This window comes from Microcoleus sp. LAD1_D5, from assembly GCF_036702115.1.
Lineage (GTDB): Bacteria > Cyanobacteriota > Cyanobacteriia > Cyanobacteriales > Microcoleaceae > Microcoleus.
In genome coordinates, this window is record NZ_JAUBSA010000030.1 from 1 (window position 1) to 57,671 (window position 57,671).

Consider the following 57,671-nt stretch of genomic DNA (forward strand, 5'->3'; position numbering starts at 1 on the left):
AAAAGCGTTCCCAGACATTGGCGCTTTCGCGTTGCTGTAAGGTTGTTGTCATTTGTTTATGATTGCTTTATTTGGTTGTCAATGTTCGGATGATGTTTCTATTATTAACGGTATTGTTAACGTTTGTAAAGGGGTGTGGCGATAGTTAAACTGATGACTGCGATTAGGAAAGCTGATGAAAGCAGAGAGAGGGCCGTAGCTTGCGGGGCGGGACGCCATCGCCCGATCGCGAAAAGATATGCCAGCGTGCACACGCGGCGCACCTCAACCCTAACGAACGGGAGCTATGGGAGGTGGAGAAGGTAGAGGAACAGGAGCGAGGACAGGTGGAGAGACTGGCCTGCGAAGAGGTGGAGAAATCCTGAACTGCTGGAGTTGCTGCGGGGTGAGCGATCGCAAAATTCTCAGTCCGAGAGTGTCTCTGGAGATGCTTAAAGCGTAGGATGGCTCCAAATACGGGCGGAAATTTGATTTGTTGTTCAAATAGCTTTCCATGAAAGCTAGGCTGAGTCCGCTGAGGTAGCGGCGGGCTAAAGCTGGCTCAGGTCCGATCGCCTCTGCTGGTGGCAAAAAGAGGCTTTGAGGGGATTCCTCGATCGTTGAGAAGTGAGTCCCGTTGATCATCAATACCAGATATTTGTTGAGCGATGTCAGCCATGTGAACGGTTGAATTTGTTCGAGGAAAGCGGGGGCGACGGTATCGGCGCTGCCTGCGATTACCATGACTGGGATTTGGATTGTGCTGAGGTTTGTTTCTCCAAGAATGCTGCTGACGATCGGGTTGACGGCGATCACAGCTTTGATGCGCGGGTCGTCGAAATTGTACTGGTTGCGATCTAGTCCGCGGGCGCGACACTGCAACAGTAGGGAGAGGTTCCAAGTATCGTTTTCGAGCCGGCAATCATTGTCTAGCTGTGCAAAATTAATCCCCGCCCCGGCTAATGCTAAAGCCGTATAGCCACCGAAAGACTGGCCGATGACGCCGACTCGCTGCAAGTCGAGCTGCCCTTGGTAGGTCGGATCGGTTGTAGAAAGTTTGGTTAAATAATCGAGCAGGTCTTTGATGTCGAGGGGGCGGTTGATAAATTCTGCTGGTTCTGCTACTTCAGTGGCTCTGCCTGTTACTAAGTTTTGGATTTGTTGGGCGTTGCTGCCGGGGTGTTCGGGGACGGCGACGGCAAAGCCGTAGGAGGCTAGGTGTTTTGCTAAATACTCGAAGGAAAGGCGATCAGAACCTAAACCGTGTGAAATTACTACTACTGGGGCCGGTTGCTGGCTGCCCTGCGGCAGGTAAATGTCCATATCAAAGGTGCGAGGGCGATTTGGACTCGTCACAGTTACCGATGATTTTTTCCAAGTATAGGGGCCCGGTAGCTGGGGCTGCAGCATTTCGGCGGGCGGTATGGCGGGTTCTGAGGCTGCTTGTGCTTCGGACAACTGGGCGACTCCGGCGATCGTCTGATTGGAACGGTTGATCAGCGATGTCAGCTCGTTGGCGATACCCAAGGCGCGGGCGATGTCAATCCTGATGCCATAGGTGGGGAATTTCCGCAGCACGTTGAGAATTGTCAGGCCTTCTGGATCTGAGGCTGCTAAAATCAGGGCGGCTCGGATGGCATAAAATCCAGGCTGCCGAGCTTTGGTTTGAATTACTCGGCCTAAGCGTCTCAGCAGCACTTCTCCTTGAGGTGTGTAGAGAAATTGGGCGATCGTCACCTGGCTGATTTCAGCTTTCGCTTGCAGGGCGCTGCGAATCTCAGCTAGCTGAGATTCTTTGATGTACTGAGCGAAGCCATCCAAGTTCGAGTCTATTTTGCCTTCTTGGGCGAAGAGTGCCAGGGATTCGATGGGAACTGATTCTTCTAGCGCCCCGTAAGTTACGTAAATTCGCTCGGCACCCATTGCCGGTGTGGCAGTGCAAACAGCAGTGAATGCAAACAATCCTAGGTATTTTGGGGCGATCGACCGCCGAGTGCGAAGGGCAGCAGTGGAGAGACTCCGAAACAGACAGTTCATAACTTTCACACCTAGGACTTCTAATAATTAGTCGGTGAAACGATGTAAATTGTTTCGCCAATATTTAATGCCGAAAAATCGATCTGTTGGTTCGGATGCTTCGGAAATTAGGTTATCTTGGGAAGCATAGCCTAAAAGTAATTTTCTGATTTTACAAGGCTAGCTGAAATTTAAAATTTAACGCCGAGGGGTCAAACCTGGTGGAATGCCCATTGATTATTTTTTCAGCTATGCAAGATATTGTCGATCAAGTTTGTAACTACAGCCTGAGTGAGAGAATTTATGATGTTCAATGCAACTGCTATCCTGATTGACGCTTTTGTGCAAGAGCTGCAGGCCGGCTACCGTCGCACCTACGGCAAGTACAAGCCTGACTACCCTGAAATTATCGCCTGGGCAGGGACTATGGCTCTGGAAAATATCGCTAACTGCGATGCTCTGTACCACAATGTGGAACACACAATGCTCGTGGCTTTGGTGGGACAAGAGATTCTCCGCGGCAAGCATATTCGCGAAGGGGGAGTGTCGCCGGAAGATTGGCTGCACTACCTGATTTCGCTGCTGTGCCACGATATCGGCTACGTCAAAGGTGTTTGTCGCCAAGACCAAGAAGCTGTGGGACTCTACGCTACGGGTATTGACGGGGGCATGGTTTCTGTGCCGATCGGCGCAACTTCTGCCAGTTTAACTCCTTATCATGTCGATCGAGGAAAACTCGTAATTGACGAACGCTTCGGCGGCCACACATTAATTGATGCCGAACAAATCAAGCGCAATATTGAATTGACGCGCTTTCCAGTTCCTGCTAGCGAAACTCATCAAGACAGAAACAATTATTCTGGACTCGCTAGAGCCGCCGATTTGATCGGTCAGTTGAGCGACCCAAATTACCTGCGAAAAATAAGTGCCCTGTTCTACGAATTTGAGGAAGTCGGCACTAATAAAATCTTGGGCTACAAGTCTCCTGGAGATTTGCGACAAAATTACGCCAAGTTTTATTGGAATGGAGTTTTTCCTTACATTCCAGCAGCTTTGAACTACTTGGAATTGACCCAGGGAGGCAAACAGATTATTGCCAACCTCTACGCCAACGTATTTCAAGTTGAACACGCTGAACCGCTCGCTTTCACCAAGCCAAACGCTCAAGAATTCACCAAATCCCGCGCCAATAGCAACTTGAGCGCCGAAAAAAACAGTGAGAATCTGCAACCTTCCATGTCCGGGGAAAACAAGAAATTTTCCGAGTTTGAAGACTTGAATTTGTGATGATTTACGCCCAATATTCGGCAGCTATAAAGGCGAGTCAGTGGATTTTAAGATTGAGAATTCGGTGTGATATGTTGGGCACAACTTTGGGCTTTCAATCAGTCGAAGGATTTGAAATTTACTCCATAGATGAATCTGGGAGGTTGAACAAGAGTCGAAAATTTTGGCCGACGGGCGACTCCTGTCGGAAATTAATTATCCGTTTTTGGGCAGGGTGATAATTAGGATAAGTTTTGATTTTCTAGTTGCTGGATCTTTGTTTTTAGCTCAAATTGAGATTAATCCTCTCAAATCTAAAATGGCTCTGGCAGCAGATAGGTTGCTTGCTCCTTTTTTTTGAGCTAAAATGAAGAGTTATAATCAAAAATTTAACAGCGAAAATCGAAAACCTTAAATTGATATGGCAGCAGAAATTCAGCAGCAAATTCAACAGTTGAGGCAGCAGCTACAGGAAGCTAGCTATGCTTATTATGTTCTCGATGCGCCGATCATTCCAGATGAAGTGTACGATCGACTTTATCGCCAGTTACAAGAATTAGAATCAGATTATCCGGAATTAATTACTGCCGAAAGTCCGACTCAGCGGGTGGGAGAACAGCCTGCTACTCAATTTTTTAGCGTCAAACATAATATTCCTCTCTACAGTTTGGAAAATGCTTTTAATTTTGAGGAATTTGCTAAATGGCAGGAACGCTGGCAAAGGGTAGCGCCCCCCCTAACCCCCGGTCAAGAAGGAAATGCACCCCCCCTAACCCGCCCTTATCAAAGGGGGGGACAAGAGGGAATAACATCTTCCATTAGCAATCAGGAAAACACGGAAATTACTCCCCCCCTTAGCAAGGGGGGGTTGGGGGGGGTTTCCTATGTTTGCGAGTTAAAAATTGACGGTTCTGCTTTAGCGTTAACCTATGAAAATGGAGTTTTAGTCCGTGGTGCGACACGGGGAGACGGCATTGCCGGAGAGGAAATTACTCAAAATGTCAAGACTATTCGTTCGATTCCTTTAAAGCTCAATTTAGATAATCCGCCGCCTGTTGTGGAAGTGCGGGGAGAGGCTTTTTTGTCTTTAGCTGTGTTTGAGGAAATTAATCGGGAACGGGAAAAAGCAGGGGAACAATTGTTTGCTAATCCTCGCAATGCTGCGGCAGGTACGCTGCGGCAGTTGGATTCTAAAATTGTGGATAAGCGACGGTTGGATTTCTTTGCTTATACTCTGCATTTAGATCAGGGTAACGAGGGTGACACGCAGTGGGATTCGTTGGAATTGTTGCGACGAATGGGGTTTAAGGTGAATCCCAATCGCAAAATTTGCTATGCTTTGGATGAGGTTCGCGAGTATTACGAATATTGGGATACTGAGCGGCGGAATTTGCCTTACATGACGGATGGGGTTGTTGTTAAGATTAATTCGGTTTTGCTGCAAAAACAATTGGGTTTTACTCAGAGGTTTCCGCGTTGGGCGATCGCCCTGAAGTATCCCGCTGCCGAAGTCCCTACAATAGTAGAAGCTGTCACCGTACAAGTAGGCAGAACCGGGGCTCTGACTCCTGTAGCGGAACTCAAACCGGTGCAGTTGGCGGGGACAACGGTTTCGCGGGCTTCTCTCCATAATAGCGATCGACTTTCCGACCTAAATCTCCACATTGGTGATACTGTAATTGTTAAAAAAGCTGGGGAAATTATACCAGAAGTTGTGCGAGTTTTGCCAGAACTTCGCCCCCAAAATGCTCAACTTTTCCAAATGCCTAGTTGCTGTCCCGAATGCGAACAGCCTGTGGTTCGGGAAAAGGGGGAGGCCGTTACTCGCTGCATCAATACATCTTGTCCAGCGATTTTGAGGGGTTCGCTGATTCATTTTTGCAGCCGGGATGCTCTGGATATTAACGGTGTTGGGGAAAAGTTGGTGCAGCAAATGGTTGATAGCAATTTGGTGCATTCTGCGGCGGATTTGTACGATTTGACTGCGGAAAGATTGATGAGTTTGGAACGCATGGGTAAGAAGTTAGCAGAAAAGTTGGTAAGTGCGATCGCCCAATCGAAAAATCAACCTTATTCGCGGGTACTTTACGGCTTGGGCATCCGCCACGTCGGCAGTGTGAATGCTCAATTGCTGGCAGAAAGGTTTGCAAATGTGGAAGAGTTAGCAGCGGTATCGGCGGCATCGATTGAGGGCGTTTACGGCATCGGGCCGGAAATTGCTCAAGCTGTTTATCAGTGGTTTCGAGTGTCGGCAAATCAAAGTTTAATTGCACGGTTGAAAACTGCGGGATTGCAATTGCAGTCAGAAGTTAAAAATCAAAATTTAGCGAGTACAAATTTACAATTTGCAGGCAAAACTTTTGTGCTGACGGGAACTTTACCCACTCTGAAACGAGATGAAGCTAAAGATTTGATTCAAAAAGCTGGAGGGAAAGTCACAAGTTCTGTGAGTGCTAAAACTGATTATGTTGTTGTGGGAGAAGATGCGGGTTCTAAGTTAGAAAAGGCTCAATCTTTGGGAATCGAACTACTTTCGGAAGCTGAGTTATTAGAATTGCTATCGAAACCCTAAATGATTGGTGAAAGTCAATATATCTCTCTTTTTTCTTTCTCTGCGCCCTCTGCGCCGTCTGCGGTTCGTAAAAAAGCTGATTCACTTGAGCCGTTTTCCGACAACATCGCCAACGATTCTATTTCCCTAGGTGCCAAATAGCCGATCGCGAATTGGGCAATACCTCAAAAGGCATAGAAATCGCGATCGCACTTGGTCAATATACCTACTTCCCCGGCGGTGCTGCCCGAATCGGTTGTCGGTACTGGCTAGTTTTGCTAAAATTTGATAGAGTTTGCAATAGCGATCGCCACTGCCCGCTTAGCCAAATCCCAGCAATCATAGGAGATACATTATGTCGGAAGTTCCAGCAGAACAAACACAAACAAACTTGACAACTCCCGAAATAACTACCGAAAGCTCAATTTCGGGAGTGGAAAACGTGAAAAATAGTTTGGGAAACATCCTAAATAGTTGGAAGTTGAAAGCAGGATTAGCCGTTGCTGTACTTTTGGGAGTTTTGCTATTTGCTTTCTACTGGCAGCATATGATTGCAGTGGTAGGTATGAAGAGTTGGTCGGCGCGATCGGGAGCTAACCCGATCGAATGTATGGTAAGAGATACTAATAACGACGAGTATGTCAGTTGCAGCGCCCTCCTCGATCAGCAGATTGTCCCTCTTGAGTGCAGTTCGAGTTTGTTCAATATCGGCTGTCGAGTCAATTACGGAACTGCGGCACCCAATCCGAGACAAAGCAGCCCTAGATAGAGCATCTGCGGGTTAGAGATGATTGTTGAACGAACAAATTTGCTACTTAAAATATGGGGGTTACAAAAAAACTCTCACCGTGAAAACACTCCAGCAATAAAGAGCGGAAAACTATTGTTTTTCTTGTTGTAAATTAGCAGGTAAGTCTACTTACCTGCTATTGCCATTAGGTAATCTGTGATAGATGATGTGCGGCAGTATATTGGCGATCGGAAGGTTTTTGATGATATTACTTTGATCGTGATGAAACAGAAAGAGAGTTCCAAACCCCCTGGATCGATCGCGGGTTGAAATTGGGGCAGCCACGGGGGAACCGCCCCAACTACCCCAAGCGGGCATTGTCGCTACTGTAGAAACTTTCGTCCCTAAGAAGCGGAGAATGAAAGATAAAAATAGCAGCTTACCAAGGGCTTCCGATCATGGTGAAACTGCTCCAATAGTAAGGATGAGAAAAATTTTGGTTTGTTTGTTGTAAATTAGCAGGTAAATTTAACTTGCCGCCTGTTGTTACTAACTGTCCGTTTTCCAGTCGTACTTTACCGGACATTATTGCTTGTTGAGCCAGTTGCAAAGCTTCTGCCTTAGTTGTGGTTCCTCGCAACTGGTGGTAAAATTCGCTCATCAGCCCCAAAGTGCCTCCATCGTCAACATACCACAAACTCCCTAAAGCAGATTTCGCGCCGGATTTTACTGCTAAACCTCCAAAACCTAACTCTGCTTCCCGATCGCCCATAGCAGTTCTACAAGCACTTAATACTAACAAGTCTACCTGCGGATTTCGCCAATTCAAACTCTCCATGCGATCGAGCTGCAATTTGGAATTCCACATTTGAATGTAGGAATTGCTCGCTTTTCCCGGTTTGAATTCAGCGTGAGTTGCTAGGTGAACGATCCGAAATCCTCCCTTGGTGTGTTCCGACTTGAGATTATCTAAAGTGAAAGTAGAATTGAGGAAAGATGGGCTCTGCCACTGAGCCGAAATCGCCTGCAATTCGATCGGCACATTGGGCAAGGGCTGTTGGTCAACAAATTCTGACCTTCCCATTGCTAGCACTGTGGCGTCTCTAACAGCTTTATAATCGGTATTAGTCGAACTAAAACTGGGAATTAGGCTGAAACTGTATTTTTCAATCAAGAAGCCTTTACCGTCGTGCAAAGCCGCAAAGGGCAGGCTTCGCAATCCCGCATCGACTGACAGTAACAAAGTCTGAATTCCTAAGTTTTCTAAGTCTTTTTCTAGGGGTGCGATCGCCCATTTATATAGTTGCTGGGCTGCGGGTAGATAACTGGTACTAGCGCGTTTTGCAGGATTGGTGATTTCAGCTCGCAACTCCTGGACGGTAGGGAAAAGAGCTGCTCTGTTGGCTTCGGGGACGCTGTAGTGAATCGGCCGGCCGACCGGAGGAACTAAAATTAGTTCCAGTCGATCTTCTCGCGAGACTATGTAGATAATACCAGACCGCTTGCCGGTTTGCTGTTCAATATTTTGTAAGGTTTGTTGGAATGTCGAAATCAAGAGTTTTTCCTCTGGGAGATTGGCTTTTACCCCCAGGTATTCTCCAAATTCTTGATTCCTCATTTCTTCGATTCGCCAGACTATGTTCTGTATGTCGTTAGCTTCAAAAAGTCCATCGGGAGACGGAACATATCCCAGAACTAAATTAGAAGTAGGATTGACTGTTGGTGGTTGTTTTGATTCTGGTGGGGACGGTACGATGTCCGCGGGTAATTGACTGGTGATACTTTGATCGATGGTTAAAACTCGATCGGTAGCAGCAACACCGGGATTGTCTAGCGGTGGAGTTTTCGGGGGTTGAAAGTCTTCTGAATCAGGGGTTGAAGATTCTCCTTGCGGTGCGGGTGTATCTGCGGCTGTGGGCGATGTTGTTGCTGTCACAGGTCCGGGCACTTGTATTTCCGTAGGATCGATCGGAGTGGGAGTGACACTTGGAGTGGGAGTGACACTCGGAGCGGGAGTGGGAGTGACACTTGGAGTGGGATTGGGAGTGACACTTGGAGTGGGAGTGACACTTGGAGTGGGATTGGGAGTGACACTTGGAGTGGGATTGGGAGTTACTAGCGGAGTGGGAGTTTCACTCGGAGTCGGAGTTGGAGTTACTACCGGAGTTGGAGTGACACTTGGAGTGGGAGTTGGAGTTACTAGCGGAGTGGGAGTTTCACTCGGAGTCGGAGTTGGAGTTACTACCGGAGTTGGAGTTTCACTCGGAGTCGGAGTTGGAGTGACACCTGGAGTGGGAGTTGGAGTTAGTACCGGAGTTGGAGTGACAACTGGAGTGGGAGTCGGAGTTAGTACCGGAGTGGGAGTGACACTTGGAGTGGGAGTCGGAGTTAGTACCGGAGTTGGAGTTTCATTCGGAGTCGGAGTTGGAGTTACTACCGGAGTTGGAGTTTCACTCGGAGTCGGAGTTGGAGTTACTACCGGAGTTGGAGTTTCACTCGGAGTGGGAGTTGGAGTTACTACCGGAGTTGGAGTTTCACTCGGAGTGGGAGTTGGAGTTACTACCGGAGTTGGAGTTGGCGTTGGCGTCGGATCGATCGCGTCGTCAGTCGAAAACACAATATTACCCACACTACTAGAACGCGGAAACGACTGCGATGTAATGGTAGATTGTCCCGTTGTAATTGCACCCGCCGTACCGTTGCTAGCAGCATCCCCCACCACAAACGGTTGAATCGGCGTCCCTCCATCTCCCCCAGCGTGCACAATTGTAATTTTGCCACCACCGGCGCCGCCAGCAGTAGAAATGCTAGCAAATCCCGTGGGCGACAGTGGGGTGGAAAAAGTACCCGTAGCGCGGAAAAAATTGCCTGTTATTGCTGTCACCTCGCCACCGGTGCTGCCTGTACCGCCTTGGGCATTGATAAACTCTACTTGAATATCGCCGATCGGATCTAAGAACACATTGCCGGCATTTCCGACTATACCGCTAGAGTTAATTTGTCCGGTTGTAATTGAAGTTATCGCCTTAACAGTTATGTTGCCGCCACTGTTTGCCAATGTATTCAAATTGCCTGCGGTGAAATTGTTACCGCTTGTAAATAGAATTTCTCCGCCATTAGTAGTAATATTTTTAACACTTATATCGCCCTTGGCAGTAATATCGACTTTGGCGGCGGTGACATCTCCCGATAAATTGACTTTTTCCGTGTTTAGTGCTGTCAATTGTTGCGCGTTAATTGTCGAGTTTCCTGTCACATTACCAGCATTTTCGATCGCAAGATTTCCTAACTTGCTGATGGCACCCACCGAACCGTTGAAAGTGATGCTGCCGCTACCGGAGGCTAGAGTTAAGTTGCGGGCCGCATCAATACTGTCGATCGCATCTCCGAAGGCAATATTTCCCCCTGCCGTACTCAATATCGCATCTTTCGTCAACCCGAGAAGACCGTTAATATTGATATTGCCATTATTAGTAGTAACATTGCCACCCAACTTAGTGCTGGCAGCGGCAATATTAAAACCAGAATTGCTCGCAATATTACCGTTAGTGAATTCCGCCTGCGTTGCGGTAACATTCAAAACAGAAAGTGGTGCTGTTCCTCCGATATTTCCTTGTACCAGCACATTGCCTGTAGCCGCATCTAAGTTCAACAAATGATTACCGTCTATCGCACCAGTTATCTTAATATCTCCGCCGCTGCTACTGAGATTAATATCGTTGCCGAGTGTGACAGTGCCGTTGAGACTGATCGGATTTTTATTGGTATTGATGCCATAATTCAAATTAATTGTGGCAGCCTTGAGAGCAATGCTGCTGTTGTCATTGCCGGTAATAGTGCCATCAAGTGCGATCGTACCAGTTCCCGTTTGAATATTTACTGGATCTAAAAATGTGAGATTAAAGGGAATACTAATATTAGCACTGCTATCCGAACGCCCGATCGCGATCGAGCTAAATCCATTTTGAATTAAATTAAGTTCCGATGCAGTCAAATCTAAAGCGCTAGTATTGTTATCAGTTCCGCCAACAACAATATTTTGTCCTGCTGTTGCGGGTTGCAGCGTTAACGCGCCCGTACCAGAAACGTTTCCAGAAAAATCAATTTCACCTGCTGTTAAATTCAGCGGGTTACTACCGGCCGATAAAGTAGAACCGAAAGCAATAGTTGCATCTCCCAGCGTAAAACTTACAGGAGCTTTTAATGTCACCGGGTCGCTAAAACTAATGTTATCATTAGTTGTGGTGATATTTCCGCTCACCGCAACATTACCCCCGCCATTTTGAATAAAGGCACCGTCTAAGTTCAGGTTTTTCTCAATATTGAGATTCACCTTATTGGTAATTGTGAGTGTGCCTTCATTGGTGGTTGTTACAGTTCCTTTGAGATTAACATTATCAGCATCAATACCGAGATTGCCAGCTACGTCAACTGTCTTGTTGAGAGTAACTTCGCTGCCTGAAAACACCGACTTTGGGGCAACAGTCACTGCATCTGCATAAGTTTGACTGTCGGTGGTGGTGACATTGCCCCCTAAAGATATCTTGCTGTTGGCAGTTAAACTTGTGAGAGGAGTTGTTTCGCCGATCGCACTTTTGAAGGTAAGATTACCGCTAGCGGCCTTCACAGTCAAATCGCTGGTACCATCAACAGTATTATTGAAAGTAATGCTGTCACCTAAAAGAATCGGATTATTGGCAATTGTAACTGCATCTCCGTAGGTTTGACTGCCAGTTGTCGTCACATTGCCATTGAGTTGAGTTGTGCCGCCAGCATCTGTAGTCAAACTCGTGGCATTGACTGTTTGATTAAATGCGGTTGTTCCTGTAGAGTTAGCTGTTAATTTGCCGATCGGAGTTACAGCACCAACTGCACCATTGAATGTAAGATTACCCGTACCCCCATTCACAGTTAAATCGCTGATTCCGTCTACAGTATCGTTGAAAGTAATTTCGCTGCCTGAAAGAATTGGATTGTTGGCAATTGTAACTGCATCTCCATAAGTTTGACTGCCAGTTGTAGTCACATTTCCCTTGAGTTGAGTTGTGCCGCCAGCATCTGTAGTCAAACTCGCGGCATTGACTGTTTGATTAAATGCGGTTGTTCCTGTAGAGTTAGCTGTTAATTTGCCGATCGCACTTGCAGCACCAACTGCACCATTAAATGTAACATCACCGCTAACCGCCTTCACAGTCAAATCGCTGGTGCCGTTAACAGTATCGTTGAAAGTAATTTCGCTGCCTACGAGAATCGGATTGTTGGCAATTGTAACTGCATCTCCATAAGTTTGACTGCCAGTTGTAGTGACATCGCCCTTAAGTTCGGTTGTACCGCCAGGATGTGTGGTGAAACTGGTAGCCTTGACAGCATTAAATGTAGTTGAACCAGCACTGTTGACGGTAAGATTTCCTATTCCTAATACTGTCGCGTCGCCGATCAAACCTTTAACCTCAATTTTTCCAGTACCTGTTTCTAAAGTGAGATTGCCAGTGCCATCAATGTTATTGTTAAACAGAATATTGCCACCTGCTGAATTGCCATTGCTGACTAAGACGCTATCTCCAACTAAGGTATTCCCGTTAATTGTGATATTTTGAGATTGGGTGGTAATATTGCCGTTCAGGTTATTAGTTGTAGCATTGAGAGTAATTGAAGCATTATCAGTTCCCGAAATGGATTGATTGGGATTGACAAAAATAGCGCCTTGAGTATTGAAAGTCACAGGATCTGCAAAAGATACTGGCAAATTCTCTACAGTGATATTGCCTGTAGTAGTGTTCCCTCCAAAAACAATGGCACTAAAGCCATTACGCAAAGAGGATAAAAACGGTGATCCTATATCGATCGCCTGCGGATCATCACCAAGTCCAGCCTGGAAGCGGATTCCGACATTTGGCGACAACGGCTGAACTGAAAAACTCCCTTTACTCTGCGCGAAACCTGCTCCCGAAAAGCCAATCTCATTGCCGCTAATGCTAATATTTCCAGTACCGGGCAATCCATTAGCATCAATGCTATTTATCCCAACTTCATTGGGAGTTGCGATCGCGATATCTCCACTGGCACCGGAACTAGAGCTAGAATTAACTACTCCTGAGTATGCAAAAATGTTGCCTGTTTGACCTGTGAGGGTGATTTTTCCGCCATTACCAGCAGTGGAACTGGAGTTAAGATTACTAGCTGTAATATTGTTGGCACTGAGTGCGATCGGGCCACCATTTCCGGTACTGGATGTGGTATCAATTGCCCCTGCAGTCGTATCAATATCCCCATTAGTGCTGGTAAGGGCGATCGCCCGTCCAGGATTTCTCATACTACCAACGGTAATATTGCCTGTAGTTTCAATCGAAAAATCGATCGGACTCTTAACATCGAAAGAATTGATTGTTTTCAGGGAACGTAAAGGTACTGTATTTCCAATGGGCCCGTTGACATTAATAACGCCTGTTCCCGTAGTCAAAATTAGGTTGCCATCGCCGTCAACCGTTCCCCCAAAATTAATGTCGCCTGCATCCGTTAAGCCAGTATTGAGAGTGACATTAGAATTTGGAGTGAGAGAGACTTTGCCACCAAAGGTAATATTCTGTTCGTTGGTAAGAATATTTGCGTTTAAGTTAGTCGTTGGAGCATTAAAAGTAATTGAAGCGTTGTTTTCGCCTGTAATGTTTCCATTCACTGCAATTGTGCTAGCTTGCATTGTGACGGGGAAATTAAAAGTAACACCAGCGGGGTCAATTGCGATATTCCCCGTCCCATCCGTGCGCCCGATAATCATTTGGGAAAACCCATTTAAAAACGGAGGTGCCAGTTCAGCACTGCTGAGATTCAAACGAGCGTCCGCAGTATTACCGCCCACAGTAATATCTAAAGTGGGAGTAAGCGGCTGCAACTGGATAGTCGCAGTACCTTTAACTTGAATTGTTCCTGACAATTGAATTTCATCGCCAGTCAAAGTGACATTGCCGCCTAAAGTTGCGTCAATCACAGCGTCCTCGGTGAGGTTAATTGGAATGGAATTGTTGTTAGCCTTTCCCGTGAGACTAATCTTACCCGTTCCCATAGCTTGCACGCTGCTACTATCCTCGAACGTGAGGAAGTGAATGCCGTAGCTGTTAAGTGCTGCACCTACACCCGTACCGGTTAAAACAATATCTCCATTCTCCGATCGTACCCCGCTATCGCTGAGCCTGATTCCGGAATTACTGCCCGTGCCTGCACTACCCGTCCCCGTCAACGTCACCTTTCCCAAGCCTGCGGTTTGGATAAAACCGTTAGATATCTCTATACCCTCGTTGAAAGCCCCTGTCCCACCACCTGTACCAGTCAGACTGATATTTCCAGAGAGCGCTTTCACTGTGGCGCCCATGAATATCCCTTCATTGGAATTAGTCCCATTGCCGCCAACACCCCTCAGAGTCACATTCCCGGTGCCTGTGGACTCCACCAGCCCTCCCACCAAAATACCGCTGTTGTTGTCCGCGCTCCCCTGACCTGTTCCAGTTAGGGCGATATCTCCATTCTGGGATTTTACCGTGCTGCCCAAATGCCTTATCCCTTGATTGCCACTCGTCCCATTTCCCCCAGTCCCGGTGATGGTGACAGTCCCGTTCCCCGCCGTTGACTCCACTGTAGCGTTGTTTAGATTAACGCCTCTATTTTGGATTCCTGTCCCCGCACCTGTTCCAGTCAGGCTGACATTTCCCCCAGCCGATCGCACTGTACTGCTGTCAATAGATATCCCTTTATTATCATCTATCCCGTTTCCGCCAGTACCGTTGAAAGTAATACTCCCTGTTCCGATCGATTCCACTGTGCTGGTGGTATTAATGTTAATCCCGTTGCTGCCGCTTCCAGTTCCACCTGTGCCAGTGAGGCTGATATTTCCATTAGCTGAAGTCACCTTAGATGTACCTGTAACAACAATACCTTCGGGGGTGAGTTCGGTTCCGCCAGTACCGTTGAGAGTAATATTGCCGCTGCCAGTAGTTTGTAGTGTGCTAGCGCCAATCGAAATACCATTACTGTATAATACGGCCCCACCGTCTCCTCCGCCGAAAAAACCTAAGCCACCAATACCATTCAGGTCAATGTTTCCATTTCCGGCATTAATTGTGCTGTTCTGGACAATGATTCCCTCCCCGATGCTCCCCTGACCATTACCCAGGAAATTACCACCATTAGTATCGATCGTCGAACCTACGATACGGACACCACCACCGTTTAGATTATCACTATCAGCATTCAGAGTAATATTTCCTCCCTGACTTGTGATATTGTTATTAACAGCAATATTATTATTAGCATTCAGAGTCAAGGAATTACTATTAGCCCAAGAAATCGGAGCGTTGACTGTAATATTACCTTGGCTCGGAAAATCCGATGCAGTGGAAATAGTCACATTTCCCAAACCTAGCTGTGTTTGCAGCGTCCCATTATTAATTGTAGAAGTAGCAGCAGAGGGCGTAAATGCTCCCCCTGCTAAAATGCCGCCTGTCTCCGCACCTGTACTAATAATAATATTAGTAGGATCTAATAATAAGGTGCCAGCAATCCCAAAGGTCGATCGCAAATCAACTAATCCTTGAAAATCCAGCGATTGCTTTCCCGACACTTCCACAAAGCCGCCATTCCCAGAAAACAAGCCACCTCTGGCCGTAATATTGCCATTAAAGCGAGTAGTTTCATCAGCCCAAACTATGACTCGCCCGCCATTCCCATTACTAACAGCATCAGCATTAATCGTCGAGTTGCTGCTAACAAAAGTCCGCGAAGCACTGGGCACCGTCCCCAAACCCTGATAATCTCCGCCAATCAGTACATTACCGCCACCGTTAATCCCAGAAGCATTGATATTGCCTGCAATAACTCCTACTTTGTCGCCTAAAATATTTACAGTACCGCCAGTGTTGCCAGAGACATTGACACTGCCGGATGCGATCGCCGTTGCCGCAGTTACCGGCACAGCAGCATTCCCCGTCAACACAATTTCCCCATTGGGATTTACCCTCAAACCCGTCGCCTGTGCCACACCTTGTCCAGTCAGCAACTCCGGCAAAGATAACACTGGCTGCGTCCAATTGTTCGGCAGCGAACTTTGATTTGCTGTCGGCTGAATATCCAAACTCAATAAATTTCCAGCTTGAGTAATCCGCACCAAATTGTTACCCGGTACGGCGCTGATGAGAATATTGCCGCTAGGCGCAGTTACCTGACCCGTATTGACAACCGTACCGCCGATCAAACTTAAACTTTGACCTGGTGTCACAGTCAGATTGCCTGCATTAACAATGCTTCCCCCTGGCAAATTTGTAAACGCAAAACTATTCGGTGTTCCGATGAAAGTTGCCCAATTGTTATTGCCGATCGCACTAAACCACTGATTGTTCCCAAAACCAATCCCTGTCGCCGTAGTCGCATTAAAAGATCCCGGCACGTTGAGACTGGCATTCGGCCCGAAAATTATGCCGGCAGGATTCATCAAAAATAAATTGGAATTCCCTCCCGTAACTTGAATTAAGCCATTTATTAAAGAAGGATTACCCCCAGTAATCCTTCCCAAAATATTTTGAATATTGGGATTGGTCAGAAAGTTAGCCGTTTGAGCCTCGCTGAGGCCAAACTGAGTAAAACTGTGAAAAAGATTAGCCCCATCTCCGCTGAAAGACCCCCCGGAAATGTCGTAGCGGTTGCCGTTGGGAGTAACAACTGTGTTAGTGCCGTCCGCTGCGGGGGCGATGGGTTGCGCGTTTGCCGAACCCGCCCCTGCACTCAGCCAGCCAACAAGGAATAACCATCCGAGCAAATGTAGTTTGTTGGGTGTCATTGTGTTTAAAGATTGTGCTTAAAGTGCGATCGTATTTATTTCTCCTATATTTACTCCTAAAAATTCCTCATGTCAATAGGAGCCGTCTATTTTGGGTGACAGAATAATTATAAATGAAAAAGGAAATGTAGGTTTTTAATTAATATGATTTACGTAAAAACAGTTTTTTTTACTAGAAGTCAGGCGCGGGAAAGGAAACTTAGTTTCTTTTTTTGACTTTCAATGCTTCGATGATCCAATTACCTTAAAAAACCAGGTTAAAGCGTCCGGGACTGTGGGGGAAAATATGGCGCGGAATGCGAGGGTGAGGGGTTTAAAAAACTCGGAATTTTAGTCAAAACTACGTAAGTACCGATCGCCTGTTATACAGCTTGCTTAGAGTGGCAAAAAACTCGCTCACATCCCTACTCGCGGTAGCCGCCGCTGCTTTCTGCATCTGCCGAGCAGCTTGCAGCGCGCTTTCAGGAGCAACGAACCCAACAGCCGACTTTCTCTCAAAAACTTTATATTTTATGGATGAACTTTACCAAAGCTTCATAAAGCTCGATTAAAAATTTTATGTATTTTTGATGAAAGCCAATATTTACAAGTCTTGTACTCAACTTTAGACAGTTACCGCAACGAAGTAAATGTAGTAGGTTGGAAGCCTAAGCAGGATAAAAATCTTGCTCTTACAGATGAAACTGTGGCAATCTGGTGTAAGTGAAAACTCTTAGAAGAAGCACTCATTTACTCCAAAACACCCTTAAGTGAGATCTGTGGGTAGATTCACTGGTGTGGAGCCTCTTCTTTAGGTTTGACGATCGTCCTAAATATAGCAGGCTCGCGATCGTCGATTCGCGTCACGGCAACATGGCATTTTGCGCCTTACTACGTAACAATACTGGAGGAATCAGGGTTATGACTACCTTAACGCTAGTCAAAAAAACATCTTTTACAGTCGCCAGCTTGGCAACCACAATGTTGCTCAGCATCTGCACGCCCGTCCGAGCTTTCACGTTTGGCACGACCGGCATCCAGTTCGAGGAAGATACCAGTATAAACTTTACCTTCGAGCAATCTCACAGCCCTTACCAGTCCAGCTTGTGGGTGGCCAAAGCTGAGTCAGGAAACAATGGCTACACCAACATCTACGAACTGTTTAAGGAGACTAAACCCTCAGATAACGGCTCTGCCAACAACTGGGAAGGAACCTTCGGCAACGCAGTCACCTCCGAAAACGGCTCCATCACCCAAACCTTCAAATTTTTGAAGGATCAAATTTATGCCCTGCTGCTGTGGAGCGACACGGGTAGCGGCAAGCCTTTCGAGCAATACGTCTCGTCGAGTACCTTCATGAACAGCACCCTATGGTGGGCCGCCGGCACCCAGTTCCGAAGAGATGAATGTCTGGTGGCGGGATGTCAGCTTGCTGTGTTTGGTGACGACTTTATGCTCGACTACAACTCCAGCGACTCATTTGCAAACATCAACGGCGGTAAAGGCCCAGAGCAATTTTCATCGCTCACAAAGGCCCAACTGGCTAAGGGCCCAACAAAAATCTCCTTCGACGATGCCCAACCAGGAACCCAGCTTGACTTCAAAGACTTCACCGTGTCGGCTGAGTTAGTCCCCGAACCAGTCCCCGCACCAGTCCCCGAACCAGTCCCCGAACCAGTCCCCGAACCAGTCACAGTGTTCGGGACTATCCTGGGTATCGGGGCTTTGGCTGCGGCTCGCAGGAAAAAAAAGCGAGGGCAGGAACCATAAAAATGACTCTTAACCAGCCCCATACAAATCTAAATAGTGCGTCTGTTCAGTGGTAATCTGAGGAATAGCATTTCTAAATGTTAAGAGTTTTTCCAATATCGGAAAAATAGCATCCTAACAAAGGCACTATTCATGGTATCCACCGCAACAAAAACGAACGTAGGCTACATCACCCAAATCATTGGGCCGGTTGTAGACGTAAAATTCCCAGGCGGCAAACTGCCCCAAATCTATAACGCTCTCACGATTTCCGGCAAAAACGAAGCAGGTCAAGACATTGCCGTTACCTGCGAAGTTCAACAACTGCTGGGAGACAGCCAAGTGCGTGCAGTTTCCATGAGTACCACCGACGGCTTGGTGCGTGGCATGGAAGTAGTAGATACCGGGGAAGCGATCCAAGTTCCCGTCGGAATCCCAACTCTCGGCCGGATTTTTAACGTCATCGGTCAACCCGTAGACAACCTCGGCCCGGTCAATACTTCCGAAAGTATGCCCATCCACCGCAACCCGCCGGCTTTCACCGAACTGGAAACCAAGCCTTCGGTGTTTGAAACTGGGATCAAGGTGATCGACCTGCTGGCCCCCTACCGTCGCGGCGGCAAAATCGGTTTGTTCGGCGGCGCAGGCGTCGGCAAAACCGTGATTATGATGGAACTCGTGAACAACATCGCCAAGGCTCACGGTGGCGTGTCCGTGTTCGGTGGTGTGGGCGAGCGCACCCGCGAAGGTAATGACCTCTACAAGGAAATGATCGAGTCGGGGGTTATTAACGAAGAAGACCGCAGCAAATCAAAAATTGCTCTGGTTTACGGTCAAATGAACGAGCCGCCTGGTGCTCGGATGCGCGTGGGCCTGTCGGCTCTGGCGATGGCCGAATACTTCCGTGATGTCAGCAAGCAAGACGTGCTGCTGTTCATTGACAATATCTTCCGGTTTGTGCAAGCGGGCTCTGAGGTATCGGCTCTGTTGGGTCGGATGCCTTCGGCTGTGGGATATCAGCCGACTCTCGGTACAGACATGGGCGACTTGCAAGAACGGATTACTTCGACTACCGAAGGTTCGATTACTTCGGTTCAAGCTGTGTACGTACCTGCGGATGACTTGACTGACCCCGCACCGGCTACGACTTTTGCTCACTTGGACGCTACAACTGTGTTGTCTCGCGGTTTGGCTGCGAAGGGGATTTATCCTGCGGTTGACCCGCTGGATTCTACGTCTACAATGTTGCAAGTTAGCGTTGTCGGCGAAGAGCACTATGGTGTTGCTCGTCAGGTGCAGTCAACTCTGCAACGCTACAAGGAATTGCAAGACATTATTGCGATTTTGGGCTTGGATGAGCTGTCGGAAGATGACCGCTTGACCGTTTCTCGCGCTCGCAAAATTGAACGGTTCTTGTCTCAACCGTTCTTTGTGGCGGAAGTGTTCACGGGTTCCCCCGGCAAGTACGTCAAGCTGGCAGACACCATTAAGGGTTTCCAGATGATTTTGGCTGGCGAACTTGACGAATTACCGGAACAAGCTTTCTATTTGGTGGGCGATATCAACGAGGCGATCGCCAAAGCTGAAAAAATGAAAGCTGACGCCAAGTAGAAAATTGGTAATGGGTAATGGGTAATGGGTAATGGGTAATGGTAATGAGTTATTGGAACTAACAAATTACCAATTACCAATTACCAATTACCAATTACCAATTACCAATTACCAATTCCCAATTCCCAATTACCAATTCCCAATTACCAATTCCCGATTTATGACATTAAATGTAGAGGTAGTGGCCCCAGACAAAATTGTTTGGAATTCTAATGCCGAAGAAGTAATTTTGCCAAGCATAACAGGCCAATTAGGTATCTTGACCGGTCACGCTCCGATGGGGACGGCTTTGGATACGGGAGTGATGCGCGTCCGTCCCGGTAAGGAATGGGTAGCCATTGCTCTCATGGGCGGCTTTGCAAAAATCGAAGAAAACCGAGTTACTATTATTGTCAACGGCGCTGAAAAAGGCGAAACCATTGATAAAGAAGCTGCTCGTACTGCTTACACCGAAGCAGAAGCTCGTTTGGAAAAGTCCGCTAGTGGAACCAAACAAGAGCAATATCAAGCTAAGGAAGCAATCAAACGCGCGAGAGCTCGTTTCCAAGCTGCCGGCGGCACGCTCTAGCTCTAAGGGTAAGGACATAGTGCTTTTGTAGTAGGGACACAACATTGTTGTGTCCCTGCTGTTTTTCTGGCGTTGTGTCCCTAATGTTTTGCTAAACTCCCGCCTCGCACAATAGAGATTGCATTGTTTCCCAAGATAACCCCTGCTGAAGATAGCGGGGGTTATTTGGATTGTAGGGGCTCTCCACGCGATCGACACTGACAATTTTTGCTTCCTCCGGCAAAACAGCAACCTCTGGATCGAAAGCAGTCGATCGCGTCAGGGAACTAGAAAAGCCTTTAAAAATAGCAATTTCATCGAATTCGCCGTCAATTTGGGCTTTGACGATCAAAACTTCGTGCGATCGTTTTATGGTGTATTGTTCCAAGCGACGAGCAATAGAGTCAGCCATAATAGATAAGTTGTTGAGGATTAAAATTTAACCTTTCGCCCGGGCTAGGAGTAACAGCCTACAATAAAATTGTGCCAGATGTGAGATATAATATACCTTGATTTAGTACCCAATTTCAGAGACTGCTAGCCAAGTATTTAGCCAATTATTTATCTTGAATCAACATTTTTTAACCGATCCAACCACAAGGAGTTTTTCAGAAAATTGTACTCCTATTTTACACTCGATACAAAACAGCGTTTCCATTGTCATTAGGATTAATTAAACAATAATTGCTTGTCGGCTCTATCGAAAAACAAGATATGTACCGATTTGTCAATCTCATTCTGGTAAAAAGTAAAAAATTTGCGGTGTCGGTGCTTGAAATGTATGAACCTGAAACCCAACATAACATTTTTATTGTAGCCGGCAGCACATTTATCTGCTACTCATCTCTATTTGAATCGGTTTAGGACAATGTTGAACTGCCAAGGCTAGAATTGTCCAAGATACCTGGAAAACCCGTTTTCTGGTCTACCAGCTCAATTTATCTCATTTTGTTCAGAAATTCTCGGTCAAAAGTGTTTACAACTCTTAAGACGGGTGGAGATTTGAACCGAACATAAACTAATAATTTCAACCTAAATTACTGCTATGTCAAATCTTTCTCTCAACCGTTTAAGTGCTAAAATTTCAAGAAAAGTTACCCTGCGAACCGTACTCATAGTTCCGTTTGTCTTGCAAGTATTTGCAGCCGTAGGAATTGTGGGATATTTATCCTTTAAAAACAGTCAAAGAGCAGTTAATGACCTGGCGGATCAGTTGATGGGGGAGGTGAGCAATCGCATTGAGCAAAATTTGAGAACTTATCTGCAAACTCCGCACCAAATCAATCAAAGCAAATTGGATGCAGTGAAACTGGGTTTTGTGAACATGAAAGACTTGTCAGCTTGGGAAAAGTATCTGTGGCGACAAGTGCAATTATATCCTTATATCAATTTTACGTCGATCGCTAATTCAGATGGAGAATATCGCACTGGCGAAAAAATGTCTAACGGCACTTTATTGATTAACGCATCGGGTCAATCTAGAGGTTTTGATTTTTATTCTTACAATACTAATGATAGGGGCGATCGCACGACAGTAGCAGCCACCGTCAAAAGCTCCGACATCCGACAGCACCCTGCCTACACCTATGCGGCTCTAGCAGGCAAACCAACTTGGAGTTCAGTTTATGTATCCTTACTAGAACCCACATTGATCCTCAGCGCCCTGCAACCAGTTTACAACAGCCAGAAACAGCTAGAAGGAGTATTAATTGCTGCTTTGCGTCTCGACAGTATCGGTCAATTTTTAAACAGCCTCAAAATAGGTAAATCTGGTCAAACTTTTATTATCCAAAGAAATGGCACGCTGCTGGCAACTTCCACACCCGAAAAACCTTTTCGCACCCAAAACGGTCAAAAAGAACTGTTTAAAGTTAAAGAAAGCAGCGATGCAGTAACGCAAACTACAGCTAAATATTTAGAAAGTCACTTTCAAAACTTGCACCAAATTACCAAATCGCAGCAACTCCATTTTGCGATAAACGGGAAACAGCAATTTTTAAAAGTCCTGCCCTTCCAAGACGACAAGGGTTTAGATTTGCTGATTGTAGTCGTCGTTCCCGAAGCCGACTTTATGGAACAAGTTGATGCGGGCAACCGAACTACAGTGTTGCTATGTTTGGCAGCTTTGGGCATGGCAACTGTCTTAGGAATTATCACTTCTCGCTGGATTATCCAACCTATTTTAAAATTAAAAAATGCAGCAATAGCTTTATCTGAAGGACAATTTGACCAAACTGTAAAGCTCGATCGCTCCGACGAGTTGGGCGTACTTGCCGCTGCTTTTAACAGCATGGCAGCACAACTGCAAGCATCTTTTACTGCCTTAGAAACTAAAAATACCGAACTGCAGCGACTAGACAAACTGAAAGACGAATTCTTAGCCAATACTTCCCACGAACTCCGCACTCCCCTCAACGGCATTATTGGGATTGCAGAATCTTTAATAGACGGTGCTACTGGACAACTGCCCGACTCAACAAATTTTAACTTAGCTTTGATTACATCCTCGGGCAAAAGATTATCTTCTTTAATTAACGATCTTCTGGACTTTTCTCAGCTAAAACACAAAACTATAGAACTCCAAATTAAGTCCGTCGGTATTCGAGAAATAGTCTCGGTAATTCTCACTTTGTCTCAGCCATTAGTAGGCAAAAAAAACTTGCAGTTGATTAACTCAGTCGCTCGTGAATTGCCGCCAATAGCAGCCGACGAGAATCGGTTGCAGCAAATATTTTACAACTTAATCGGCAATGCGATTAAATTTACCGAAAGTGGCCGAGTTGAAATTTCAGCAGAATTGGTAACGGGCAACGCACAATCACCGCCTAATTCCCAATTAGCCATTACTGTATCTGACACTGGTATTGGCATCCCCGAAGATAAATTAGAGCGAATTTTTGAATCCTTTGAACAAGCTGACGGTTCCACTGCGAGAGAATATGGTGGCACGGGTTTAGGGTTAACTGTTGCTAAGCAATTAGTGGAATTGCACGGAGGGAAAATGGGGGTATCTTCAACTGTAGGCGTCGGTTCCCAATTCATCTTTACTTTGCCCGTATCTGAAACTCAGCCGGAATTGAGCAGCATACAGCCGCTTTTAACCGAGGGTTCTCCCATTTTAATTACTCCTGAATTCGCGGGCAAATCCTCGATAATAAATTCTCAGCTATCAGACAATAGCGACTTGGTAGAAAATGAAAAAATCAAAATTTTGGTTGTAGATGATGAACCCATTAATATTCAGGTCATCATCAACAGTCTTTCTATAGAAAACTACGAGATAACTCAAGCGAGCAACGGCTTAGAAGCTTTAAATCTGATTGAATCAGGATTTAAGCCGGACTTAATTTTACTCGATGTAATGATGCCACAGATGACTGGTTATGAAGTGTGTCGAGAAGTCCGCAAAAAATACTCGCCTTTAGAAATGCCGATTCTGATGCTGACGGCTAAAAATCAAACTACTGACTTGGTAGAAGCTTTTAACTTAGAAGCAAATGATTATATAACTAAACCTTTTATCAAAAAGGAATTGTTGGCAAGAATTAACACGCAAATTCGCCTTGCTAAACTGAATGCAGCCTACGGCAGGTTTGTGCCGCACGATTTTCTAAGCTTGCTGGAAAAGCCGAGTATTATTGAAGTAAAATTAGGCGAAAATCAGGAACGAGATATGACAGTGCTGTTTGCTGATATTCGCTCGTTTACGGCGCTTTCCGAAAATATGACACCGCCTGAAAATTTTGCATTTATTAATACTTACTTGGGAAGGGTTAGCCCTGCAATCAGGAAAAATAACGGGTTTATTGACAAATACATTGGGGATGCAGTCATGGCACTGTTTCCTACATCTCCATCTGATGGCGTGCGAGCAGCAATTGATATGCAAAAAGAAGTGAATATTTACAACCAGCAGCGAGAAAAAAATGGTTTGTGTCCGATCGCGATCGGCGTCGGTTTACACGCGGGCAATTTGATGTTGGGTACCATTGGCGAGCGAGAACGGATGGAAAGTACGGTGATTGCTGATGCGGTGAATCTCGCGTCTCGTTTGGAAGGATTGACTAAGGTTTACGGCGCGGGAATTCTAGTTAGCGGTGCAATTATCGATCGCCTGGACGATCCCCAAAAATATAAGTACAGATTTGTCGATCGAGTAAGGGTGAAAGGAAAGACAAATGCTGTGTCGGTGTTTGAAATTTACGATACAGAAACAGAGCAGAGCATTGTACTTAAGCAGCAAACTGCGGAGGTTTTTCAAGAAGCTCTCAATTTTTACTACGAGCAAAAATTTGTTGCCGCCCAAAAAGTATTTCAGAATATTTTACAAATCAATCCAGACGATCGGGTAGCCATGCTGTATTTCAAAAGAGCTCGCAAGTATCGAATGTACGGAGCGCCCGATGGGTGGTCTGGGGTGGAAACTTCGACGGAGAAATAGGGCGCGCACTGCACGCCCTACTCTCTTTAAAAGATGGTTGCACAAACTTTAAAATATAGTTGTACAAACGCCCAATTTATTCCAAGTTTTAGAGCCGACAATGCCATCAGCAACGATTTGTTGTTGCTTTTGAAAATTGATGACTGCTTGTTGGGTTTTCGGGCCGAATCCTCCATCAGTATTTACAGAAAATCCGCTGTCGTTCAAGAGTCGCTGAAGGTAGCGAACGTCCTCATTTTGGGTGACGCCATCGTTGCGTTTGAGGAGAGGGAAATAACGGCAGGAAGGTAATTCCATGTGAATTGCGTTTGTGGTTTGCATAGTTTGAGTCTCCATTGGTTGTTTGCAAGTTGTTTAAAAGCAGGGCAGCGGGGAAAAGATGTTAATTAATAATCCTGGATGCACTTTTGACGGGCATAAACAAGGTTTTGGCTTCGCTCAACCACCAGCTTTTTTAGCGTTTCTGGGGCGTAAAGGAAGTATTGTTGTGAAAAAAAACCGTTTCTTGCTACCCGTGGGCCTAGGATTAGTTAACTTGGATTTAACATCCGGGTTCACCTGTATAACAAGCGCCTAATAGATTCCAAGTTTGAGGGCCGACAATGCCATCAACAGCAATCTTATTTTCCTTTTGAAATTTGATGACTGCTTGTTCAGTTTTTGGGCCGAAGAATCCATCAGTTGCTACGGGATATCCGTTTTTAACTAAGGATTGTTGGAGATAGCGCACGTCTTTATTGGCAGCGGTGCTATTATTGCGTTGCAGTGTGGGCAGTGAAGAGCAAAGAGGCAATTGAGCGTAAATTGAATTTGTGGTTTGCATGGTTTGATTGGGGATTAGTGGTTTGCAAGTCGTTTGAACTTGCTATTCCCCAGTTGTAGCTGTGGGGGGAAGTGCTTTAACAGTCGCTTTTTATAGTGACGCTTATCTGGGGTAGCTCAGATGAGTGACAGCCCGCTCTAAAATCCCTTTTGTACAAAGTAATTGTCAGAGGCAAACAGCAGCCAATTTCCATTTTTTATCAACTTTTAGCATCTTTGCCACCAGCGCCACACCATAAGTAAGTCGGCGCCAAAAAACGCCCCTATGTAAACGAGGGCAAAGTCTCCAAATGCTCTCTACTGGCTGACTTAAACCTGTTTACATAGTGTTACATTATGCGGTTTAATCCCGCCTACTTACCTGTACGGCTGTTGGTGTCGGGATGGATAGGCTGATTGACGTAGAGAAAGCAAGTCAACCAATCCTGTCACGGTGTAATCGCTCCACTTTTATATAAGCTGAGTAATGGTATTTTCTATAGAGGAGGCAAAAATACTGTGTTTAAAGCTAGTTAACCATTTGAGCGAAAAGGGCGATCGGGAAAATTGCTCTTGGGTTGGGACTTTAACTTAGAAGTGATATCGTAGTATCGGTAGATAGTAGATTTCCGGCTGTCAAACAACTTGAGAATTGAATCAATGACAATTTCTGTAACTATCGGGTTAAAGTCGGAAATAAAGTCGTCAGCATTTAGATGTTCTTTAAAAAATTCCTTAGCTCGATCGCACTGATAGCGCATTTCGTCAAAGCCAACAATTTTGACCACAAACGTTGTCAACGGCGAGTTCTCCAAATCGGTTTGAGAAGTGCTTTTAGCCCGCCCCTTTTCTAATAAATTCAATACTTCGGCTTCTAAACCAATTTTAGGTTGGTAAGGTTTCTCTATTTCGGGAAAAAAGCTTTCCAGGCGCACGCAGTTAACAGATTGATCAGGAATTCCTCCCATCATCATCGCCAGAGAAACATCGATGCCCAAACCCGAAGAAAGAGCTTCTAGCAGGGCGAGAGCAGGCAGTTTGCACCCCAAATAAAGCTTCGCAATTTCGAGATTGTACTTAGCAGTAGTTTCCCACCGCTGATAGGTGCGATCGTCTGGATATCCGTCAAACTGTCGGAAAATTATTTCTGGCTTGAGATAATTAAGAAAACCTTCCATCTTGACCAACGCAACTCGGTAGTCGCGAACCGTGTAAAAACCGCAACAGATGAGATTGTGATTGGTTTCCGGCAGTAAATTCCAGGTATTTGCCAAAAAATGGGCTGAACTATGGTGAGCAAAACTCATCACATCCCGGTTAGAAATTCGCACAGATTTTTTCACCGTTTGCCGCATTTCCTCGTCAGTCAAACTGAGGTTAAATCGGCTATTTATTGCCTGCAAGCGGTCATAAAGACCCTGGCTTACCGTTACTCCGGACTCGACGGCGCGAAACGGAATTGTGGCTTCAATGCAGCCTACAATTTGAAGCAATTGCTCGCGTTTGAGAAATGGTTCTAAAGCTTTTGCTGCGACGACAGCGCTGAGAAATTCGTTTTGTCCGGAGAAAGGATTGAGGACTTCGCCCGGTACAAAATTGAATACCAGCATTACCATCTCGAAGATAGCATCCGCCGGCTGTTCAGATTGATCCCGAATTTGTAGTTGTTGGTTAACCTCTTTTGCAACAGGAGTGATGTAGTAGCTGACGTTAAAGTTAATGCTGCGATCGACTTGCACGTAGACGGTATCGTGAAATAAAGCTGCCAAAACCTCGATCGCATCTTCATCTCCCCCCACCTCAAAAATATGTTCGGGAGTGTGAAAAAACCGCCAGGGCCCCATCATCGGCTGAACAACCAGTTCGGCAATCCGAGCGACTTCAGTTGGTTCGACTTTTGCTTCCAGGCGATCGAGGGCCCAAATCAGCCTTTCTAAGCACTGTAAGTAGGCTTGTTTGCTATCCATCACAGTCTTTCCCAGTAACATTGCTGTCAGTCGATTTTGGATTTTAGATTTTAGATTTTAGATTTACTCCACAGATGAATCTGGAAGCTGGAACTTTAGTCTAAAATTTTTAGATCTCCACGACTGGAGTCGGCGGCTTGTATCCGTTTTTGGGCAACTTCACGTCATCCACCCTGCTGTTAGTTTAATTTTTTCCTAGATGCGCCCCGGCTTTTTTTATTGGGGATTTTTGAGCTTTTTCTTGAAGACTTTAACTGCCCTTTAGGGGGCAAATAATTACTTAAAATTCACTTAATTTCCGGTAGCTGACCTCCCCTGTTTTCCTAGTCTAATTAGCACAAAATATGACAAGTAAATTACATAGATTGCTAAACCTATTAGACCCAACAATCCCAAAAATTGAGGGTTTGCCGTAGGGTGAAACATTTGTTTGTAGAGCCAAGGTGGGTCTAACCAAACGCGGCAAAAAGGTTCGTCAATTACCTGAAGTTGAGATTTAAAGGCACAGCTTAAGAAGGGAAGTTGAGCTAGAGCGCCCAAACCGCTGTAAACAGTAATCGCCCACCGCCAAGCTGTAAAAGCCAGTTTCAGGGGCGACTGCGGTCGATCGGCAATTTCTTCGTTTAAATCCTCCCAAAACCACAGACTAGCAGGAATTAAGGCCCTCCCAATCACCGACGACACAAAGCTCACAGGCAGCGCAGCCATCATCAGGTAAAGTGTAATTGCCAGCAAACTCGCCACCCGCCAATAAATAATCGACAAACGGACGATCGCCTCAGCTTTTGCCACAACAGCCCAAATCAGCACTACCAGCGGGATCGAAATTGTTAATAACACAGACAACCGATAATCCATCCAGACTAGCGGTTGAAACCAAGGCCCGGTGGCTGCCAATAAAAGACTCAACATCTTTGGGAAAATATACTCACTTATTTGTCACAAATTTTACTACAAAAATGCTAAAAAATCAGCAACCAGAACAGGGTCTTAATGTTTTAGTTGCTGCTACCTTTTCTAAGGTACTTGCCGCGCTTTGAAACGTACTTGAGACACGATAGACGGCAATATGCTTGGATTAAAACTGTTTATTCCTCGAATCTCGCCTTCCCATCCCCCGAACCAAGGCGCGCCAGAGCAAATTATTGTCCCCCTTGGTTGGGGGAGTGGGGAGAAGCTGGCTGATTTTAACCGTATTGGGATAGAGGGCAAATCTCGCCATTACCTAAAGGCTCAACCCCTCAAATAAAATTCTCCCGCGCCAAAAGTTAGATTTCGGCGCGGGAGGGAAGGCATAGAGCTAAATGGCTCGTTTATTCCTCGTAGATGCGGCACTCAGCAGCATCAGGATTGTCGTCGCAAAATTTTTCAAAAGAATTCTTAGGTTTGACCTGCTTTTGGTGGGAAGCTTCTGCTTGCAGTTCTTCAACTGCGTCCCACGCCGCCGCGCATTCCCCGGAAGTTGCGCCCTTGAGGTCACAGACGGTACGAGCGCTTTCTAGTTCTTCTTCAATTTGTTCTTGGATGTTGCTTGCGGGTGTTGTTGTCATAAAGCTTGTTGGTATGAATGTGTAGGAGAATATGGTTGTCCCCGACCTATTTCTAGGTAATGTTAGCATGCGCCTTTGTTTAGTGAGCTTGTTCGGCTAACGGCACATCCTTAACCCAAATAAAGATGTTTAACCGTTAACGACAGAGCAAGGGACTAGCTAAGCAGCCGCTTGGCGTCATCACTCAAAAAACGTAGACGTCTAAAGTCTTAGGCTAGTCAAGAGTGGTTTAAGTCTTAGGCTAGAAGCCCAGTGTCTTTAGACCTGGGTCGTTGACGTTATTAAGTAAGAAAGGTTTTCTTTTTGGATGTTAGTTTGGGTTGGATTTGCTGTTTCGGTCTGGCGACCCCAGCTAATAATAGTTTGGGATGCGCTGCTGTTGCAGCAGCCCAGATAGAAACCATCGATAACTGCGATCGCAGCCCCTCTCTACTTCCTGCTTTACTCTACCCCGTCGGCGGGGGAAGAGTCCACAGGCATCAATGTAGGTCAAGCCGACCTTACTTTTGATGAAAACATTACACGAAGTTGGTGTGTCAAACTGTATTGAGCTTTATCTTTTAAGATTTAGCTGAACACGGCATTTAACACACAACAGATTAATGGGACTCTCATGTTAACTTATGTTAACACAAGAACGGCGATCGAGGGGGAATCGATCGCCCAAGAATACCGTCCCCCCCGCGGCCAGTTCCGGTTAGCCTAATGTATAGAGATAGTTTTATAGAGAAGTTTGCCTTATGTACACCGAAAACCAAATGCAATGGGTCAGCGCCTTATCAACCCGTCCGTCTTTGGAATCCGCCCTCAAAGAAGTTATAGAACAAGCCGATCGCGACCTAGAAGGCCCGGCTGATTTAGCGCTGATATTTATATCGTCTGCCTTTGCCAGCGAGTATTCTCGGCTGATGCCTTTACTCCGAGAACTGCTGCCAGTACCCGCGATCCTGGGCTGTGGCGGGGGAGGAGTCATCGGCACGAACCGGGGCGGCCTCACCGAAGAAGTCGAGGGATCTCCCGCAGTCAGCCTCAGTCTGGCGCGCTTACCGGGAGTGAATGTCAGAACTTTTCACGTCGGTGCAGAAGAACTGCCGGACTTAGACAGTCCCCCGGATACTTGGGTGGATCTCTTGGGCGTGCCGGCCCAGGAAGAACCGCAGTTCATCATCTTGGCCGACCCCTTTTCCGCAAAAATTAACGATTTGCTCCAAGGGCTAGATTATGCCTATCCGGGTGCGGCGAAGGTAGGGGGACTCGCCGGGGGGGACGGTGCGGGCAGGGGCGCGGCGCTGTTTTGCGACTATCAGCTTTACCGAGAAGGGACTGTTGGGATAGCTTTGAGTGGCAATATAGTTTTGGAAACGATCGTAGCTCAAGGCTGCAGGCCGATCGGGCATCCTTATCGGGTGACGGAAGGAGAACGCAATATTTTGCTGAAACTCGAAGAACAAACCGATGATAGCGGCAGCGGGGGCATCGAACGATCGCCCTTAGAGGCTTTGCGAGAGTTAGTTCAAACTTTGAGCGAAGCAGACCGAGAATTAGCCCAGCACTCGTTATTTGTAGGCTTAGTCAGCGATGAATTCAAGCTGACATTAGAGCCGGGAGATTTTTTAATCCGCAATCTGTTGGGAGTAGATCCGAAAGTGGGGGCAATTGCGATCGGCGATCGAGTCCGTCCCGGACAGCGCATCCAATTTCACCTGCGGGACGCGCGCACCTCCGCAGAAGACCTAGAAATGCTGCTCGATCGCTATCAGCGGGCTGCCGAGTACAGCGGTACATCTAGCGCTGGCGCCTTAATGTTCTCTTGTCTGGGGCGCGGCGAAGGGCTTTACGGCCAATCGAACTTTGACTCCAGACTGTTTGGCCGATACCTCAAAAACATTCCCCTGAGTGGCTTTTTCTGCAATGGCGAAATCGGCCCCGTCGGCGGTAGCACATTTCTGCACGGCTACACCTCGGTATTCGGGATTTGTCGCCAAAATTCATAATTTGTGAACTGTTGACTGTTAACTGTTGACTGATGAGTGTTAGCTGTTGACAATCTAAAATCTAAAATCTAAAATCTAAAATCGATCGACCGATCACCAATAGCTAAAAGCGGCAGTCGCCTGCCGCTTTTACTTGTGAGTAGATATTTGGAAACCTTAGAAACTAAAGGTAGTACGGAGGAGTCCGACCCAGATATCGTCGTTTCTGTGGTTGTGTTCGGGATTTAGAATCACGTAAACGCCCGGTGTCACCGAAATAAAGTCATTGACTTGGAAGCGATAGAAACCTTCTAAGTGATAAGAGGTGTCGCGGTTTCTGGCGACATCGCTCTCGGTAACTTTTGGCGGTACACCGAAGACGAAGCCGAGGAGGTTGCCTTGCCGGCCAAAATCTGCCAGGGCCAAAGTGATAGCACCATTCTGGATCGTCGCGTCATTGCCGCCCCCCCGCAGTTGCTCAGCCTTCGTATAACCGTACCAACCGCCAAGCTGAAAGCGACTGCTGGGTTTGAAGTTAACTTGCACGCCATAGTTATCTGCTTGAGTGGTTGCTTGACCGAAGGGCCGGTTAGCCAAGGCACTGCCCGTACCGCCCATGATGCCAACATCGCCTGCGCGATTGTATTTGTGGGTGTAAGTGAAGGCCAAATCAAACGGTTTGCTAAAAAAGCCGATCTGACCCAGAGCGCTGAAAGAACCGTCGGCAACGCCCCTGCCGTTTGCGGGGTCGGGAGCATCGCCGTCGGAGGCAAGATAGCCCCCAGTAGCTCGGAGGGGGCCCAAGTTGAAAGTCAAACTTGCGCCAGCTCCCTGCGGCCCGCGGAATACGGCCGGGTTGCGAACTCCAAATCTGGAAATTGCACCAGTACCCGTAGAGTTAAAGGGTGTTACCGTCTCTGCAATTTCATCCAGGTCAAGTCCTTTAGGACCGACAAAAACTGTAGCGGGACCGACCGGGAAACGATAGTACAGTTCGTCTAGTGTGAATTGGCTGCCCTCCTGGCCGTCAAAGGCCAAGCGAGCCATGTTAGTACCCGTAGCGGTTGACGCTCCGTAGTTGGCGACGTTGACTGCTTGCAAGCGGGTTCTGAGCAAGTCTCGACCGGTGAAGCTTGTCAATAAGTTCAAGCGCACCCGGTAGCCGAAGTTGGTGACAGTTTCGTCATCCTCAAGGCGGATACCATCTCCGACGAAGGTGTCGCTGACGGCAAAAATGGCTTCTCCAGACAATTTGGTGGTGGTGGAGAACTGGTTGGCTTCGAGTTCTGCGGTGCGAGCTTCTAGGCCGTCTACTCGTCCGCGCAGGGTAGCAAGTTCGGCTGCAAATTCTTCTTGCAGGCGTTGCAGGATGGCTAAGTCGTCTCGGGTGACCAAGTTACCTGTTGACCCAATTAGCTGGGTTATCTGGTCTAAGCAAGCGTTGACGCCGGCTGCAAATTCGTAGCGAGTCAGGGCGCGGTTGCCGCGGTAGGTGCCGTCGGGATAACCTACGATACAACTGTAGCGTTCGACTAGGGATTGCAGGGCTTGGAATGCCCAATCTGTCGGGCGCACGTCGGAGAGCTGAGTGACTGATGTCACCTGGGACATGGTTCCGGACGGTTGGGCCGGCAACGCTTGGGGAGCGACAGGGACGATGGGGCCGCCCATTCCGGCGGGTGCTGTCTGAGCAATTTCTACCTTAGTAGCTGGGGTAGTAACTGGGGTAGTAGCTGGGGTGCTGGCGACTGCTGGCACTTCAATTTTCCCAGGGGTGTCTGTCTGGCTGCTTTGCACTGCCAAGTCGGATGCTTGGGGCGAGGGTTCGGCTGTGCCTGCTGCTAGGGGTTCAGTCGCTGCTGCTGCGCTGGTCGGAGCGCTTGGGGCTGCTAACTCGATGCCGCTCCCTGTTGTTTGCAGTGTTGTTTGCACTGCTGCTTTGCTGGTTTCTGGTTCGATTGAGGCGAGTTTTTCAGCGTCTGCTTCCTTGACCGCCGGGGTTTGGGCCGCTTCGTCGCTGCTGTTTAAAGCCAGCTTTTCTGGGGCAGCAGGGGCTGCTGCAACTGGTTCTGCAACTATTTCTCCAACTATTTCTGCAATTTTTGACTCAGATGACTGAGCTGTAGCTAGCTGGTTGGCTTCAGCGGTTGCGGTCGCTTCTGCGGCGATCGCAGTGGCACTCATGACTGATGATAGCCCCAGAATTGCCGGGGATACTAGCAGTAAATTCCAAAAAGTTCTGTTCATTTTCCTCACACCTTCACACTCTATTCAACTCGACGACCAGCAATTCCCAACTGCTAATTTTTGTGGTTGCTTGCCTGTTGACAATAACTGCCAAAATAGAACCTATCCATAACTGTTGATTCACAGTAGGCGTGTCTACTTCTGCTTGAACTTAAGGGGCTGAGCCCTTATACCGCCCAGGCATCAATTCAGGTCAAGCCCACATTACATTACAGTTGATTATACCATCACGTGCTAATTTCATCTCTCGATCGCCAGACTTGCTTGAGTTGCTCTGCGGGCGATCGACAACTGGTTTTATGGGTTCGACCACAATTTACCTCTAACTGACAACTGCCCAGAGTCCTCGGTTACGCCCGACTTAACAGACTGTTATAGGTAGGATTGTGGCTGCTTGTCGCATCCCTTATACAGCTTTATATCCTATAATGTCAAGCTTTTTAACCTAACTTTAAACCGGGCGACCCGGCAGGGGCGATTTTCCCGCTATGAGTGGGGAACTGAGAGCTAAAGGCTGGTAGATTTACCCGATCCCAACCAAAGTTCAGGCTTGAACAATTTTGGTTTTTTGATGGCCGCTGCCGTCGGGACTTGCCAAGACGATCGCCATTTTTGAGACTAACCGTCGGCGGGTTTAATTTTCCGCTATTTTAACACAACTTTTTTGTTGTTTGAGTATGGCGGCAACTGGTGGTGCTTGACCCGCTGTTGGCGCAAGGAAAGCTCAGTGGCTTGGCAGACCACTATATCCAAGATTCCTAGAGGTTTTAACGATGTTTTTACCTACGGACGATCGCAGGAGTTTAGTGCTAAGCTGGCGAAAACGCAGAAGTCGAAAATAGAGCTGCTGTCAGAACAAAAAACCCAAACGCTGGGGGTAAGCAAGTTATACCATTTTCGCTTAAAGAATTGGGAGTAACTGATGATATAAAGGTTTGGAGCTTGCCTACAGTCGCATTATTTTGGGTAAATGGTATTAGTAAAAGAGTGAGGGTTTATGGAAGATTTTGGTATTATTATTGCCTGCTGCGACCAGGATTATCTGTTTGCTAAGGGTTGCTGTGCTAGCATCCGCTATTTTCTGGGAGATGTGCCGATTTGTCTGTTGATTGACGGTACGTTTTCTGTGAGTGCTTTGGAAAAGTCCTACGGGGTGCGAGTTATCAATCGCACAACTGTTTCTGAAGAAGTTCTCAGAAAAAGAAGTTTTGGTTGGGGCAAAACTAAAATGATTGCTTTCTGGGAAAGTCCTTGGTCAAATTTTATGGTTTTGGATGCCGATACGATTGTCTGGGGCGATGTTCTCAAATTGGCTAATTTTCAAGACTTTGATTTTATTGTAGACAAGCCTTGTTACGATTACCCGGATGCGGATGTTTCGGAATTTTTCTTTGACATTCCGGGCGTTGAAAAGCATTTCCCGAATTTTCGTTGGTCGGAATCGCGATCGAACTATTTCTGCACGGGTACTTTCTTTGCTAAACGCGGCGTTTTTAGCTTGGAAGAATACGTGGAAATTTTAGATTTTACGGCGGAAAACCCAGGAATATTTAAGTACGGAGAAATGGGATTTTTGAACTTTATGATTTTCCGGGCGGCACAAGAAAATCGATTGCGGGTCCAGAATGTGGATATGCAGTTGTTGGTGCCGGATTTTGACCAGGATTTGCTGAGAAAGCAGTTTCCGGTGGAAGAAAGCGGGCCTGCGGGCGATCGTACTCAGGCGACGGTGATTCACTGGTGCGGCCCAAAACCGACTTTATGTAGTGGGAAAGTTTACTCAGAACCGATGAATTTTTGCCGTCGCAAGTGTGAGGAGGATGTTTGGAACCGCACCGGTTTGGCGGCCGAGATGTCGCTGCAAGTTGAGGATTTACAGCGATCAATCTACGTGTATAAGAATAAGTTTAAGAAGAAGTTTCGCCAGTTGACTAATAAGTAGATTAAGACTGGCGCGCGCGGGCGAGAAACGGAGAATATTCCTCGATTTCTCACCGCCAAATCCTGATTTTTCTAACAGTCTTTTGTCAAGAGGCTTTTTTTTACCGCTGATGTCAGCGGAGCAACGCGGATGCACGCGGATTTTGGCTTACCCATCCAGGGGTAAAGTTGGCCCGGCTGGGGGTAAAACTTGGCGGTGAACGCTTACTTTGTGACTTTCCCGCTGAGTTTGCATTTCGACGGCGATCGCCTCAAATTCGACTTCCATGCAGCCGTAGGGAATCTCTAACTCGACGCTTGCTCGCACGTTTCCCAACCCGTTAGATTTAAATTCGGTAATCCAGCGCGGCCCGTCGAGAATTAGGTAGGTTTGCCGATCGTACACCCAAACTTTCACATAAATCCGGGGCATTAATTCCGGCAGTTGCACTTGCACTTTTACGGGCCCGCCGGCGAGGATTTCGGCCCGCGGCAATTCCAAAATCGGCATCGGTACTAACTCGTCTTCTGGCAAAACGTAGGGAGTCGGGGGAGTGTCTTCTACTGCGACAGTTGTGGTTTTTTGAGCAACTTGTTTCGGCTGCGGGGGCTCGTCAAAAACGACAAATTCTCTGGCTTCCGGGCTAGTAGATTTGGGATCGGAAATTGTTTCGCTGGTTTCGGGTTGCTGTTGGGTTAAGCTGCTTTCTTCCACAACGGCAATAGCGTCGCTGCTATTTGCGGCGGCTGTTGGAGTTGGTGACAGGGTGGTTGCTTTGAGCCAGTCGGGGGATTCGCCGTTGCTGGCTAAGGAACTCAGTCGCGACCAAAATCGACTTTCGACGTTTAAGGTTTGAAATGCCTGTTTTGTGGGTGCTGGCGGGGTTTCTGGGGCGGTTGTTTCTAATTCGGGGCTGTTTTCTGGTTTTTGGTCGATCGCTCCCATTTCCGCTGTGTTAGGGGAAGTTGGGATGTCTGAGGGTTTGGTTTGTGGGTCGATCGACTCTGCGACCGTTCCAGGCGAATTAGAGATTTCCGACAGCAATTGCGATCTGCTGCTGTCGGGCAGTTTGTTACCGAATGCGGGCAATTCTAGGCCGGCTGCACTTGGGGTGTGACGCGAAGTCAGTAGAGGGGGTAAGGCTTCCTTGCTTGGGGTTTCGGCGGGGGATGGAGGGTCTAAGGATTTTTCTACTAGCTTGAGGAAGGATATATTTTTGGCGCTTCCAGACGGCTTTGAGGCTGTTGGGGAGGGTTCGGCTTGATGCTTTTCTTCGATGAAATTGTCTTTAATTTCCTGGAGAAGGTGCTCTAAACGAGCTGTAATTGTGAATAGTTTGGTGGCTAGGGTGACGCCGCCGCTGCTAAGAATTGCTTCTCCTAAAATTAGGCGGCTTTTGCATTCGGTTGGAATGTAGGTGACGCAGGCAAAGATGCAGGGGGGAACTTGTTCTGGCATCGGCTGCTGGATTTCTGCGAGAATTTTTGAGGTTTGGGGGTCGCGCAGGTAAATTTGCAGTTGTGCTGAACCGATGAGTTGTTTGAGTTCTATTGCTTCGGATTCAGGGATGAGAGTTGCTGTTTTTCTGGTTTTTTGGGGGGGTTGGGGAATGTCGATTTTGCCGGAAATGATTAAGGGGCGACCGAGTTGGGTGACGAAGGTTTCTTGATCGAGGACGAGTTCGAGTTGGACGCCCGGTTTGGGTTCGGGGGTTTGGGGAATGGGGAATTGGTAGATTTTGGTCTGCGGCGGTGCTGAATCGGCTGCTGGGATTTGGGTTGGTGCTGGGCGATCGACCGGTGCTGTGATTTGTGGTGCGGGGCGATCGACCGGTGCTGCGATTTGTGGGGCTGCGGTGGAAGCAGCAGGTTCGATGTGGTCGATCGGCGGTAGGGGTTCGGAGGTTTCCGATTCTGCGGGCAATACTTCCAACTGAACGCCGTACTGCCAAGGTTTTAGTGGTGTTGATTTGGGATCTGGCAAGCAGGAGAGTTCCCACAGTCCGGGTTTGAGCCTGGTGTAGGGAATGATCACGACTAATCCTTCGGGGTTGGTGCGGGCCGATCTGCTTTGGACTTTCCGCTGCGCCCCTTGGTCGAAGGAAGTATGGGTAACGCGAATTTCGATGTCGGTGTTGGGGTGCTGAATGCGAGCAACGACACGGTATTTACCTTCTAGAATTTCCACGTCGGAGGTTTCTAGGGGCAACCAGGCGCGATCGCCCTCTTTCTGTAGCAAAAATTCTAATTTTTTCATTGTTGTTTCCCCTGGAAGGCTCCCGCTTGATTTGTCACAGGTTGGTGGTGGCTTGTTGAGCGACAGCTACAGATATTAAATTACTTATGTTTTATAGCCTATCACCAGTGTCGGTCAAGAGGCCCACTTACCAAGGACTGCCGATTATGCTGAAAGCTGCCCAATAATACGGATGGGATAAATCTTTGCTGTCGAGTTTGGGGATGGACGGGGGCAAGGGAATGTCGCCTCGCGCACTTCGCAGTTGACCGCGTTCGATCGTCACTTTGCCTTCGATCTCCGCAATTTGTGCTTGCCTGAGAGCTTCAGCTTTAATGATTGGAGGGTCGTTTGGCTTGCGGATTTTTAACTGCTGGTAAAACTCTGTCATCAGGGCGAGAGTCCCCGCATCGCTGACGTACCACAGGCTGGCGAGGGCTGATTTTGCTCCTGATTGCAGCGCTAAACCTGCAAATCCGAGTTCTGCTTCTTTGTCTCCCAAGGCGGTTCTACAGGCGCTTAATACTAACAGTTCAAGAGGCGGATTGTTCCATTTTAATTCTCTCATTTGATCGAGGCGCAGTTGGGTGTCCCAAAATTGAATGTAGGAGTTATTTGGGGTTCCGGGGCGGAATTCGGCGTGGGTGGCAAGGTGGATGATTCCGTATCTTTGTTGCAGTCGCTGGGATTGCAAGTTTACTATGGTGAAATCTTCGTTGAGAAAGGATTGACCGGGCCACTGTCTGGCGATCGCGCCGAGTTCTAACGGCACTGCTGGCAGCGGTTCTTTGTTTGCCGTTTCTGCGAAATCTGATGCTCCCATTCCTAGGACTTGCACGTTTCTGAGGTCAGCGTAATTGATGTCTATGAGGTTGAAGGCGGGGATGCGGGCGAGGCTGTATTTTTGGATCAAAAATTGCTTTCCGTCGTGCATTGCTGCTAGGGGTACGGTTCGTAAACCTGCGCCAGCGCAGAACAGCAATGTTTCAATTTTTGCTGTTTGCAAATCTGTTTCTAGGGGTGCAACTATCCATTTGTAGAGTTGTTGGGCTGGTTCTAGATAGCTGGTGGTGTTGAGTTTTACGGGATTGGTGATTTCGCTCCCCAATTCTTGGACTACTGAGAGGAGTTTCTCTTGTTTGGCTTCCGGGATGCTGCGAAGAATGGGTGGGCGATCGGGTAATATTAAGATTAATTCTAGTTGGTCGGTGCGCGGGATAGCGTAAATTAAAGCAGGTTTTTTCTTTGTTTGAACTGCTAGGCGGGAGAGAGTTTTGGATATTGCTTCGGCGGTTTTCGCACGGGTGTCAAAGTCTTGTTCAAAGTATGTTTGATAGTCTTCTTCCCAGGTTTCTTCGATTCTGGTTACGGCTTCGGTGAGGTTTCCCCGATCGAGCAAATTTCTCATTTCTTGGCCGTTAAGCCCGCCCTGGCCTGTGTTTTGGGCAATTGTAGGCAGGTTCGCGGTGTTCCAGCAGAAAAATATTGCTATCAAGCAGTAAAAAATAGCTTTTTTAATTTTTTTCTGAGTGGTGTGTTTTTGGCGTTGCTGCTGGGATTGGTAGTGCATGATTTTGGGGCGGTTGAGGGCGCCGTTGGCGGCAGCAGTTGGCAAAAGTTGGGATGTGGGTGGGAATTTTGACTGTGCTGGCGATCGCCGCACGATTATAGCCTTCCAGACCAACCGCAAATATCTACCGTAGGGTGTGGACACCGGCACCAACAGAGTCCCTGCACCAATAAATTCGCGATTTATGTAAAAGTTTGTAAATTATGCAGGGGTTTTGCATAAACAGGGCTTACAGAAAAACCCGGTTTCTTCACCTAAGTCGTGTTTTCACTCTAGCAGCCAGGTGCATTTAACAGGCATTACCTCTAGGGGCGTCTTTGACTTTTTGCGGCACCTCTGCACTTCTCAGGTTGAATCGGGTTTGGTCTTGGTATTGAGTGAGGAATAGCCTAAATCGAGCGACCATATATTGAGTAATTTCAGTAGATATATTCTGTGTATTTACTTGTTTTAAAATAGTTAAGTCTTTTCGCGCAAACTTACTTAAATCTCGCAGGGGTAATTGTTTTGCCTCGGATATCTTTCCAGTTATTTCGTACACTTCGTCGAGACTGCCTTTGGCCTAAGATTTGGCCTAAAAATTTCCTACTTTTTTAGCATCATTAGCGGCGGTTGCCAAGAGTTGAGCAATATAAATAAAAACACTTAATTATTTAGAAGATTTTACGCTATGCGGTCGATCGCTTTTTCCTTGTTTACTCTTGGTTATCTCCTAAATAACTAAAGCCTTGTTCCTTCCGCTATACATTGTGTGCGATCGAACTTGGCACGGTGCGATCGCGATCGGACTGAGGAATGTGTCTTAGTATTTCTTCACATATCATGCTTTCGGTCTATGATATATGCCTTATGGCGTATTTGTGTTTAAAGCCCGTTACCGCGTACCGCTGATGAGTCAATCAACCAATCCACCGCTATCCCAACCAGTTTCTCGACGCACCGCCCTCAAATTCCTCGGAGTCGGTGCCGCCGGCGGACTGGTGGGCTACTCTCGATTTTCCAAGCCAGAGCCCACCGTTTTTGTGCAAGATTCTCTTGACTTGCCGCGAATGCTGAATCAGCGCAAAACCGTTGCAGTTGTAGGTGCAGGCTTGGCAGGGCTCGCCTGTGCTTACGAGCTCAGTCAGCGGGGTTTCGCCGTAACATTGCTAGACAAATCGCCCCAACTAGGTGGCAAAATTGCTAGTTGGCCGATTCAAGTTGGGAACGAAACTTTTATGATGGAACACGGTTTCCACGGTTTTTTCCCGCAATACTACAACCTCAAAAGTGTGGTTGAAGAACTAGAAATTACCGATAATTTTGTATCTTTAGAATCCTACGCCGTTGTGTTTCGAGACGGCAAATACAAACCCGAAGTTTTTCGTCCCAACCATTCAGCTTTTCCCTGGAATGTAGTTGACTTGGGGATATCTTCTCCCAATCGGCTCAAGTGGGGAATCAATCTCACAAAATCGGCTCACTGGCAAGTGTTTCGAGAAATCGGCGGTTTTCAAACTCAAAAAACTTTCGATCGCCTCGACAATATATCAGTTGCCGACTGGGTAAAAGGTGAATTTCCGCGCGGACTTTATGACTTGTATTTTCTGCCTTTTGCCAAGTCCAGCCTCAACGCGCCCGACGAATTGAGCGCGGGAGAATTAATGCAATTTTTCCACTTTTACTTTTTCGGAAATCCAGAGGGTTTGGCCTTCAACGGTACGCGGCAAGATATGGGCACGAGTTTGGTGCAGCCTATTGCCAGAGCGATTGAAAGCAAAGGCGGCAAAGTATTGACAGATGTTGCCGTCAGTGAGATTCGCTGGGAAAACGGCAAGATTGATTCTCTGAGTTACCAGTCTGGAGACGTGCAAAGTAAAATACCTTTTTGGGTGAAGCGAAACGCGCTGTTAACTGACAGCAACTCTACCGAATATTTCGGCGCTGGGGACAGCGTATTTGCCGCCGCACCGTCGGGAAAAGAAGCAATTTCTCTGAGCTGTACTCACCAAGGCTGCACAGTTAAGAAACAGAACGACGGTCAATTTCACTGTCCTTGTCACGGGGCAGTTTTTGATGCTGAAGGGCGAGTTGTGACTGGGCCTGCTCAGCGAGATTTGGCTCGATTTAAGGTAGTCGATGAAAAAGCAGATGAAATACAGTTAGCAGCAGCGGTTAACCAATCGCAGCCGCAAAAATTGGCTGAAACATTGAAGGCTGATTATTATGTTTTGGCGGCCGATGTTCCGGGGATGCAGCATTTGTTTAGTTTGGCCCGGGGTGAGGTGAATCCGCAGGTGCAGAGCCGGATCGAGAGCTTGAAAGTAGCCGATCCGTTTGCCGTGGGGCGTTTTTGGTTCGATCGCGAATTTCCATGGGAACACAGCAATTTCAGTTCGCTTTCCGGCTACAAACTGACTGACAGCATTACGCTTTACCACCGAATTCAGGATCAGTTCATCGAGTGGAATCAGGAAACTGGCGGTAGTGTAGTGGAACTGCACGCTTATTGTTACAAGGAGAAGGAATTTCCGAATCAGGAAGTTTTGTTGGCGACTTTTGAGCAAGAATTGTACGAAATTGTACCGGAATTAAAAGAGGCAAGTATGCTGCACCGGGAATTGGTAAATCAAAAGAATTTCTCTGGATATCCGCCCGGTAGTTATGCGGAACGCCCGGAGACTTGCTGCGCTGTACCTAATCTTTTGTTTGCGGGAGATTGGGTAAAAATGCCGTTTCCGTGCGGTTTAATGGAAAGGGCAGTGAGCAGCGGTTTGTTGGCAGCTAATGCTATTTTATACCAGGAGGGTTTGCAGAGGCGATCGCTCTTGACGGTGAATCCCGAAGGCGTGTTAAAAATCTAAACTTGGCAGCGGGGCGGGTTTTATAAATCGTCAATGATCGGCTGCTATTCTCGGTGAAACCCGCCCCCAGCCATACTATTTTAGATTTTAGATTTTAGATTTTAGATTTTAGATTTTAGATTTGAAGAAATGGTAATGACTGATTCAACAAGGGTTTTGAGCTTTCCTACAGTTGCATTCTTTTTTTAAGATGAGTTATGGTTTGTGGGTGTGGTTTCCCTGAAGAGAAAAGGCAGAGCTTGCGAACAAAAAAAATATCTGCGTTGAGGGGGGTGGATATACGGTTAAAATATTATTGAATGAGTATAAAGCAATAATAGATGCTGAAGAGTAACTGCCAAATTCGCAATAAATCTGTAACGTTTGATGCTTTTGCAACAGAATACGATTTCGTTGCCACCTTGCAAAACCAGAACGATTTCTTTACTAACAACCTATCGGCCAGCAAAGGTGCAGCATTAGATATTGGCTGCGGTTCGGGAATTCTGGCTTTTGAATTAGCCCAGTATTACGATCACGTAGTCGCCATCGATTTGTCAGCAAAAATGCTAGATATAGCCCGTCAAAAACGCTCAGCCCCGAATATCGAATATATCCAAATGGATGCCAGTCAATTAGCGCTCGATCGCAAATTTGATTTAATAGTTAGTGCTACTACTTTTCACCACCTGCCCAACCTTCCTGCCGCCCTCGCTGCGATTAAAAAATTGTTAAATCCGCACGGAAAAATCGTCTTTTTAGATAATATATCGGAAGTGGAAACACCTGCTACGATAGGCTACCTATTAGGTGCGGCGAGAGATTTTAGACCCGACTGTTCCACCTACGGATTTCGCACTGCTTTAAGATTATTAAAATTTCGATTGTCGCCAGGGTGGTTGAAGCATTTAGCTAGTGATAGGTATTTGTCAGAACGGAGATTTAGAAAAATTTACGGTCGTTGCTTTCCGGGCTGTTATTTTGTAAAATTTGGTTGTTTTATGGGCGTAATTTGGGAACATTTGTAATGCAAAACAACGCGATAAAATCGGAATCTGCAAGGGCGAAAAAAACTCACATCCGCCAGTTGGGTATTAATCTCGATCGCTGGTATGCGATCGCCCGTAGCACCGAGGTGCAAACTCAGCCGCTAGCTGCGAAAATCTGGAATCGGGCGATCGTACTTTTCCGCGATAGTGCAGGCAAAATCAACGCTTTAGAAGATAGATGTCCGCACCGACAAGTTAAACTCAGCCACGGCAAAGTTAAAGGCGATTTAATCGAATGTGCTTACCACGGATGGCGGTTAAATGCAAGGGGAGAATGCGCCGAAGTCGATTATTTAGCAGAAAATCAAAAGCTACCTAACTGCAAAATTCGCTCCTATCCAGTCAAGGAACAAAACGGTTTTATCTGGCTGTTTCCCGGCGACGAAACGCAAGCAGAAAAAACTCATTTACTGGATTTGCCCGAGTGGGAACATCTCAATTATATTGCCACTATTTCAGTCATCGACTGTCAGGCACACTATTCATTTTTAATTGAAAACTTGATGGATATGTACCACGGACACTTGCACGATGATTGGCAAGCTTGGGCAAATCCGGTGTTAGATACTTTAGAAGAAAACGAGCATCAAGTAACTGTTCGCTATCAGGCACAAAGTTATTACAAAATAGATAAAATCTGGTCAATTTCTCAGTTATTTTTTAAATCTTTGCGCCGACTGCACCCGGAACCGCTGGAGGTGAGTTATGTTTACCCGCACTGGGTTTCAACTTTGGGGAGCGACTTTAAGATTTACTGCTTGGTTTGTCCGGTGAGCGAGACAGCAACTCGCGCTTATTTAATTCATTTTACCTCATTAAATGCGTTTTGGCGACTGCACAAATTGCCTGTTTGGTTTCGCAGGTTTATCAAAGATCGTTGTTTCGGTGCTGCTCAAAAGTTATTAGATGGTTTGGTGCGGCAGGATGTGGTAATGATTGAAGAAGAACAGCAGGCTTTTTTGCAGAATTCAGAAAGAAAAAGTTATGAATTAAATCGGGCTTTAGCCAGCGTGCAAAAGTTGATGAGAAGTCAGGCGGAAAATGGGTAATTCAATAGCCGATTGAAATCTGCACAGGGTAATATGTTACTCCTGGATGCACGGGTGGTCAGAAACCGGGTTTTTATTGCGAGAATACTGAATCCCGACCTTTAAACCTGGTAAAAACCCGGTTTCTTTCGTATTTATGCGTCCAGGACTATATGTATATTTCCCACAAATCATGGAACTAGGATTTAGACTAAGAGTTACTTGAAAAGAAGATGAATTGGCGATCGGGGAATGAAACCGATCGCAATTCCTCTGCGTTAGTTTGCGTCCATCTGCGGTAAAAAAATCTAAATTCCGCCAGCACAAACTTTACTTTTTAGGTCGCTGCTGCTGGTAAACGCTGATAACTTTATCGGCATAAGTAGCAGTTGCCCCACTTTTACAAGCTGCGGAGTCCCCTGTCATCCACCAGCAAGCGGCGCGGCGTACAGCGGTTAATTCATTGTTGCTGCTAGCTTTGTATTCGTCGCGCAGCAAATCGCCCACGATACAGGTAACAATTGATTTAGCTTTTGTCGCGTCGGCCTCAAATTGTTGGGGTGTTAAATCTTGTTTGGTACAGAATTTTGCCCAGCGGGAAATATTATTTGGTAAAACTTGCCACTGACTGTACATTCCGTCATTTGCGGCTTGTGGCGGGGCGGCTTGTCGCAGCGCTTCTACAAGGGCGGAAACTTGCGCGTCGGTGACTGCTTGCGCTGTGGCTGGAAGTGATTGCAATCCGAGGCTAATTATCAGGCTGCCGAATAGTAGATTGGTTTTTGCGATCGATTTAAAATTCATTCACACTCCCCTGTTTGATTTAAACTTTGTTTCCTCAAACAAGGTTTACTATTTTGTCGATCGAATACCTCTGTCTTAAGTATGATTTATTTGCCCACTTAATGCACTGTCATCGCGCTTACGATAGGAATTGTTAATGAATTAGGATAAAATTATGGAAATACAACCCAGGGAAATTAGACGTTACATCCGACCTGATGGCAGAATTCCTTTCTTAGAGTGGTACTACGCCCTACGAGATGGCAAAGCCCAAGTTAAGGTTGATGCAAGGCTTGAGTGAGTTAGTCTCGGCAATCTGGGGGATTATAAGTCAGTCGGAGATGGTGTCTGCGAACTCAGGATTAACTACGGCCCTGGCTACCGGATTTATTTTAGACAAATAGGAGCGACAATTGTGCTTCTGCTCTGTAGTGGGGATAAAAGTACCCAAGAACAAGATATTCTCAAAGCGAAGGAGTATTCGGCAGACTATGAAAGAAATGAAAATGCCTACCAGCGATAGCTACCGCGAGTCCCTAATTGAATCTCTCAAAGATGCCGAACACGCTGGTGGTTTTATCGGGGCTATCTTGGAAGAAAAAGACCCTGAACCCGCACTTTTGAGAAATGCCATCAGAAAGGTAATTGAGGCTCGAATCAGGATGAATTCTCTTTCGGAGTCAGCAAAACAGCATCACGAAAAACTCGACAAGATGCTGACGGAAAGTGGCGGTTTGGAAATTTACAGTTTGGTAGAATTGCTCGAAGCGTTAGGATTTAAACTAGAAATTACTGTCGCAAATACTGAGTTGTCGGCTGACTCGGAATCAACGGATTTTGGGGAATCAGAATTATCGTCCGAACCAGTAGTAATTAATCCCAGTTAATGAGTAAATCGCGCCCTCACCCTTCCCTCACAAAATCTAACAATCGGTGAGCCATTTCTAGCTTGCTGCAAGGTGCTATTTCTACTTGCTTTCCGGCGGCATTAATTAATATTGCTTGATTGGTATTGCTGCCGAAACCGGCACCTATTTGATCGATCGGGTTTGCGGCAATTACATCCAGTTTCTTCGCCTGCAATTTCTCCAAAGCCGGCTTGACAATATCCCCAGTTTGTGCCGCAAACCCGATTAATTTTTGGTGCGGCTGTTTCAATTTTCCCAACTCTGCCACAATATCCGCTACCGGTGTCAACGGTAAAGAATTCGGGAGCGATCGCTTCGGCAATTTCTCACTACTGTACTCAGCCGGCCTCACATCTGCTACCGCCGCAGCCATCACCGTCAAATCCGCATCGTGAAAACATTGCAGCATCGCCTGCCGCATTTCTTGTGCACTGGTAACTGCGATCGCCCGCACACCTGAGAGCGGCAATTCCCCAGTTATAGTGTGTACCAGCGTCACTGTCGCGCCCCGATGCTGTGCAGCTTGCGCTAAAGCTATGCCCATTTTGCCAGTGGAAGGATTGCCGATAAACCGCACCGGATCGAGGTGTTCCCGCGTTCCTCCCGCACTGATTAACACCCGCTTACCCGCTAAATCTCGATCGCCCTTCGCATACAACAGCGATTCAATATGAAACAAAATCTCACAAGGTTCTGCCATGCGGCCGACACCCGCGCGATCGCAGGCCAGCATTCCCGCCCCCGGATTCGCAGCATGATAGCGCCGATAAGTCAACACTTCCCGCCAATTCCGCTGCACCGTCGGCTGTTCCCACATATCCGTATTCATCGCCGGTGCCAGCAAAATTGGGCAAGTAGAAGCTAAAACAGTATTAGTCAGCAAATTATCCGCAAAACCCCCCGCCAACTTAGCCAAAGTATTAGCTGTCAAAGGAGCAATCACAAAAACTTCCGCCCATTCTCCCAGTTGAATATGCAGGGGGCGCCCGTGACTTGCTTGCCAAAAATCTTTGTCAGTAAAAGCTGGATGCCGGCAAAGAGTAGCAAAAGTCAAAGGCGTTACAAACTCCCCTGCAGCATCAGTAAGAATAACTTTAACTTCCGCTCCAGCTTTTGCTAAAGTTGAAACTACTTCGCAAACTTTATAAGCCGCAATCCCGCCACTAACGCCGATTAAAATTCGTCTGCCATTCATGTCATTTGTTAATAAAAAAGAATCAAGAAAGAAGTTAAGATGAAAATAGATAAAAATCCATAACTCATCTGTTCAATTCACAACAAAATATGCTGCTAACTTCTTCCTCAATTCCGCCCTTAATTTTTGAGCTAGATTTTTAAGCCTATGCTTCGTCGTAGGCTTCCATATCCAGAAGGTGGAGATAAGGTTCAACCAGCTCCGGCCGCTGAAAGGCAAGCGATCGCAACAAATGCCAATCATTCAATCCCTCAAAAGGATCTGTATAATCGTCAACTTCCAAACGGACAGCCAATTCTGCCACGTCCTGAGAAGTAAGTACAGCAATATCGCGCGATGCTTTGGTTAAAGTTTTCATTTTTTTCCCCTGCCCGAGACTTCCGCCATACTATATCCTAAACCTTTAATCAGATTTCGACACAGTTTCTACAACAAAACTTCGCATTACATCTATAACTTCCGGCAGAATCTCGTGTCCCATCTTAAATTCTTGATACTGCACCGCAGCTCCCCAAGCCGTCAAACTCTCGCGCGATCGCACAGCAGCACTAACAGGCACAATAGTATCTTGAGTACCGTGCACGATTAAAACAGGTGGCAAAGCACTCCCAGCAACTGGCGAAATCGGGTGCAAATAACCGCTCAGACAAATTAAACCCGCTACGGGCAAAGTCAATCCCACATCTAGAGTCATCGCTCCACCTTGAGAAAAACCGCCTAAAATTGTGCGAGACAAAGGCACACCCGTGCTGCCTTCCAAAGACAGCAAAAATTCCCTCAGCAATTGCCGACTTTCTACCAATCCCTGAGCGTCTTTGCTTTGAAGGTTATACCACGCTTTGCCACCCCTTACTTGCGGATGGGGAAATGGGGCATCGGGAAACACAAACTGATAATCCGGCAAATTGAAAGCCGGTGCTAAGGAAGTCAAATCCCGAGCATTAGCACCCCATCCGTGCAAAGCGACAATCAAAGCAACAGGTTTGCGATCGGTTGTTGGCGGAATGCTAATAGATTGTAAAGACATCGTAGTTAATAATTGGTAATCTGGCATCGCTACAATTATAAATTGTCACGACGGGTAAAACCCCAATACGGTTCAGTTAAGGAAAATTGTAGCGAAAATGTTGGGCGGAGTGAAACGGATGGTTCGTTCCACTCCGCCCAACCTACGCACTACGCACAATCTGTTTTTTTAGCACTAACTGAACCGTAGTGGGTAAAACCCAAGATATTTGTTTTCGGCAATATTCGACTGAAATTAGCACGCACTTATAAGTATAACAGTTGACCGTTAACTGTTAACAGTAGAGTGCGAAATCCGCACCTTTCCCAAGTAGAGTGCGGATAGTTCACCTTTTCTAAACAGGAATTATGGAGCCTCTTATATTTGTAAAAACACTTCTTCTGGCTCCTGCTTCCTGGCTCATTTCTTCTGACTCATTCCTCCTGGCTCCTGTCTCCTGGCTCCAAACTCCAATTTCTCGCTTGGCTGCTTTCATTGACATGCTCCCAGTAAGACTCCGCTAGAAGTGAGATGTGTTCCGCTAATTCCAACTGGCACCTACCGCAGGTGAAACCTTAGAAACAGATTGCTTAGACTGTTGCCGCACCGGCACCTCAATCCAGAATTCAGTTCCCTCTCCCGGAGCCGAGAGGCACCTGAGTGAACCTTGATGTTTGTCCACTATTTGATAGCCAATAGACAATCCCAAGCCAGTACCTTTGCCTACAGGCTTGGTAGTAAAAAACGGATCAAACAAACGTTTTTTGACATTCTCCGTCATGCCCGTTCCATTGTCAGCGATTCGCACGCATACACAATTAGAACTTAAAAGTTCAGTGCGAATCCTAATCTTAGGTAAAAAAGCCGAATCATAGGAAGTTTTACCATTAGGTAAAAATTTACTTGTTTCTTCATATAAAACATCAATTGCATTGCTCAAAACATTCATAAATACCTGGTTTAATTGTCCCGCCCAGCACTCCACCAAGGGCAAGTCCCCGTATTCTTTGATGACTTGAATGCCAGGAAAACCAGATTGGGGTTTCAGTCGAATATCTAAAATCATCAAGGTGCTGTCGATGCCTTGGTGAATGTCAACACACTTCATTTCAGCTTCATCCAAACGTGAAAAATTCCGCAGAGAAAGGACGATTTGGCGGATGCGTTCTGCTCCCATATTCATAGATTTTAAGATTTTAGGCAAGTCTTCACTGATAAACTCCCAATCAATCTCTTGTAGTTTCGCTTGCACTTCGGCCGTTGGGTTCGGATATTGCTGCTGGTATATTTCCACAAGTTCCAGCAAGTTTCGCGTATATGCGCCTGTATGGATCAGATTGCCAGAGATGAAGTTGACAGGGTTGTTAATTTCGTGGGCCACTCCAGCCACCAACTGCCCCAAGCTGGACATCTTTTCAGTTTGGATTAGTTTAAATTGAGCTTCCTGCAAATTTTTTAGTGCTGTTTCTAGTTCAGCGGTGCGCTGTTTTAGTTGAATTGTGCGATCGTACACTTGCTGTTCTACTTTTGCGGTACGTTCTAGAGACATCAACAGGTAAATCGTCAAGCTGCCAGTCATCAATAGCCCGATCGCGCAAATTGCCAGCGAACCCTGATGCGTCCTCATACCGTTGTACCCCTTCCCTGGCAAAACTAGCAGCCTCCACTGGCGGTCTGCTACGTTAAATAAGCGAGTGCAATCACTAGAAATTTGACAGATTTGTCCGAGATTAGTTAACTCGGGCTTTTCGTGTTTTGGGTTATCTATCAACTGCTTAGCTTGTGAGTCGTAGCGCACCAGAAAGCGTTCTTTCTCTGTAGCGGAGTTGTCGTATAGGTAAAAATTAATCTTGTCTAAATTTAGCGATTCTAAAGAGAAATCGACCATAGTGGTAATCTGAAACAGACCCGCAATAACTCCCATGAAGTTTTGGCGGCCGTTGACCGAGTTATCAGCAGAAGTTGAGCGGCGGGGTACTGGCAGAAATACTTGCAATCCCGGTTGATTGTTGCTGACTAATCTAATCCGCGCCGAAGCAGCTATTTTCCCGGTATTCACCGACTTCTCTAAAGCTGCTTTGCGATCGGGGCTGGAGGCAACATCAAAACCGATCACTTTGTTATCTTCTTCTAGTGCTTCTCTGTAAATAATTGGAAAATATTCCGATCGCACTTTTGCTTTGACCTGCTTTTTGTCAGGAGTTCGCTCGTAAATTTGAAATGCCGGAAAATCTTCGGCTCGAATTGCGACTTCGTAAGCTGCTTTTTGGGCAGCCGGCACGCGCCGAATCCAATTAACAGAATGTATAGCCGCATTTCGGGCAAGTGCAGGTTGAACGAATTGCTTAAAATCTTCTCTGGTAACTTCAGTAGATGCCCTGTAGAATCCTTCAAGTGAGTACAGAAATTCTAAATTTTTGTTAATGCTTTGCTGCAATGCCACACTCAGGCGATCGGCTTGCTGATGAAATTGAGCTTGCAGTCGTTGGTTTTCCCCATGCCACACAACGGCTGCGGCTGCCAATGACAAACTCGTACCTGTGCAAAGAGTCAGGGCTGCTGGAATGTAGCGACGGTGCGACAGTAAACTTTCGGTCAGCGAATTAAACCAATTGCCCGCAACATTCATATTCCCCAACCTTCTGCTATCCGAGTGTAATTCGTTTAAAGACTTGTGAAATTCCTTGATAGCACGATCCACAGCGCACAAACCAGATTGTCTAAAAACTTATGATTGCAGGAATAGGACTTACCCCGATCAACCGAATTTCTACGAAAATATTGATTTGGGAACGAGAAACCTGGGAAGAAACGGGGTTTTTCAGAAATAGTGCATCCACGACTGAGGAATTGAAACCAATTGTAACTAAGTGTAACGAAGCGAGTTCCAATCTGGGTGCTCTCCAACTTCCTTCCCCGGAAGAACCCGGAAACGAGAAAAAGCCTTGATCTTATGGGGCGGGTATTGAGTACCCGCCCCACAAAGCCAACTTAAATTTGGAACAGCTTACAAAACAGTCCCTATTTCTTTCAAATAAACCCGTGTAAACGGTTCATCATCCCCCAGAGTATACTGTTCGATCAACCCCTGGCGACGAATAGAAATACTACTTCCTTCCCTCACCACAACAGTGTCATCATCAGTGCTTTCTCTGGCCAACATCATCTCCGTTTCCCCCGGATTGTCCAGCACCACCATATTGCTGCCCCGATAAAACATTCCCTCAGCTTCCAAAATATTTTCGGGATATTCAGCAATTAACAAATCGAGCTTGGGATTCCGCAGCAAACTTTGCACGTTAAGATGGTAATTCTTATTCAAAACTTTTTCAGAACGGTTAACAAAAAGTCCACCGCGACAAACAGCACCGATCGTCCAATCAGGATGCTGCAACAGAATGTGATCGATTATTTCTTGCAGTTCATGCACCGAAATTCTGTTGAAAGTAATAATCGGAATTCTGGCTGATTTTCCCGAGTCAAAGAAAGTTTCGATAATATGCGAAGGCACATCAACCCCTTCGCCGACAGCCGGGTTTAGGTGCATAAAAATTCCCGGCGCCGCATTGATTTCGAGAATCCCAAAATTGCCTGTTTTCCAAGATTTGGCGAGAGTTTCTGTTACCACATCAACCCCCAAACAAGTTAACCGAAAATGTAGGGCGATATCTTGAGCCAAAACAATGTTATCCGGGTGAATAGTGCGGGTAGCGTCGATGCTGACGCCGCCTGCGGAAAGATTGGCGACTTTACGCAGAGCCACTGTGCGATCGCCCTCTAGCACACTATCCAATGACAGCCCTTGTTCGGCCAGATACATTTCCATAGCTTCGTCGGACTGAATTTTGCTCAGGGCCGAAGTTGGCGTATCCAAACGTTCGGATTTGCGGTTTTCACGGCGGATCAATTCGCGAATTGTTGAGTTGCCATCACCTGTTACCCAAGCGGGTCGGCGTTCAGTTGCCGAAACAAATTTGCCGTCAACGCATAGCAGCCTAAAATCCGATCCTTTGATGCTATTTTCTACAATTACTCGCACCGATTCTGTTTCAGGAATTGCCTTAACTGCTCTTTTAAAAGCCGCCTGCAATTCCTCAGCATCTCGGACATCTGCTGTGACGCCAATTCCTTTATGACCGACTACTGGTTTGATAGCAACTGGGTAGCCAATTTCTTTAGCAACTGCCACAGCTCCGTTTTCTGTGGAGACGATATCGCCTTTGGGAACAGGAAAGCCTAATGTAGCGAGAAAAGCTTTACAATCGTCTTTGCGCGTGGTAAAATCGGAGTCTAAGTGGCTGTCTGAATCAAAAGTAGTTGCAGAGCCGCGAACCAGTTTTTTGCCGTACCCGTATTGCATCAATCCTTCATCCCACAGATAAAATACGGGAATGCCTTTTTGGGATGCCGATCGCATTAACGAATAAACTGTCGGGCCTCCGTAAACTGACTGCCGGAACATACTTTGCAGCGCGCCCATTTGTGCTTCCAAGGGAAAATCTTGATTTTGATTGATGGCTTCAAACCAATCCCAAACAGCGTAAACTACAGCTCGGGCGCTGCGGGCGTGAAGTGCTTCTATGCTGATTCTGTTAAAGTGAGAAAACGGCTTGACGTTCCAGTGTTGGAAGTGCAAACCCATGTCAAGTTTTGCTACTTCTGAGGTGGTACGGCCGAACAGTTGGGCGTGGTTCGAGAAAGTTTCGTGCAGCAGTTGCGGGTACCGATCGCCAATAATTTTCTGGTAATGGGCGATCGGCAAAGGTTCGCTCGCGCCCGTCACCGCTAAATCGAAAACTAAAGCGGCTGTGTCTAAATAAGGGTTGGGCCCGATATAGTGTTTGAAATTGAAAACATCAAAAATATCGGTTTTCCGAGCATTGATGCGTGCTGTTTCTGTGCTTTTTTCTTGCAGCATTTTCTAACCTCCTTTGAGCTAATTTTTTACGTTAACTTTATAGTCGGTGCAGGGGATACTACCTGGGGGCATAGATATTATTGCACTGCTCAGTTGAGACAAATACTCCGACCAATTCTGCCTCAGCATTGCGAGAGTGGGGGGAGTGGGGGAGTGGGGGAGTGGGAAAGTAGGGGAGATGGGAGAGGGGGAGAGTGGGAAAATATTCCTTCTTCCTTCAACATCTGACTAAGCATTCATGACTAAGCATTCATGACTAAGCATTCATAACTAAGCACTTATAACTAATGACGACTTCCTGCCATCCAAAAAAAAGTTCTAACTTTTGAGAGGTACATTGTGCACTTATAATTGTTTATGACAGTGAAAGAAAATTTAAGAGGCAGCAAATTATGAAGATCGCACAAACTGCTCTCAGGGACCAAGTTCATCACTTAGCTGAGGAAGCTTTTCACCGGAAGCTAATTTCTGGCTACGGCGATGGTCAAAACAGCAACGAATATCAGATTGTCTGGAACGGCAAACCCAGACACCTACCTTTAGAACGGGCGAGTACCATATTGAGCAATTTGATCGAGCGATCGCACTAAATGGCGATCGGACTAATCTAGGACTGATGCTCATCAATCCGATTTCTACGAGCAATAAGAGGAGGATTAGCAAAGGATCGGGTCAGAAACCGGATTGATCACCGCGCGCGCGTCAGCCCTGTAATTTAAGCTCATTTCTTAACCCCTCCTATCTCGCTGTTAGGGGGGGCAAGTTTGTTGTGTCGCTCATCGAGGATGAGTTAAATAGATAGTTCTAGACGCAGAAACCGGTTTTTTTTACCCGTCCCGGACACAAAAGCTCTCTCAGAAACCGGGGTTTCTCAGTTAAATTTTTCCGTTCACACGCAGAATTTTCCTTCCTATTACCGGTTTCTTTAATCTAGTGTCTCCAGGACTGTTTAACAAAAACATTGTTACAGCCATGGCAAGAGTAAACATCTACCCGAATGCTTGAGCTGTGTGCGTCCTGGAGTGGTAGAAGTATGAGAGTTTTGTGTATCTATATATACCTTTTGGCAGTTTTCGGACAAAGGAATTTTGTGTTTTAGTGAAATTTAATAAATTAAAAGTGGAGATAATATGGCGAGCCAGGAAACTCAGGGAAAGTTGCTAATTATTGGTGGCGCGGAAGACAAAGAGGGGGACTGCAAAATTCTGCGGGAATTCTTGCGGTGCGCCGGAGGCACTAAAGCGCACATTGTTGTCATGACTGCTGCAACAAGCTTGCCGGGAGAAGTAGGAGATAATTACATCCGAGTGTTTGAGCGACTCGGCGCTCAAGATGTGCAAGTTATTGACACCCAGAGACCGGAAGATGCCAACAATCCAGATTATTTAGAAGCGATCGAACAAGCCACTGGCATATTCTTTACCGGCGGAGATCAAGCGCGGATTATTAGCTGCTTGAAAGACACAAAACTCGACGCAGCTATGCACAAACGGTTTTCTGAAGGGATAATCATTGGCGGCACCAGTGCCGGCGCGGCGATGATGCCAGACATGATGATTATTGAAGGAGACTCCGAGACAAATCCCCGCGTTGATGTGGTAGCAATGGGCCCGGGAATGGGTTTCCTTCCCGATGTTGTCATCGACCAGCATTTCGCCCAACGAGGTCGTCTGGGACGCTTAGTTACGGCACTTTTGCTGCAACCGGCTGTGTTGGGATTTGGTATTGACGAAAATACAGCTATTTTAGTCCACGGTGACGAGTTGGAAGTCATTGGCGAAAGCGCTGTAACTGTCATCGACGAGTCGGAAAAACTCCACGACAATATTGAGGGACGCTTGAAGGATGAGGGTTTGGCGATTTGCGGGGCCAAGTTGCACATCCTCCCCCACGGATATCGGTTTAACTTGAAAACTCGCCAGCCGGTGTTTGATAGCGCAGCAACAACAGCAGAGAGACAAAGGCAGCTCGCCTAATTTACTTGCAACTGGCAAACATCTCAAAAGAAAGTATGTAGGGTGTACAGTGCCCACCTTACCGCTGCAACCAAGTAGGATGGTTAAAAACCCAGTTTCTGTGTCCTGCAGCAATAAAAGAAGAGGTAAAATCCTCTTCTTTTATTGTTGCGGTTTCTGATTTTTTAAGCACTTTTCTGTTCGCCAAAAATCGACTGCTGCCCTTCGGCAGTCGATATTAAATTCCACCCTTGAACTCTCAGCTTCTGATAAGTTGCCCATCCCTTAGAACCGCCCGGTTCCCGGTAGTCGGGTACAGCGAACTGCGGAAAAGCTGTATAAGGCCGCCATCCCTGACGGGCATCGGTGCGTAAGTGCAATATCTTTTCTCCCTTGCCTCCGAGTCTGGGCAACCAACACATTTGTTTTAGCATTTTTAACACTCCAGAGTTTTACAGTAACGGTAATTCGCCAACATCCCACATTAAACTTTTAGAGCTTTAGAGCCACTGCTCGGAATATCTAACGGGTAACAGGGACGAATGAGATTTTCACCAATTACCAATTACTGAGGTAGCAGCAGTCGTTAAAGCTGATTTTGGTTCTACAAAGTTTACCGGTCAACAACTATAAAACAAGTGCTGCCCAGACATAAGCAAAAATAATCATTGCTATTCTCGGCTCAAACTTGGCTTAAAGTCGCAGGAAAACCCAGTTGAATAAAGGATTCATGTTTCTGGTTTCCCTTGCCTTACAATTACAAGCTGATCCTCGCTGTTTCCGCATAAAATGACATCTTTCTACGGTATTATTCCTGTCCGCTAAAAAATGTTTCTTTAGTTACAAATCTTAAATATTCACCACGATTTATCTACTTATCAAAAGTTAAATTACTTTTCATACAATACTTCGCACAGTTTTTGATAGCCAACGGTAGAATAAGGGTTCAAGGCTCCAAGGCAAGTTCGCTACCAACGGAAAATCCTGGCTTTCAGACTATGAACTAAAAACAGTCCCGACTATTTTTCATAAACAGCGCTGAATAATTTTTAGTTACTTTAACTACATTTTTGATTTAAATGAGGTTTCCGGTTGCTTAGGCGCGCACCTTACTCAATCGGTAGGTTTCGCACTACTAAATCCTCCGGGTGCGCCCCCAAGTACCTGACAACATAAGAGGTAAAGGTTTAACTCTTAAGAACGATGGCGACAGATTTGCAAAATGGTAAAAATGAATACTAATTACAGTTATAGCAATCCTAAATCATTTGTGAATTTCTTACTCCCTCCCCGAACCCGCGGGCAGGGTTGGGGTGGGGTAAAAAATTTACGACTCCTGCAAGGATTGCTATATAAGTTCTGCAAACAAGGTATTCATGACCGCTGCAATTGAATTCAAGAATATCATATCGACGGGATTCACTACGATGCTGGGCGGCAGTTGGACAATCGAGATTTCCTACACTGGATAACTCGCGAAGCGAAAAAAAACGCCAGCAACAAGCCATTTTATAACATAGCAGAACACTTTCCCGAACTTCCCGAACTCGTCACTGCGGACGGGCCGATGGACTGGTGCTGGCACGAAATTTTTCGCATTTTTGCCATAGAAAATCTGGGGGCGAAGACTTTCGATATCGAAAAGCTCAAGCAAGTTCTGGATGCCAAACAACAAGGCTATTAAACCACAACTAATGTGATCAATTCTTTAGCCAGTCACGACCTTGAGCACTTGCTGGCCGAAGGCAGCTTTCGGGATATCGATCAAGAAGCGGCTTTTAAACGCGCTAAATTGGGAGCGGTTTTGTTAGTCACAGCAGTAGGAATACCGATGCTGTGGATGGGCGAAGAGTTTGGACAATCTACTCGGCAAACTCCGAACCAGCCGATTAAATTGCAATGGTCTTTGTTGAAAAATCAGCCAAATCATGAGTTGTTGGAATACTACAAAAACGCGATTCGGCGGGAACATTTGCCGACAGTTTATACCGAAAATATTGAATTCATCCACGAAAATTCAGAAGCCAAAATGCTGGCTTACTACCGTTGGAGCGATGAGGGAACGCGAGCAGTAGTTGTCGCTAATTTTTCGGATACTTATCTATCTGGTAACAGCCTTCCTAAGTTTCCGGCTGCGGGAACTTGGCCCGAGTGGATGTATAACAAAATAGTAGAAGTTGGGGAAGAAGGGTTTGAGTTTGATTTGCCGGAATGGTCAGCGCAAGTATTTGTTTGAGAGCGGGAGAATTATGTCTCCAGGCAGATGATCGGCGTAGTTGTACAACAGTAAATTGTATTTAGGATGGGCGCACCAAACTCAACAAACCGGGTTTTTATACCTAGGTGGATGGCTGTAACGATACTTTTTTGTAAAAAAACTCGGTTTCTGCATCCAAGAGTGCGATCGTAATTCCTGGTATTGAGAATAACAATTACAGGGCGACTTGCCAACCGTGAATTAACACGTCAATTAACACAAACTTTGTCGGAGGACAAACTCTATGGGCTGGCTAAAAAGATTGTTTGGTTTAGAAAAACTTGAAAATCAAGAAACTGTTGACGCTCCTGCTTACCAAGCACCTGTAGCTCAAGCTCAAGCTCAAGCTCAACCTGCTGCGAGCGCTCAGACAATCCCGCCGGAACGCATGGGCTTGAATGGAGAATACGATCAAAGCGGCTTAGCTAAACGGGTGGCTCAGGCTTTCGATGCAAATCCAGATGTTGCGGATATTGAGACTGTTTATGTGGCTCAACTTGGCACTACGGTGGTTCTCAAAGGTACAGTTCCCAGTCAGGAAATTGTCAACAAGTTGGTGACAATTGCTAAAGGTGTTAAGGGTGCCACTGGGGTGGAAACTAATGAAGTTACTGTCGGCTAACACGACGGTTATTTTAACAGTTAGCAGTGAGCAGTTAATAGTTAACTTAACTGCTCACTGTTAACTGCTAACAGTCTTTTTTATCTATCATGGTTTCAATAAAAAATATGACAGGGGAAATCTTAGAACCTACTCGTGGGAAATTAGAACGGACTCTTTCGCAGGGAATTCA

At 46.5% G+C, this 57,671-nt stretch carries 38 protein-coding genes and 1 pseudogene (1 of these 39 running past the window's edge); 21 read left to right on the plus strand and 18 right to left on the minus strand.

The window, feature by feature from the left end; translation table 11 throughout:
- Positions 1 to 270: 270 nt before the first annotated feature.
- Positions 271 to 2,016: an alpha/beta hydrolase gene (locus QUA70_RS14685; RefSeq protein WP_333348091.1), complete on the minus strand. Its 1,746-nt coding sequence runs from the start codon at positions 2,014 to 2,016 to the stop codon at positions 271 to 273.
- 285 nt (positions 2,017 to 2,301) lie between these two features.
- On the opposite strand from QUA70_RS14685, the gene QUA70_RS14690 reads away from it, so the two are divergent.
- The 3 genes from QUA70_RS14690 to QUA70_RS14700 all read left to right on the plus strand — a co-directional run bounded on the left by QUA70_RS14690 (position 2,302) and on the right by QUA70_RS14700 (position 6,581).
- The gene (locus QUA70_RS14690; protein ID WP_333326295.1) at positions 2,302 to 3,282 is read left to right on the plus strand and encodes an Npun_R2479 family HD domain-containing metalloprotein; all 981 of its coding nucleotides are present in this window, start codon (positions 2,302 to 2,304) and stop codon (positions 3,280 to 3,282) included.
- 400 nt (positions 3,283 to 3,682) lie between these two features.
- Entirely contained in the window at positions 3,683 to 5,833 is a 2,151-nt protein-coding gene (gene ligA, locus QUA70_RS14695; RefSeq protein WP_333348085.1) for an NAD-dependent DNA ligase LigA, read from the plus strand.
- Between the two features lie 334 nt (positions 5,834 to 6,167).
- Positions 6,168 to 6,581: a hypothetical protein gene (locus QUA70_RS14700; protein ID WP_333326281.1), complete on the plus strand. Its 414-nt coding sequence runs from the start codon at positions 6,168 to 6,170 to the stop codon at positions 6,579 to 6,581.
- A gap of 400 nt (positions 6,582 to 6,981) precedes the next feature.
- On the opposite strand, the gene QUA70_RS14705 is transcribed toward QUA70_RS14700, so the two are convergent.
- Positions 6,982 to 16,365 carry a CHAT domain-containing protein gene (locus QUA70_RS14705; protein WP_333348082.1) on the minus strand — a complete coding sequence of 3,128 codons (9,384 nt, stop codon included), beginning with the start codon at positions 16,363 to 16,365 and terminating at the stop codon, positions 6,982 to 6,984.
- A 900-nt stretch (positions 16,366 to 17,265) separates the two neighbouring features.
- Between QUA70_RS14705 and QUA70_RS14710 the strand changes: the two genes are divergently transcribed.
- The 3 genes from QUA70_RS14710 (at position 17,266) to atpC (ending at position 20,272) form a co-directional block, all read left to right on the plus strand.
- Complete coding sequence (locus QUA70_RS14710) at positions 17,266 to 18,114, plus strand: PEP-CTERM sorting domain-containing protein (protein ID WP_333348079.1); 849 nt, start codon at positions 17,266 to 17,268, stop codon at positions 18,112 to 18,114.
- 132 nt (positions 18,115 to 18,246) lie between these two features.
- Positions 18,247 to 19,704 (plus strand): F0F1 ATP synthase subunit beta, encoded by a 1,458-nt coding sequence (gene atpD, locus QUA70_RS14715; RefSeq protein ID WP_242716789.1) that lies wholly within the window; start codon positions 18,247 to 18,249, stop codon positions 19,702 to 19,704.
- A gap of 160 nt (positions 19,705 to 19,864) precedes the next feature.
- Positions 19,865 to 20,272 carry an ATP synthase F1 subunit epsilon gene (gene atpC / locus QUA70_RS14720; RefSeq protein ID WP_333326293.1) on the plus strand — a complete coding sequence of 136 codons (408 nt, stop codon included), beginning with the start codon at positions 19,865 to 19,867 and terminating at the stop codon, positions 20,270 to 20,272.
- Positions 20,273 to 20,363: 91 nt separating this feature from the next.
- Here the strand turns inward: atpC and QUA70_RS14725 are convergent, their stop codons facing one another.
- A complete protein-coding gene (locus QUA70_RS14725) occupies positions 20,364 to 20,663 on the minus strand; it encodes a DUF7734 family protein (protein WP_333348076.1) in 300 nt (99 codons plus the stop codon).
- A 633-nt stretch (positions 20,664 to 21,296) separates the two neighbouring features.
- Between QUA70_RS14725 and QUA70_RS14730 the strand changes: the two genes are divergently transcribed.
- Positions 21,297 to 24,692 carry an ATP-binding protein gene (locus tag QUA70_RS14730; protein ID WP_333348073.1) on the plus strand — a complete coding sequence of 1,132 codons (3,396 nt, stop codon included), beginning with the start codon at positions 21,297 to 21,299 and terminating at the stop codon, positions 24,690 to 24,692.
- A gap of 48 nt (positions 24,693 to 24,740) precedes the next feature.
- Here QUA70_RS14730 and QUA70_RS14735 read toward each other — a convergent pair whose 3' ends face one another.
- The 5 genes from QUA70_RS14735 to QUA70_RS14755 form a co-directional block, all read right to left on the minus strand.
- On the minus strand, positions 24,741 to 25,013 hold the full coding sequence (locus tag QUA70_RS14735; protein WP_333326269.1) for a peptidoglycan-binding domain-containing protein: 273 nt from the start codon (positions 25,011 to 25,013) through the stop codon (positions 24,741 to 24,743).
- 220 nt (positions 25,014 to 25,233) lie between these two features.
- Positions 25,234 to 25,515, minus strand: a complete 282-nt coding sequence (locus tag QUA70_RS14740; RefSeq protein ID WP_333326267.1) for a peptidoglycan-binding domain-containing protein — start codon at positions 25,513 to 25,515, stop codon at positions 25,234 to 25,236.
- Between the two features lie 511 nt (positions 25,516 to 26,026).
- Entirely contained in the window at positions 26,027 to 27,481 is a 1,455-nt protein-coding gene (locus QUA70_RS14745) for a hypothetical protein (RefSeq protein ID WP_333410474.1), read from the minus strand.
- A 270-nt stretch (positions 27,482 to 27,751) separates the two neighbouring features.
- Entirely contained in the window at positions 27,752 to 28,372 is a 621-nt protein-coding gene (locus tag QUA70_RS14750; RefSeq protein ID WP_333326263.1) for a DUF3177 family protein, read from the minus strand.
- Between the two features lie 401 nt (positions 28,373 to 28,773).
- Complete coding sequence (locus QUA70_RS14755; protein ID WP_333045631.1) at positions 28,774 to 29,010, minus strand: Calvin cycle protein CP12; 237 nt, start codon at positions 29,008 to 29,010, stop codon at positions 28,774 to 28,776.
- Positions 29,011 to 29,750: 740 nt separating this feature from the next.
- Between QUA70_RS14755 and QUA70_RS14760 the strand changes: the two genes are divergently transcribed.
- A complete protein-coding gene (locus QUA70_RS14760) occupies positions 29,751 to 31,004 on the plus strand; it encodes an FIST N-terminal domain-containing protein (RefSeq protein ID WP_333326261.1) in 1,254 nt (417 codons plus the stop codon).
- 156 nt (positions 31,005 to 31,160) lie between these two features.
- On the opposite strand, the gene QUA70_RS14765 is transcribed toward QUA70_RS14760, so the two are convergent.
- Positions 31,161 to 33,230 (minus strand): iron uptake porin, encoded by a 2,070-nt coding sequence (locus tag QUA70_RS14765; RefSeq protein ID WP_333326259.1) that lies wholly within the window; start codon positions 33,228 to 33,230, stop codon positions 31,161 to 31,163.
- A gap of 997 nt (positions 33,231 to 34,227) precedes the next feature.
- Between QUA70_RS14765 and QUA70_RS14770 the strand changes: the two genes are divergently transcribed.
- On the plus strand, positions 34,228 to 35,172 hold the full coding sequence (locus QUA70_RS14770) for a hypothetical protein (protein ID WP_333348070.1): 945 nt from the start codon (positions 34,228 to 34,230) through the stop codon (positions 35,170 to 35,172).
- Between the two features lie 147 nt (positions 35,173 to 35,319).
- Here the strand turns inward: QUA70_RS14770 and QUA70_RS14775 are convergent, their stop codons facing one another.
- Both QUA70_RS14775 and QUA70_RS14780 read right to left on the minus strand, forming a co-directional pair.
- Positions 35,320 to 37,407: a hypothetical protein gene (locus QUA70_RS14775; RefSeq protein ID WP_333348068.1), complete on the minus strand. Its 2,088-nt coding sequence runs from the start codon at positions 37,405 to 37,407 to the stop codon at positions 35,320 to 35,322.
- Between the two features lie 127 nt (positions 37,408 to 37,534).
- Positions 37,535 to 39,106, minus strand: a complete 1,572-nt coding sequence (locus QUA70_RS14780; protein ID WP_333326253.1) for a CHAT domain-containing protein — start codon at positions 39,104 to 39,106, stop codon at positions 37,535 to 37,537.
- A 692-nt stretch (positions 39,107 to 39,798) separates the two neighbouring features.
- On the opposite strand from QUA70_RS14780, the gene QUA70_RS14785 reads away from it, so the two are divergent.
- The 3 genes from QUA70_RS14785 to QUA70_RS14795 all read left to right on the plus strand — a co-directional run bounded on the left by QUA70_RS14785 (position 39,799) and on the right by QUA70_RS14795 (position 43,876).
- Entirely contained in the window at positions 39,799 to 41,799 is a 2,001-nt protein-coding gene (locus QUA70_RS14785) for an FAD-dependent oxidoreductase (protein ID WP_445251644.1), read from the plus strand.
- A 320-nt stretch (positions 41,800 to 42,119) separates the two neighbouring features.
- On the plus strand, positions 42,120 to 42,806 hold the full coding sequence (locus QUA70_RS14790) for a methyltransferase domain-containing protein (RefSeq protein ID WP_333348065.1): 687 nt from the start codon (positions 42,120 to 42,122) through the stop codon (positions 42,804 to 42,806).
- Positions 42,806 to 43,876 (plus strand): aromatic ring-hydroxylating dioxygenase subunit alpha, encoded by a 1,071-nt coding sequence (locus QUA70_RS14795; RefSeq protein WP_333348062.1) that lies wholly within the window; start codon positions 42,806 to 42,808, stop codon positions 43,874 to 43,876. Before QUA70_RS14790 ends, QUA70_RS14795 begins: the two co-directional genes overlap by 1 nt.
- Before the next feature lie 309 nt (positions 43,877 to 44,185).
- On the opposite strand, the gene QUA70_RS14800 is transcribed toward QUA70_RS14795, so the two are convergent.
- Positions 44,186 to 44,659 (minus strand): hypothetical protein, encoded by a 474-nt coding sequence (locus QUA70_RS14800; RefSeq protein ID WP_333348059.1) that lies wholly within the window; start codon positions 44,657 to 44,659, stop codon positions 44,186 to 44,188.
- A 154-nt stretch (positions 44,660 to 44,813) separates the two neighbouring features.
- On the opposite strand from QUA70_RS14800, the pseudogene QUA70_RS14805 reads away from it, so the two are divergent.
- Positions 44,814 to 45,161, plus strand: a pseudogene (locus tag QUA70_RS14805) (type II toxin-antitoxin system RelE/ParE family toxin).
- On the plus strand, positions 45,145 to 45,525 hold the full coding sequence (locus QUA70_RS14810) for a transcriptional regulator (RefSeq protein WP_333410476.1): 381 nt from the start codon (positions 45,145 to 45,147) through the stop codon (positions 45,523 to 45,525). Before QUA70_RS14805 ends, QUA70_RS14810 begins: the two are co-directional and overlap by 17 nt.
- Before the next feature lie 16 nt (positions 45,526 to 45,541).
- On the opposite strand, the gene coaBC is transcribed toward QUA70_RS14810, so the two are convergent.
- The 4 genes from coaBC to QUA70_RS14830 form a co-directional block, all read right to left on the minus strand.
- Complete coding sequence (gene coaBC, locus QUA70_RS14815) at positions 45,542 to 46,741, minus strand: bifunctional phosphopantothenoylcysteine decarboxylase/phosphopantothenate--cysteine ligase CoaBC (protein WP_333348053.1); 1,200 nt, start codon at positions 46,739 to 46,741, stop codon at positions 45,542 to 45,544.
- Positions 46,742 to 46,886: 145 nt separating this feature from the next.
- A complete protein-coding gene (gene isiD, locus QUA70_RS14820) occupies positions 46,887 to 47,099 on the minus strand; it encodes a protein IsiD (RefSeq protein WP_006632739.1) in 213 nt (70 codons plus the stop codon).
- 45 nt (positions 47,100 to 47,144) lie between these two features.
- Positions 47,145 to 47,768 carry an alpha/beta hydrolase gene (locus QUA70_RS14825; RefSeq protein ID WP_333326236.1) on the minus strand — a complete coding sequence of 208 codons (624 nt, stop codon included), beginning with the start codon at positions 47,766 to 47,768 and terminating at the stop codon, positions 47,145 to 47,147.
- A gap of 520 nt (positions 47,769 to 48,288) precedes the next feature.
- Positions 48,289 to 50,448 carry a CHASE domain-containing protein gene (locus tag QUA70_RS14830; RefSeq protein WP_445301490.1) on the minus strand — a complete coding sequence of 720 codons (2,160 nt, stop codon included), beginning with the start codon at positions 50,446 to 50,448 and terminating at the stop codon, positions 48,289 to 48,291.
- Between the two features lie 29 nt (positions 50,449 to 50,477).
- On the opposite strand from QUA70_RS14830, the gene QUA70_RS14835 reads away from it, so the two are divergent.
- The gene (locus QUA70_RS14835; RefSeq protein WP_333326234.1) at positions 50,478 to 50,696 is read left to right on the plus strand and encodes a hypothetical protein; all 219 of its coding nucleotides are present in this window, start codon (positions 50,478 to 50,480) and stop codon (positions 50,694 to 50,696) included.
- 58 nt (positions 50,697 to 50,754) lie between these two features.
- Here QUA70_RS14835 and QUA70_RS14840 read toward each other — a convergent pair whose 3' ends face one another.
- Positions 50,755 to 52,665, minus strand: coding sequence for an ATP-binding protein (locus QUA70_RS14840; RefSeq protein WP_333348047.1), 1,911 nt, complete (start codon positions 52,663 to 52,665; stop codon positions 50,755 to 50,757).
- Positions 52,666 to 53,057: 392 nt separating this feature from the next.
- Here QUA70_RS14840 and QUA70_RS14845 point away from each other — a divergent pair, with 392 nt between their 5' ends.
- Positions 53,058 to 53,255, plus strand: a complete 198-nt coding sequence (locus QUA70_RS14845) for a hypothetical protein (protein ID WP_333326231.1) — start codon at positions 53,058 to 53,060, stop codon at positions 53,253 to 53,255.
- A 540-nt stretch (positions 53,256 to 53,795) separates the two neighbouring features.
- The gene (locus tag QUA70_RS14850; protein WP_333326229.1) at positions 53,796 to 54,641 is read left to right on the plus strand and encodes a cyanophycinase; all 846 of its coding nucleotides are present in this window, start codon (positions 53,796 to 53,798) and stop codon (positions 54,639 to 54,641) included.
- A gap of 164 nt (positions 54,642 to 54,805) precedes the next feature.
- Here QUA70_RS14850 and QUA70_RS14855 read toward each other — a convergent pair whose 3' ends face one another.
- Positions 54,806 to 55,054, minus strand: coding sequence for a hypothetical protein (locus QUA70_RS14855; RefSeq protein WP_333326227.1), 249 nt, complete (start codon positions 55,052 to 55,054; stop codon positions 54,806 to 54,808).
- Between the two features lie 1,007 nt (positions 55,055 to 56,061).
- On the opposite strand from QUA70_RS14855, the gene QUA70_RS14860 reads away from it, so the two are divergent.
- The 4 genes from QUA70_RS14860 to QUA70_RS14875 form a co-directional block, all read left to right on the plus strand.
- Positions 56,062 to 56,304, plus strand: a complete 243-nt coding sequence (locus QUA70_RS14860) for a hypothetical protein (protein WP_333348044.1) — start codon at positions 56,062 to 56,064, stop codon at positions 56,302 to 56,304.
- Positions 56,305 to 56,316: 12 nt separating this feature from the next.
- Entirely contained in the window at positions 56,317 to 56,856 is a 540-nt protein-coding gene (locus tag QUA70_RS14865; protein WP_333348042.1) for an alpha amylase C-terminal domain-containing protein, read from the plus strand.
- Between the two features lie 265 nt (positions 56,857 to 57,121).
- On the plus strand, positions 57,122 to 57,499 hold the full coding sequence (locus QUA70_RS14870) for a BON domain-containing protein (protein WP_333160649.1): 378 nt from the start codon (positions 57,122 to 57,124) through the stop codon (positions 57,497 to 57,499).
- 89 nt (positions 57,500 to 57,588) lie between these two features.
- A protein-coding gene (locus QUA70_RS14875; RefSeq protein WP_333326221.1) for a DUF2294 domain-containing protein crosses the window boundary here: on the plus strand, positions 57,589 to 57,671 show its 5' portion. It continues 352 nt past the right edge of the window; only the first 83 of its 435 coding nucleotides appear in the window; its start codon is at positions 57,589 to 57,591; its stop codon lies off the right edge, out of view.

Bases quoted from the DNA above. Each gene is read 5' to 3' on its own strand.
- QUA70_RS14740 (WP_333326267.1), bottom strand. From the start codon at position 25,515: ATGCAAACCACAAATTCAATTTACGCTCAATTGCCTCTTTGCTCTTCA.
- QUA70_RS14825 (WP_333326236.1), bottom strand. From the start codon at position 47,768: ATGTCTTTACAATCTATTAGCATTCCGCCAACAACCGATCGCAAACCT.
- coaBC (WP_333348053.1), bottom strand. From the start codon at position 46,741: ATGAATGGCAGACGAATTTTAATCGGCGTTAGTGGCGGGATTGCGGCT.
- QUA70_RS14770 (WP_333348070.1), top strand. From the start codon at position 34,228: ATGGAAGATTTTGGTATTATTATTGCCTGCTGCGACCAGGATTATCTG.
- QUA70_RS14730 (WP_333348073.1), top strand. From the start codon at position 21,297: ATGTCAAATCTTTCTCTCAACCGTTTAAGTGCTAAAATTTCAAGAAAA.
- isiD (WP_006632739.1), bottom strand. From the start codon at position 47,099: ATGAAAACTTTAACCAAAGCATCGCGCGATATTGCTGTACTTACTTCT.
- QUA70_RS14835 (WP_333326234.1), top strand. From the start codon at position 50,478: ATGATTGCAGGAATAGGACTTACCCCGATCAACCGAATTTCTACGAAA.
- atpD (WP_242716789.1), top strand. From the start codon at position 18,247: ATGGTATCCACCGCAACAAAAACGAACGTAGGCTACATCACCCAAATC.
- QUA70_RS14810 (WP_333410476.1), top strand. From the start codon at position 45,145: ATGCCTACCAGCGATAGCTACCGCGAGTCCCTAATTGAATCTCTCAAA.
- QUA70_RS14745 (WP_333410474.1), bottom strand. From the start codon at position 27,481: ATGTTACTGGGAAAGACTGTGATGGATAGCAAACAAGCCTACTTACAG.
- QUA70_RS14750 (WP_333326263.1), bottom strand. From the start codon at position 28,372: ATGTTGAGTCTTTTATTGGCAGCCACCGGGCCTTGGTTTCAACCGCTA.
- QUA70_RS14870 (WP_333160649.1), top strand. From the start codon at position 57,122: ATGGGCTGGCTAAAAAGATTGTTTGGTTTAGAAAAACTTGAAAATCAA.
- QUA70_RS14850 (WP_333326229.1), top strand. From the start codon at position 53,796: ATGGCGAGCCAGGAAACTCAGGGAAAGTTGCTAATTATTGGTGGCGCG.
- QUA70_RS14800 (WP_333348059.1), bottom strand. From the start codon at position 44,659: ATGAATTTTAAATCGATCGCAAAAACCAATCTACTATTCGGCAGCCTG.
- QUA70_RS14705 (WP_333348082.1), bottom strand. From the start codon at position 16,365: ATGACACCCAACAAACTACATTTGCTCGGATGGTTATTCCTTGTTGGC.
- QUA70_RS14765 (WP_333326259.1), bottom strand. From the start codon at position 33,230: ATGAACAGAACTTTTTGGAATTTACTGCTAGTATCCCCGGCAATTCTG.
- QUA70_RS14710 (WP_333348079.1), top strand. From the start codon at position 17,266: ATGACTACCTTAACGCTAGTCAAAAAAACATCTTTTACAGTCGCCAGC.
- QUA70_RS14735 (WP_333326269.1), bottom strand. From the start codon at position 25,013: ATGCAAACCACAAACGCAATTCACATGGAATTACCTTCCTGCCGTTAT.
- QUA70_RS14685 (WP_333348091.1), bottom strand. From the start codon at position 2,016: ATGAACTGTCTGTTTCGGAGTCTCTCCACTGCTGCCCTTCGCACTCGG.
- QUA70_RS14700 (WP_333326281.1), top strand. From the start codon at position 6,168: ATGTCGGAAGTTCCAGCAGAACAAACACAAACAAACTTGACAACTCCC.
- QUA70_RS14755 (WP_333045631.1), bottom strand. From the start codon at position 29,010: ATGACAACAACACCCGCAAGCAACATCCAAGAACAAATTGAAGAAGAA.
- QUA70_RS14795 (WP_333348062.1), top strand. From the start codon at position 42,806: ATGCAAAACAACGCGATAAAATCGGAATCTGCAAGGGCGAAAAAAACT.
- QUA70_RS14690 (WP_333326295.1), top strand. From the start codon at position 2,302: ATGTTCAATGCAACTGCTATCCTGATTGACGCTTTTGTGCAAGAGCTG.
- QUA70_RS14725 (WP_333348076.1), bottom strand. From the start codon at position 20,663: ATGGCTGACTCTATTGCTCGTCGCTTGGAACAATACACCATAAAACGA.
- QUA70_RS14775 (WP_333348068.1), bottom strand. From the start codon at position 37,407: ATGAAAAAATTAGAATTTTTGCTACAGAAAGAGGGCGATCGCGCCTGG.
- QUA70_RS14845 (WP_333326231.1), top strand. From the start codon at position 53,058: ATGAAGATCGCACAAACTGCTCTCAGGGACCAAGTTCATCACTTAGCT.
- QUA70_RS14840 (WP_333348047.1), bottom strand. From the start codon at position 52,665: ATGCTGCAAGAAAAAAGCACAGAAACAGCACGCATCAATGCTCGGAAA.
- QUA70_RS14760 (WP_333326261.1), top strand. From the start codon at position 29,751: ATGTACACCGAAAACCAAATGCAATGGGTCAGCGCCTTATCAACCCGT.
- ligA (WP_333348085.1), top strand. From the start codon at position 3,683: ATGGCAGCAGAAATTCAGCAGCAAATTCAACAGTTGAGGCAGCAGCTA.
- atpC (WP_333326293.1), top strand. From the start codon at position 19,865: ATGACATTAAATGTAGAGGTAGTGGCCCCAGACAAAATTGTTTGGAAT.
- QUA70_RS14785 (WP_445251644.1), top strand. From the start codon at position 39,799: ATGCCTTATGGCGTATTTGTGTTTAAAGCCCGTTACCGCGTACCGCTG.
- QUA70_RS14855 (WP_333326227.1), bottom strand. From the start codon at position 55,054: ATGCTAAAACAAATGTGTTGGTTGCCCAGACTCGGAGGCAAGGGAGAA.
- QUA70_RS14790 (WP_333348065.1), top strand. From the start codon at position 42,120: ATGCTGAAGAGTAACTGCCAAATTCGCAATAAATCTGTAACGTTTGAT.